Genomic DNA, 57,257 nt, shown 5'->3' with positions numbered 1-57,257 from the left:
TCGCCTGGATATCTGGCGCCATTTCCTGCAGCCAGCGGGTATCAGCCCACAGCTGAAAAGCGTGGATAATACGTTGCTGTTGATTCAGATGGTGGCCGCCAGAATGGGCATCGCGGCGCTGCCGCATTGGGTGGTGGAGAGTTTTGAACGCCAGGGCCTGGTGGTCACCAAAACCCTGGGTGAAGGACTGTGGAGCCGGCTGTACGCCGCAGTGCGCGATGGCGAGCAGCGTCAGCCGATAACGGAAGCGTTTATTCGCTCAACGCGGAACCACGCGTGCGACCATCTTCCGTTTGTGCGGAGCGCGGAGCGACCCAACGCCGATGTACCCACAGCGAAGCCAGGATCACCGCTCCCCCAATAAGGAAACTTGGCCAGTGTGGCTGTTGCTGCCAGATGGCAAGATTAACCAGCAGCCCCGCGGGTACATGCACATTGTTCATGATCCCCAGCGTACCGGCGTCTACCTGCGTAGCGCCGTAGTTCCACATGAAGTACCCCAGCCCTGAGGCCACCACACCCAGCCAGACCAGAATGCCCCACTGCACGGAGGTGGTAGGTAGCTTTTGCGGGTTACCCAGCATAAACCACGCCGCGACCGCAACCACCGCCGCCCCCAGATAGAACCAGGCAAAGGCGTTGTGCTGCGGCATCGGGCGGGTTTCCATCAGGCGCTTGTAGCCCACCATGCCGATGGCGAAGCTGATGTTTGCTAACTGCACGAACATCAGGCCGGTCCAGAAGTGATCGCTCACTTTATCGTAGCGAATAATCGCCGCGCCAATCACCGCCAGCGCCGCGCTCAACAGATAGCCCCAACGCAGACGACGCCTGCTGAGCAGGTCGTAAATCAGCGTGATGTAGAGCGGCGTCAGCACCGTAAAGAGCAGGAACTCCGAAACGGACAAGTAGATATACGCCCGAAAGCTGAACAGATACATGATGCCGAGCTGCATCGCCCCCACCAGCATATAGAGCAGAATGGTCTTCAGTGATTGTCCGCGCATCCGCAAAAAGGGCAGGAACACCAGCGCCGCCAGCCCCACGCGCATCAGCACCGAGAAATAGCTGTCGACCGATCCGGCAAGGTATTCGCCAATCAGGCTAAAGGAGAAGGCCCACAGGATAGTGGTGATAATGAGTAGCGCCACAATGCTTGTCTCTCAGAAAGAAGGAGAGGCATTGTAGCGAACTCTTTAGTTGACAACTGAGCGATAAATAATCAAATGAAGATTATTCAAGGAACAGCTTGCGCAGATATTTCGGTACCGCGTTGTCTGCGTTAGTGCCGATCACTTCCAGCTCCGGGTGCAGGTCTTTCAGGCGCTGATGCGCGTTCTGCATGATGCAGCCTTTACCCGCCATCGAGAGCATCTCAGCATCGTTCATGCCATCACCAAAGGCGATACAGTCTTTCAGCTCAAAGCCCATGCGTTTGGCTACCGCTTCCAGAGCGTGACCTTTGGAGACCCCCCCCGCCATCACTTCCAGGCAGGTCAGCGTGGAGAAGCTTACGTTGACGCGATCGCCCCAGCGGGCGTTGATCGCCTGCTCCAGCGGCAGCAGTTCTTCGTGACTTTCGCAGGTAAAGAAGACTTTGCTGATCCCTTCCGGCTCCAGCAGACCTGGCTCATACAGGGAGTAGTTAAACACCGCTTCTTTGAAGAAACGCATCTCTTCCGGGCGATGACGGTTCATGAACCAGTCATCATCGCGGTAAACGTTCGTGACGATAGCCGGATTATTGTGCACCACACCGAACAGATCGGCGGCAATATCGCGATCCAGGTTGTGGGTAAAGATCAGATTGCCATCGGTGTCGTGCACGCGCGCACCGTTGGAGGTGATCATGTACGATTTGATCTCCAGGTTATCGCGGATCTGCCCCACGTCCACGTGGTGGCGCCCGGTGGCAAACACAAAGTTCACGCCGCGGGCAGTCAGCAGTTTTAACGTCTCTTTCGCGTAAGGCGACAGGGTGTGGTCGGGAGAAAGCAGCGTGCCATCTAAGTCAGATGCAACAACCTGGTACATAGGGAAATTTAACCTCAATAAAAAATCAGTTATGCCTGTCGAAAAATTCAACAATGGCGTTGAGCGCGACTGAGCGCATAGCGTCCTTTTCGAAAAGGATCTCATGGTACGCGCCGTTGATGACCAGTGGTTTACCCCCTTCACAGGGGTGACCCGCGGCAGCGCGCAATTCACAAAAACGGTCGTGCATGCGGTTATCCACCACACGCTCTTCTTCTGCCTGGATCAGCAGCGTCGGCGTATCATCACAACTAACCCCTGCCAGAACCTGTTCACCGGCAAGAATGCCCTCCCGTACCCAATGATACGTTGGGCCACCTACGCGCAGGCGCGGTTCATCGGCATAAAAACGCAGGTTACGACGATACCGTTGCCGGCTATGGGTCAGCACGTTCAGAGCAAACGGCAATGCGCGCCAGCGCCCCGTCCCGATGGCGTACCCTTCACGAATGCGCTGATGGCCCTCAGCCCAGTCAAGGATATGGCGCACCATCCAGTCAGGAAAACGCATGACGATGCCATACATCGGCGCGGTGAGCGCAATGGCATCGCACTGGTGCTCATAACGTTGTAAAAACAGCGTTGAAATCGCGCCACCCATCGAGTGCGCCAGAATATAGCGCTTACGCCACGGGCCTGGCTCGACTTCCTGCTGCCAGAATGCGGCAAGATCGTCGACATAATCGCTGAAGTTATCCACATGACCGCGATGGGTGTCGGATAACATACGCCCGGACAGTCCCTGCCCGCGGTGGTCGATAATCAACACGTCGAAGCCCAGATGGAACAGGTCATAGGCCAGTTCGGCGTATTTAATGTAGCTCTCAATACGACCGGGACAGACCACGATGACCCGATCGTTTTTTACATCACGGAAACGAACAAAGCGTACCGGGATATTCCCGACGCCTGTAAACTCATCTTCCTCACGCTGGCGCCAGAAATCGGTCAGCGGCCCCATGGAGAAAGCAGCAAATGCGTTTTCTCGTGTTTCCCAGTCCTTTTTCTGCTGCAACATCGGGTTTCCACCCCCCGTAATTCAGGGAATATCGTTTTTTTCGTAACCGGTCACAAAATGACTCAACAATAGCGTATTGTGGCATAAAAACAGACGATTCGGGAGTTTCAAATGACCTTTGAGTGGTGGTTCGCTTACCTGCTGACATCCATCATCCTCAGCCTTTCACCGGGTTCGGGCGCAATTAATACCATGACAACCTCCATTAACCACGGTTATCGCGGGGCGGTGGCGTCTATTGCCGGTTTGCAGGCTGGGCTGGGTATTCACATTGTGCTGGTCGGTATTGGTCTGGGGACGTTGTTCTCCCGCTCGGTGCTGGCGTTTGAAGTGCTGAAGTGGGCCGGTGCGGCGTATCTGATTTGGCTCGGCATTCAGCAGTGGCGCGCAGCAGGCTCGATTGACCTGAACACCCTCGCCCGGACGCAAACGCGCGGTCGCCTGTTTAAGCGGGCGGTGTTTGTGAATCTGACCAACCCAAAAAGCATCGTTTTTCTGGCCGCCCTGTTCCCACAGTTTATCGTCCCGCATCAGCCGCAGGTAATGCAGTACGTAGTCCTGGGCGTGACCACCATTGTTGTCGATATTATTGTGATGATTGGCTACGCAACACTGGCGCAGCGAATTGCGGCATGGATTAAAGGGCCTAAGCAGATGAAGGCCCTGAATAAAGTCTTTGGTTCGCTGTTTATGCTGGTTGGCGCGCTGCTTGCGTCAGCGCGTCACGCTTAGCGAGAAATAATAAGATGAATACCAAAGCCGGCGAACAGCGCGCCGGCGAAGCCGTCAATCCACTTCGCGATGCGCTGATAACCACGGCGCATCGCCGGTAAGGCAAACAGGCTTGCGACGATGGTGAACCACGCAAACGTCTCAACCACGATCAGCAGGAAGATCCCCCAGCGCGCACCCGCCCCCACGCTGTCGCCCACGAACAGGGAGAAGACGGAGCCGAAATAGATAATCGCTTTCGGGTTCGCCAGGTTGGTCAGCAGCCCTTTCACAAAGCTACGGCCGCCCGTAGCCAACTCGACCTTCGGCTCTTGCGGCTTTTTCTCTTCTTTCTTCAGCGCCCCGCGCAGCATCTGGTAGCCCATCCAGCACAGGTACAGGCCACCACCGACCATAATGATGTTATGCAACCAGGCCATCTTCGCCAGAATCAGATTCAGACCGAGCAGTGCGACTGCCGCCCAGACCATGACGCCCATGGTAATACCGAGCACGCCCATCATCGCCTCTTTGCGGGAGCGGCTGACGGCGGTTTGTGACACGAAGAAAAAGTCAGGGCCTGGGCTCATCAGCGCAACGATGTGCACTAACGCCACGGTAAGAAATAGCATTAACATAATTAGCTCGCGGGGAAATAATTCAGTGAGTCATCATCCTGGCACTTTTTTGCCCGGCTGACTACTCCTCATCATCACCATCGGCATGTGAACGGATGAGCGCCATGAACGCTTTACCAAAGCGCTCCAGCTTGCGCGTACCGACGCCGTTGACGCTGAGCATTTCGCTGGCGCTGAGCGGCATTTGCTCGGCCATCTCGATCAGCGTCGCGTCGTTGAAGACCACATATGGCGGAATGTTCTCTTCATCAGCAATCGCTTTACGCAGCTTGCGCAGTTTGGCAAACAGCTTGCGATCGTAGTTACCGCCGTAAGACTTCTGCATCACCCGCGGTTTCAGGGCGACAACGCGCGGCACGGCGAGCTTGAGTTCAACATCCCCGCGCAGTACCGGACGCGCAGCTTCGGTGAGCTGAAGCGCGGAGTGCTGGGCGATGTTCTGTGTGGCAAAGCCGAGGTGAATCAACTGGCGAATAATGCTGACCCAATGCTCGTGGCTCTGGTCCTTACCAATACCGTAGACGGGCAACTTATCGTGGCCCATGTCGCGGATACGCTGGTTATTGGCGCCACGTAACACTTCCACCACATAGCCCATCCCGAAGCGCTGATTCACACGGTAAATGGTCGAGAGCGCCTTACGCGCGTCCATCAGGCCATCGTACTGCTTCGGCGGGTCGAGACAGATATCGCAGTTGCCACACGGCTCCTGACGCCCCTCACCAAAGTAGTTGAGCAGCACCAGACGGCGGCAGGTTTGCGCTTCAGCAAACGCACCCATGGCGTTGAGCTTGTGACGCTCGATATCCTGCAGCTGTCCCTGCGGTTTCTCTTCCAGACAGCGGCGCAGCCACGCCATATCGGCCGGATCGTAAAACAGCATCGCTTCCGCAGGCAGGCCATCACGTCCGGCGCGGCCGGTTTCCTGATAGTAGGATTCGATATTTCGTGGAATATCGAAGTGCACCACAAAGCGTACGTTGGGCTTGTTAATGCCCATCCCGAATGCCACCGTCGCCACCACAATCTGCAGATCATCGCGCTGGAATTTTTCCTGCACGTCGGCGCGGATATGGTTTTCTAACCCGGCATGATAGGCCGCCGCGCTAAAGCCGCGGTTTTGCAGACGCGCAGCGGTGTCTTCCACCTTCGCGCGGCTGTTACAGTAAATGATGCCTGACTTGCCGCGCTGCTCCTGCACATAACGCAGAAGCTGATCCAGCGGCTTGAACTTTTCCATCAGCATATAGCGGATGTTCGGGCGGTCGAAACTGCTGACCTGGATAAGCGGGTCGTTCAGCCCCAGCAGGCGGACGATATCCAGCCGCGTGGTGTCATCTGCCGTGGCGGTCAGCGCCATAAACGGCAGTTCGGGGAAGCGCTGGCGAAGCTGGCCAAGTGCGGCATATTCCGGGCGGAAGTCGTGGCCCCATTGCGAAATACAGTGCGCTTCATCAACGGCCAGCAGAACGGGATTCCAGTGCGCCAGATGGTCGAGGAAGTTATCCAGCATCAGACGTTCTGGCGCGATATACAGCAAGCGAATCTGTCCGGTACGGCAACCGGCCATCACCTCTTGCTGCTGCTCGCGGGTTTGCGTGGAGTTAAGACAGGCCGCTGCCACGCCGTTGGCGAGCAGTTGGTCAACCTGGTCTTTCATCAGAGAAATCAGCGGCGATACCACGACCGTCAGGCCATTAAGTACCAGTGCAGGCACCTGATAGCAGAGCGATTTACCGCCACCGGTCGGCATTACCACCAGGCAATCACGACCTTCCAGCACGGTTTCAATGATGGTTTCCTGGCCAGGACGGAATTGCTGATAGCCAAAGGTTTCATGCAAAACCTGTTTAGCCAGCGATTCCTGATTCAATACTTCCGCCTGCGCCACGTTAACCCCATATGCCAGAAATGAAACAGGCGCTATTTTCAGCGCCTGAGAGAGAAACTTCAACGATTAACGCAAAAACATTCGAGCAGCCTAGAAAATATCGTTCAGCATTACGCCCACACCCACGCGGGTCTGGTTAAAGTTGTAATCGATGAGCGACTCGCCGTAACCGCTGTAGACCTGGGTATAAATACGCACGTGTTTGGTCATCGGGTAGCTTAAGCCCACTTCTGCGCCACCGTAACCGGTGTTCCAGTTGTACTGGCCCCTGGCGCTCAGTACCGCATCACCCAACTGATAACCAATTTTGAGCTGATAGTAGCCCATATATTTGGTGATATCCGGGTTGTCATCGGTGCTGCCCACCACGTACCACGGCTTCACTTCCACCATCAAATTACCATTCTGCGCCATCAGGCGCGTATAGGCGCGGTTCCAGCTACGTGAGGTGGGATCGGAACGGCCGTTGGAGTCATGGTTGAAGCCCACTTCAACGTCACGCAATGTCCAGCCTGCAAACTCATAATCCGTTGCGAAACCCAGAAACAGCTGTGGCTCATAGTTGGTTTCACGGAACGGTGAAGATTCACCGCTGTTGGAAAGCTGCCACCAGGATTTCTGCGTATAAGACGCCCCGAGTACCGAATTCGGCCCCAGAATGCCGCGCCAGAATGGGAACGCGAGGCTGAGCTGATACTTCACCTCATCTTTACGCGCATTCTCAGCCCAGTCATAGGAGCGAATCGCCTCTTTGTTGAGATCGCTGGTCCAGGTGTAAAGCACATAGTTGGTGTCGTACGGGTAGAGCGTGAACGGATTATCATGCTCCTGCAGCAGGTTAGCGATAATGCTACCGCGAACAGCTGGCGTATCGTGCACTTCTTTGACTGTCGCTTCCTGTGCATATGCTGTGAGGGGCAGTGCAACCGCTGCCAGTAACCAGGCCAGATACGTCCGCATCGGTGGTGATCTCCTGCAAAGTGTTAAAAGACTCGAATTGTTATATGGCGCACATTCTACAGACTTCTGTCGCAACTTCTGCATCCTCGTTTCTGAAAGTGGCATTCTTGCTTGCCCAGGCATAAAATCAACATTTCATTAACATTAAGGATGTGATGCCTCATGTCAGCCATGCTTACCGCCGAAGAAGCGTTAAAACTCGTGGGCGAGATTTTTGTTTACCATATGCCGTTTAACCGCGCGCTGGGACTGGAGCTGGAGCGGTACGAGAAAGCCTTTGCCCAGCTCAGTTTTAACAACCAGCCGATGATGGTAGGCAACTGGGCGCAGAGCATTTTGCATGGCGGGGTGATTGCCTCCGCGCTGGACGTGGCGGCAGGGCTGGTATGCGTTGGCAGCACCCTGACGCGCCATGACACCATCAACGAAGACGAACTGCGCCAGCGGTTATCCCGTATGGGTACCATCGACTTACGCGTCGATTACCTGCGTCCCGGGCGCGGAAACCGCTTCACCTGTACCAGCAGCCTGCTGCGCGCGGGGAACAAGGTTGCCGTCGCGCGTGTTGAACTGCATAACGAAGAACAACTTTATATCGCCAGCGCAACAGCCACTTATATGGTGGGTTGAAGCCGAAAAATCGGGTAAAGTTGATTCACTTTTTTGTCACGGATTTTCCCGATGGATGCTAAACAGACGCGGCAGGGCGTGCTACTCGCCCTTGCCGCTTATTTTATTTGGGGTATCGCACCCGCTTACTTTAAGTTTATCGCTTACGTACCGGCCGATGAGATCCTCACTCATCGCGTCATCTGGTCCTTCTTCTTCATGATCGCGCTGATGAGCGTTAGTCGTCAGTGGTCTGGCGTCAAAACGCTGCTACAAACTCCGAAGAAGATCTTTCTGCTGGCACTCTCGGCAGTACTGATTGGCGGAAACTGGCTGCTGTTTATCTGGGCGGTGAATAACCATCACATGCTCGAAGCGAGTCTGGGGTATTTTATTAACCCGCTGGTGAATATTGTGCTGGGGATGATTTTCCTCGGCGAGCGCTTCCGCCGGATGCAGTGGCTGGCGGTGATCCTCGCCTTCTGCGGCGTGCTGGTTCAGCTGTGGACCTTCGGTTCACTGCCTGTTATTGCGCTGGGGCTGGCGTTCAGCTTTGCGTTCTACGGGCTGGTGCGTAAGAAGATTGCCGTGGAAGCGCAAACCGGGATGCTGTTTGAAACCCTGTGGCTGTTGCCGGTGGCCGCTATCTATCTGTTCGCCATTGCCGACAGCCCGACCAGCCACATGGGCAGCAACCCGTGGTCCCTGAATGTGATGCTGATGGCCGCAGGGGTGGTGACGACCATCCCACTGCTCTGCTTTACCGGTGCGGCAACGCGCCTGCGTCTGTCCACGCTGGGCTTTTTCCAGTACATCGGCCCAACGCTGATGTTCCTGCTCGCGGTGGTGTTTTACGGCGAAGTGCCGGGTGCGGATAAGATGGTGACGTTCGCGTTTATCTGGGTAGCACTGGCGATTTTTGTCGCAGATGCGATTTATACCCAGCGCAGGGTACGTAAAGGGCTGTGATCTTCCCCTCACCCTAACCCTCTCCCACCGGGAGAGGGAATTCGATCGTAGAGCGGGTAAGCGCAGCGCGCCCGCCAGATTTTTTACAACCAGTTGCGACGCTTGAAATAGAGATACGGCGCCAGCCCGGCGAGGATCATAAAGATAATCGCGCCCGGGTAGCCGAAACTCCACTTCAGCTCCGGCATAAACTCAAAGTTCATCCCGTAGCTGGATGCCACCAGCGTCGGCGGCAGGAACACCACCGATACCACCGAGAAGATCTTGATGATGCGGTTCTGCTCGATGTTGATAAAGCCCATCGCCGCCTGCATCAGGAAGTTAACCTTCTGGAACAGGGATTCGTTGTGCGGCAGCAGAGATTCGATATCGCGCAGGATCTCACGCGCCTGTTCCAGCTGGCCACCCGGCAGACGCGCCTTGCGCACCAGGAAATTCAGCGCACGCTGGGTATCCATCAGACACAAACGCACTTTCCAGCCGATATCTTCCAGTTCCGCCAGCGTGGAGAGCGCTTCGTCGTATTCATCGCCCTGATGCCCTTCCATGATGACGCGGCTCAGTTTTTCCAGATCGCTGTAGATGTTTTCAATCTCATCCGCCAGCTGTTCAATTTTGGTTTCGAACAGATCGAGCAGCAATTCGTAAGCATTGCCGTCCACCATCGCCTGGCTGCGGGCGCGCATACGGTAGAGACGAAACGCCGGCAGTTCACGTTCGCGCAGGGTAAACAGGCGCCCGTCGCGAATGGTAAATGCCACGGTGGAGTTTCCCGCGTGATCTTCGGCATCTTCAAAGAAGAAGAAGGAGTGGATGTGCAGGCCGTCTTCGTCTTCAAAAAAACGTGCGGATGCTTCGATGTCTTCCAGTTCCGGGCGAGTTGCCAGACTCTGCCCCAGCTCAGATTGTACGCGCAGGCGTTCATCGTCGTCCGGCTCGACCAGATCCACCCATACGGCATCAATGAGGGGCTGTGACTCTTCGGCTTCAAGCCGAGTCAGTCGGTTATTTTCGAGTTGAAATGCGCTCAACATGACCGGGACTCCCAATGCAAAAAATATCGGACAGTTCGGTGGGCACACAGAAACAAATTGGGTTTCAGACCATTAAACAGCCTGACTCAGCGCGACGGGAATAATGCAGGTCGCTGACAACCACTAAGGCCATCAGCAAGAGGAGATAGCCTTAGGAGTTGTTCCTGGATGACAGGGAATTGAGCCAGTATCTACTGGGTGTGTCCAAGGCGAATGTCCTCTTAGCGTAATCGTGCGCGCATGTTACGCCAGCAGCAACTGTGGCGTCAACACGCAACGAAACGCTGAAGGGCATTAATTGACCTTCAACGTATAAGGCTAGCAGATTATTACAAAATAATGATACTTTTCTGAATGTTACACTGTTTCCAGCTTAGCATACGCGGCCACCAGCCATTTGATCCCCTGGCCCTGGAACGCCACCTGCAGGCGACTGTGCTCGCCGCTACCTTCCAGGTTGACGATGGTGCCTTCGCCAAACTTCGAATGGCGCACGCGCTGGCCCAGCTTATAGCCAGTGTCGGTTTCCGCGATGGGCGAGCCCATCCGCTGATGGCTGACCGGGCGGCTGATACTGGCGCGCAGACGCACCTCTTCCACACACTCTTCCGGCAATTCGCCGATAAAGCGTGACGGACGGTGATACACCTCTTTGCCGTACAAACGACGGGTTTCGGCGTAGGTCAGCGTCAGTTTCTGCATCGCTCGCGTCACGCCGACATAAGCCAGACGGCGCTCCTCTTCCAGGCGTCCGCCTTCATCCAGCGACATCTGGCTCGGGAATATCCCCTCTTCCATGCCGACAATAAATACCTGCGGGAATTCGAGGCCTTTAGCAGAGTGGAGGGTCATCAGCTGAACCGCATCCTGCCAGGTATCCGCCTGCCCTTCGCCCGCTTCCAGCGCGGCGTGGGAAAGGAATGCCTGCAGCGGCATCAAATCTTCGTCTTCTTCGTTGTAGCTGAACTGGCGCGTTGCCGTCACCAGCTCCTCTAAGTTCTCAATACGGGTCTGGCCCTTCTCGCCTTTCTCCTGCTCGTACATCATGCGCAGGCCGGAGTCTTTGATCACCCGGTCGGTCTGCACGTGCAGCGGCATATCGGCCGTTTCCTGGGCCAGCGCGTCAATCAGCTCAAGGAAGCGCTGCAGCGCGCTGGCGGCGCGTCCGGCGAGCGCCTTTTCCTGCAACAGTTCGCGGCACGCCTGCCAGAGCGTAAGCTGGCGATCGCGCGAGGCCTGACGCACCACATCCAGCGTGCGGTCACCAATGCCGCGGGTTGGCGTATTCACCACGCGTTCAAACGCCGCATCATCGTTTCGGTTAGCGATCAGGCGCAGATACGAAAGCGCGTCTTTGATCTCCTGACGTTCGAAGAAGCGCATGCCGCCATAAATACGGTACGGCATGCTCACCTGCAGCAGTGCCTCTTCCAGCACGCGCGACTGGGCGTTGCTGCGATAGAGAATGGCACACTGTTCCAGCGCGCCACCGTTGTCCTGCCAGGTTTTGATGCGGTTCACCACGAAACGTGCTTCGTCGAGCTCGTTGAAGGCGCAGTAAATGGAAATCGGTTCGCCGTCGACACCGTCGGTCCACAGCTTTTTACCCAGGCGCCCGTTGTTGTTTTCAATCAGGGCGTTGGCCGCGCTGAGGATATTGCTGGTCGAGCGGTAGTTCTGCTCCAGACGGATGGTTTCGGCGCCGGGAAAGTCATTGAGGAAGCGCTGGATGTTTTCCACCTGCGCGCCACGCCAGCCGTAGATGGACTGGTCGTCATCGCCCACGATCATCACCTTGCCGGTATCCCCGGCCAGCAGGCGGATCCAGGCGTACTGGATGTTGTTGGTATCCTGGAATTCGTCCACCAGGATATTGGTGAAGCGTTCGCGGTAGTGCTGCAGGATATGCGGTTTGTTCAGCCACAGCTCGTGGGCGCGCAGCAACAGTTCGGCAAAGTCCACCAGCCCGGCGCGGTCACACGCTTCCTGGTAGGCCTTGTAAACGTTCTGCCAGGTCTGCTCCACCGGGTTGCCAAAGCTCTGAATATGGTGCGGGCGCAACCCTTCGTCTTTCTGGCCGTTGATGTACCACATCGCCTGACGTGGCGGCCACTGTTTCTCGTCGAGATTCATCGCCTTAATCAGGCGTTTCAGCAGACGGAGCTGGTCTTCGCTGTCGAGGATCTGGAAATCCTGCGGCAGATTGGCATCCATATGGTGCGCGCGCAGCAGACGGTGCGCCAGACCGTGGAAGGTGCCGACCCACATGCCGCCCTGGCTGGTGCCCATCAACTGGGCGATACGGTGGCGCATCTCCGCCGCCGCCTTGTTGGTGAACGTGACCGCCATGATGGAGTACGGAGAGCAGTTTTCCACGCTCTGCAGCCAGGCGATACGGTGAACCAGCACGCGCGTCTTACCACTGCCCGCCCCAGCCAGCACCAGCAGGTTGGTACGCGAGGCGGCAACCGCGTCACGCTGTTTGTCATTAAGGCTGTCGAGCAGGTAAGAAACGTCCATTGGCACCGTCACATAGTATTCAGGAACACAGCAAAGCGCCCGGTGGCGCTTTGCTTACCGGGCCTACAACTGCAAAAACCCTGGTAATTTATACAATATTACTGGTGATTATATCAGCGTCGTGAGGGATGCCAACCGTGAAATTTCCAGGTGCGGCAGAAGACGGCTGTCCGGGGCGATCATCAGGTCCGTCTTTTCTGGCTTGATCCAGCAGGCCTGCATACCGCAGCGGATGGCACCCGCTACGTCTGTGGTCAGGTCATCACCCACATGCAACATTTCGCCGAGCGGCAGGTTCAGCTTCTCCGCCGCCAGATGATACATATCGTTAAACGGCTTCGAGCGTCCGTGCGGACCCGCCCGCAGCACAAATTCAAAGTAATCCCCCAGACCAAACAGCTCCGGCTGCGCATTGCCATTGGTGATTGCGACCAGCGGCCATTTTTCTGCCAGTTTTGCCAGCGTGTCGTGCGTTTCCTGCGGCACGTCGATACGGCTGCGCCATTTGGCGAAGTTTTCCATTGCGGCTTCAGCCCCGACGGCCGCATCCTGCGCGCTCAGCCCAGCGTTGAGCATCGCCTGCTCCACCGCACGGCGACGCCATTCGGTTACATCGTGATAAATATCCGGCTCGGTCTCACGCAGGGACTGGCGCAGCAGCTGAAAGTCCTTGTTCTGCATCGTCTTCAGCGCCGGATGGTAGTTCTGAACAAACGCCAGCGACTCCTGCTCAGTACGCAGGATCACTTCACGGTTGTCATAAAGGGTGTCATCAAGATCAAACGTCAGGGCTGAGATGTGACCCAGTGGGCGGTAAAAACGCATTATTTCCCCCGTTTGGCGCGTGGATGCGCCGCGTCATACACCGACGCAAGGTGTTGAAAGTCTAAGTGGGTATAGATTTGGGTGGTGGAGAGATTCGCGTGGCCGAGCAGTTCCTGCACGCCACGCAGATCGCCACTCGATTCCAGCATGTGGGTGGCAAAGGAGTGGCGCAGCTTATGCGGATGGACGTGGCTGTTCAGCCCCTGCTTAATACCCCACTCCGCAAAACGCTTCTGCACATTACGCGCCGAGATCCGCTTGCCGAGTTTAGACAGGAACAGCGCATCCTCCTCGGCGCCAAACAGCCCGCGCAGATCCAGCCAGTGCTCAATCCACGAGACGGCATTACGGCCAATCGGCAGGCGGCGCTCTTTGCTGCCCTTACCCATCACCCACACTTCGCCGGACTCCAGATCGAGATGTTTTAAATCGAGATTAACCAGTTCGGAAAGACGCAGACCCGCACCGTACATGACCTCCAGCATCGCGCGATCGCGCACGGCCAGCGGGTCGTTGAGGTCAATATCCAGCAGGCGGTTTACATCGTCGACGTCGATATTTTTCGGCAGGTGACGCGGGGCTTTCGGCGTGGCAATGCCTTTCGCCGGGTTGGCTTTTAAGCCGCCCTGGCTCACCAGCCAGTCGAAGAAACTGCGCAGCGCAGACAGCCTGAGCGCCAGACTCGCCGGGCTTAGGTTTTTTTTACGACTGCGCACAACAAACCCGCGGACGGTCGCAGCGTCACATTGTTGCCAGCTTTTCAGGCCGATCTCATCGGCAATCTGCATGATGGCATCAAGCTGACGCTGATAGTTAAGCAGCGTAATCGGGCTTAGCTGACGTTCAACGCTCAGGTAGCGCAGAAAGCGTGAGACGTCAGTCGTGAGCAGGGCGTCCGTCATACGCGCTCAATCCAGCGCTCCAGCAGCTCAGGCAGCATCAGGGCGATCTCCTGCAGCAGCTGCGTACCTTGTCCCTGCTCGTAATGATGCGCATCGCGGCTGGTAAATAACATCACCCCCAGATCGCCATCACGCCCCATCATCGACATCGCCACCGAGCCTATCGCTTTGGCTTCCGGCAGTACCACCAGCAGTTCCGGTCCGTTAAGCGGCCCAAGATAGTGGTGCTCATGGCCCAGACGCTGAATACGCAGAGGTTCAAACGCCTGGCGACTCAACGCCAGATGGGTAAAACCAGACGGCGCGCCAATGCGCCAGCGGTCAGGGAAAAGACGGATCGTAGCGCCAGCCAGCCCCAGTTCACGCGCCCAGCGGTGGAAGCGGCTGAGAAATTCTTCAAGGCTGTGCGCCGAGGCCAGACGCGCCTGCAGATGCAGCAGACGATAGAACAGGCTTTCGTTCGTGTTGGCCTGCTCCATCAGCAGCGTCATGTTCTCTTCAAGCTGACTGATGTGGTTGCGCGAGCGTGCCATATGCCATTCGACCAGCGACACGGTCCCGCGAACCGGATGCGGCACACGCATCGCTTCGACGACGCGTGCATTGCGAATAAAAAACTCAGGATTGCGCAGCAGATAATCAACAACAGCCCTGTCGTCCAGTTCCGTCACCGTTTCCTGCAGTTCTTCCCCTGGTTGTTTCATAGATGGATAAACCCGTCATAGACATGTGCCGCCGGGCCAGTCATATACAGTGGATGACCCGGTCCTTTCCAGGCGATATCAAGACGACCGCCTGGTAACTCCACGCGAACCTCTTCGGCCAGTAACCCCTGAGAGATACCGACGGCCACCGCAGCACAGGCACCGCTCCCGCAAGCCTGTGTTTCGCCCGCGCCGCGCTCGTACACACGCAGGCGGATATGCTCGCGCTTCACCACCTGCATAAAACCGATATTCGCCCGTTCCGGGAAACGTTCGTGGCTTTCCAGCACCGGGCCAAGGGTTTCGACCGCGGCCGTTTCCACATTATCGACCTGAATCACACAGTGCGGGTTGCCCATTGAGACGACGCCACACAATACTGTCTGCTCGGCCGCACGCATAATATAGGTCTTTTCCGCTTTGTTTGCGCGAAACGGCACCGCGGAGGGCTCAAAGTTTGGTTCGCCCATGTTCACACGCACCAGTTCGTCATCGGTAACGCTGAGCACCATGCGGCCATTCGCCGTACTGACGCGTATATCGCGTTTATTGGTCAGCCCTTTCAGGCGGACAAAGCGGGCAAAACAGCGCGCGCCATTGCCGCACTGATTCACCTCGCTGCCATCCGCGTTAAAAATACGGTAGTGGAAATCGAGGTCGGGATCGTACGGCGGTTCAACCACCAGCAGCTGATCGAACCCCACGCCCAGGTGTCGATCCGCCAGGCGGCGGATCAGTTCCGGGGAGAAAAAGACATTCTGCGTTACCGCGTCGACGACCATAAAATCGTTACCAAGGCCATGCATTTTAGAGAACTGCATCATTTGCTCCATTGCGCGGGTACAGAACGTGATCGTCAGAGATTAACCTGAGTCGGGCCACCGTTGTTGCCACGATCGTTAGTATCTGGCGTAGATGACTCAATGCCGCTTTGCACGGGTTTGGTCGGTGGCGGTGCCGTTTTATCCGCAGGCGGGAAGTACAGCGGCCCCTTCAGTCCACAGCCAGTCAGACTAAACAGCGTGATGAGAACGGCAAGCGTTCGGAAAGCGTTTTTCATTATAAAGTTGCCCGTAAGTTCAAATCTGTTTCTATCATCGCAGGAGAAGACACAAAAGCAAGAGTTTGCCGCTTTCCTGCAACGGGAATTATTTAGGGTTATACTGCCGGCATCACGAAAAACAGGAACAAAACCATGAACGACAGTGAATTCCATCGCCTTGCCGACACCCTGTGGATGACCATTGAAGAGCGCCTGGACGACTGGGAAGGCGACAGCGATATCGATTGTGAAATCAACGGCGGTATCCTGACCCTCAGTTTCGAAAACGGCAGCAAAATTATTATTAACCGCCAGGAGCCGCTTCACCAGGTATGGCTGGCGGCCAGACAGGGTGGCTACCATTTCGATCTGAAAGGGGATGAATGGGTTTGCGACCGTAGCGGTGAAACCTTCTGGGATCTGCTGGAGCAGGCTGCAACCGCGCAGGCGGGTGAAGATGTGAGTTTCAGGTAGTGTTGTTGCCCGGTGGCGGCTACGCCTTACCGGGCCTACAACGGCTCGGACCGTAGCCACCCGGCGAAAAGCATCACGAGAAATACTGCTGCAACAGCGGTGCGGTGTCCTGATTTGCAGGCGCTACAGGCGTGACGGCCTGGGTCCGGAACGGAATCACCTGCGCACGACCATCGACGTTCACAATCTGGTAGAACTGCGGCAGGTTGAAATTGATGAAGCTGGAGCCGTAGGTAAAGCGGTCGTGTGATGAAGAGTAGAAGCGGCTGACGTCACGCACCAGCTCCTCTTTACTGCCTTCACAGTGGTGATACACCTCGGCGCGGTTGGTCTCATCCAGAATGTAGATATTGAAACCGGCATCGTCTCCCGACTCTTCAAAGAAGAACTGGATAATCCCTTCACTGGCAAAGCCATCCACCACCTGTGGCAGTTTGACGTGGTTGGTCTCCACCTGAACCGACAGGCCATGCAGTTTGTTGTGGGAAATCGCGCCGTAAAACTCAATGGCGTTCTCCAGCTTTTGCACCGACACGTTCAGACGTTCGAAGAACAGACCCCAGGTTTGCCCTGAAACACGCAGCGCTTTAAAGCGGCCGGTCTCCTGACGGGTACTGGAAAGACGCAACTCAATACACTCTGAAACTAACTGCTGCACGCGGGTACGAATCAAACCCCGCAGGTGCTGGCTGTAGCAGAACACTTCCACGCTGTCCGGCGGCGCGGCATCCTGGTGCATCTTGCCGAGAATGGTTTTCAGCGCTTCGATCATCGCCTGCTCACCGTTGAAATGCAGGGTACGCACTTCGTTCCACGAATTGCGGTACAGCAGATCCACGCTGCCGACCAGGCAGTTTTGCTGCTCGCCAAAGCTGAAGACGTCCAGCTTGCGGAAGTCAAAATGCACGACCTGATTGCGGAAGGCCGCCGTCGGGTCATATTCCAGGTTGACGATAATCGCCAGATGACGAATTTCACACGGGCTGTAGAGCGCTTTTGGCGTGGGTGCCGGCAGACGCAGCGGGAAGTGATGGGAGACATCTGCCACCATCTCCTGCAGTTTGGCTAAATCGACCACCTCGTTGCCTTTGATAAACAGGCGGGTGCGCGAGGTCAGCAGGCCGTTAAACCAGGCCCAGGCCACCAGCTTGTTCAGGTAGCGGTTGTACTCCAGCGGCTGATGACTGATGATCGAATCCATGCTTGGCGCACGGTTATACAGATACCACCCGGTGCGGTTCGCGCGACCCGGCGGCACATAGATAAAGGTCAGGTTAGGCTCTGACAGATCGGGGGAAATCTGTGGGTTAACCAGGGTGACTTTGCCCGGCAACGCTTCAAACGCGGCATACAGTTTGCGGGTCAATACCCCGATGTCCTGCGGGCTGGCGGAGACGCTGAGGTTGTTACGGCGCGCAAAGCGGATCAGGTTACGGTAGCTTTGCATCATCGCATCAAGCAGTTCGTTGTGCGCTTCACGTACCTGATCGATTTTCCAGTTGGCGCGATTGTCGAGCATGGAGAGACGCTCTTCGCCCCATCCCCACTCTTTGACTAACTGTGTGACCACTTCACGACGCCAGCCAACACAAGCGCGTTCGCGGCTCAACTTCTCACAAACTTTGAGATAGAAACATCGACGCACCAGGTCGAGACGCGTGGTGTCATCAATGGCTTTCAGGTATTCGGTGACGCGCTCCAGCATCATGCAGTAGGCATCAAGCCCGAAAGAGACAATCTCTCCATCGTGCAGACGCTGCTTGATATCTTTCGCCAGCAGGCGCGGGGTGGGGTATTCCCAGGAATAGGCTTCGAGCAACAGCGTTTTCAGCACCGCTTTGTACGGTGAGTCGATGCTCTTATAAAGCTGCCAGAGGCTGGCGCCAAAGTACTCTTCTGCCGACAGGGAGCTCAGGCCGCCCAAATCCAGCCATTCGTTTGGCGTCAGTACGCCCTGTGCGTAAAGCGACATGACGTAATCGTCGTAATGCTCTTCTTCTTCGCACGGGACCATATTCCACAGAATACGCTTCCCGGCCAGACGCACTGCCGTACGGTAAAATTCGTCCAGCAATAAGATGTGCTGCGTCGAGCCGCAGTCTTCACCACCCAGACTGCCGCTTTCGTTATGGCGGAAACGGTTTTCATCAATCAGGAAGAAGCTCACTTCCACGCCGAGCGACGCTGCCCAGCTTTCCAGCAGGCTGCATTTACGCTGCAGTAGCTGACGCTCTTCGTTATCGAGCCAGGATTGATGGCAGACCCAGATATCCAGGTCAGACGAACAGCTTTGCCCTACCGATGAGGTGCTCCCCATGGAGTAAACGCCGGTGATGGGCAGCTCACCTTTCGGTGATTCCTGCGGCGGCATGCCACGGTAGAGCTCAAGTTCGTTGAGATAATGCTGTTGGGTTTCATCAGGCGTGAAAAGGCAAATGCCCTTGGGAACGTTACCGTCAAGGTAACCCGGCATCAGCGGATGGTGATAGTGCAATAATGTCGGCAGCAGACTGTATACCTGCTGGAAAGCAGGGCCCATAGCAGCAAGCGCGCGATCCACACGCAGTTGATTTATGGCATCCAGTCTCTGTTTCAGAGTCTCAATATAGAGGTACAAGACGTATCGCCTGATGTTTCCGGGTGTCGCAAGCTATTCAAAAACAAAAATAACAGCGCGCCCGCAGTATTTCAAAAAGATAACCGTTACCCTTTTTCGTCCTTATCATTATGCTGGTACCGACGAAAAAATGGTCTAAAACGTGATCAATTTAACACCTTGCCGATTGACCGTAAAGAAAGTTGCGCTACATACAAAGTGTAGCACCGTTCTGTACGTGTAAATTCCTTAATACGGCTGTGGCTGACGAGAACCCCCGCCCTGTCCCTCTCTTCTTCATCACCGTAAAACTGCCATCCCAGAGTCAACAATGTTAGGATGGTTAGCGATTGATAATGACGGTAACAAGCATGTTAGACAATGTTTTGAGAATTGCCACACGCCAAAGCCCTCTTGCGCTCTGGCAGGCACATTATGTTAAGCAGCGCCTGGAAGCCTGCCACAGCGGCTTGCGCGTCGAGCTGGTGCCCATGGTCACGCGCGGTGACGTGATCCTTGATACGCCGCTGGCAAAAGTGGGCGGCAAAGGCTTGTTTGTCAAAGAACTGGAACTGGCATTGCTTGAGAACCGCGCCGATATCGCCGTGCATTCGATGAAAGACGTGCCCGTCGAGTTCCCGGAAGGGCTGGGACTGGTGACCATTTGCGAGCGCGAGGATCCGCGCGATGCGTTTGTCTCTAATCAGTTTGACTCGCTTGATGCGTTGCCTGAAGGCAGCGTGGTTGGCACGTCCAGTTTACGTCGCCAGTGTCAGCTGGCTGAACGCCGTCCGGACCTGATCATTCGCTCGCTGCGCGGTAACGTCGGCACACGTCTGGGCAAGCTGGATAACGGCGATTACGATGCCATTATCCTTGCGGTAGCAGGGCTTAAGCGTCTGGGTCTGGAGTCGCGCATTCGCGTCGCGTTGCCGCCGGAGCTCTCTTTACCAGCCGTGGGTCAGGGCGCAGTCGGTATTGAGTGCCGTCTGGATGATACTCGTACCCGTGAACTGCTTGCTCCACTGAATCATGACGAGACAGCCATTCGCGTAAAAGCCGAGCGTGCGATGAATACCCGCCTTGAAGGGGGGTGCCAGGTGCCGATTGGCAGCTATGCTGAATTAATTAACGGTGAACTGTGGCTGCGTGCGCTGGTTGGCGCGCCGGACGGTTCGCAGATGGTACGCGGTGAGCGCCGCGGTAAACCGCAAGATGCTGAGCAGCTTGGCGTTTCGCTGGCGGAAGAGCTACTGGATAACGGTGCCCGCGAAATTCTCGCTGACGTTTACGATGGAGAACCCCCTGCATGAGTATTCTCGTCACCCGCCCTTCTCCCGCAGGAGAGCAGTTAGTGAGCCGTCTGCGCGCACTGGGGCAGGTGGCCTGGAGTTTTCCGCTTATTGAATTCTCCCCGGGTCGGGAGCTGTCCGCGCTCGCCGACCAGATGAATACCCTTCAGGAAGGCGACCTGCTGTTTGCCTTGTCGCAACATGCCGTGGAATTTGCCCATGCGCAGTTACAACAGCAGGGACTGAACTGGCCTACCGCGCCACGCTATTTCGCGATTGGCCGCTCAACCGCCCTGGCGCTGCATACCGTAAGCGGAACAGACGTACGTTACCCGTTAGATCGGGAAACCAGCGAAGTCTTGCTACAATTACCTGAATTACAAACCCTAATCGGAAAACGGGCGTTGATTTTACGCGGTAACGGCGGACGCGAACTGTTAGGCGAGACGCTACGCGAACGCGGTGCTGACGTCACGTTTTGTGAATGTTATCAACGCTGTGCAAAACATTACGATGGTGCACAAGAGGCGATGCGCTGGCAAACGCGCGGCATTACAACCCTGGTGGTGACCAGCGGTGAAATGCTGCAGCAACTCTGGTCGCTGGTGCCACTTTGGTATCGTGAAAACTGGTTACTCCACTGTCGGCTGCTGGTCGTCAGTGAGCGTCTGGCGAACCTCGCCCGGGAACTGGGCTGGCAAGATATTCGGATCGCTGATAACGCCGACAACGATGCGCTGCTGCGCGCATTACAATAACTCTCATAATGGGATGCCATAATGACGGAACACGATAAATCCTCCGCCGTGGTTGAAGAGACCAGGGAGACTGTGGACATGACGCCGCAGTCAGAAACGACTGAGAAAACCGTTGAGAAGAAAAACGGCAGCAACAAAACCAGCCTCGCGCTGAGCGCGATTGCCATCGCCATTGCGCTGGCAGCAGGCGTCAGCCTTTACGGACTGGTGAAACAGCAAAGCACCAACCAGACGGCCACCAGCGACGCGCTGGTTAATCAGCTCACCGCGCTGCAAAAAGCGCAGGAGACACAAAAAGCCGAGCTGGAAGGCGTGATCAAGCAGCAGGCTGCCGCGCTTGCCGATGCGAACAACAAACAGCAAGAGCTGACCAAACAGCTCGAGGAAGTTCAGCAAAAAGTTGCCACCATTTCCGGTACCGATGCCAAAACCTGGCTCCTTTCTCAGGCCGATTTTCTGGTGAAACTGGCCGGGCGTAAGCTCTGGAGCGATCAGGATGTCACCACCGCCGCCGCTCTGCTGAAAAGCGCAGATGCGAGCCTGGCGGACATGAACGATCCAAGCCTCATCACCGCCCGTCGCGCCATTACCGAAGATATCGCCAGCCTCTCCGCCGTTTCGCAGGTGGATTACGACGGTATCATCCTCAAGGTGAACCAGCTGTCGAACCAGATTGATAACCTGCAGCTGGCGGATAACAACGACGACGATTCTCCCATGGATTCTGACGGCACTGAGCTGTCCAGCTCCCTGAGCGAGTGGCGTGTAAACCTGCAAAAAAGCTGGCAGAACTTTATGGATAGCTTCATCACCATTCGTCGCCGTGATGAAACCGCCGTGCCGCTGTTAGCGCCGAACCAGGATATCTACCTGCGTGAGAACATTCGTTCCCGTCTGCTGGTCGCGGCCCAGGCCGTGCCGCGTCATCAGGAAGAGACCTACAAACAGGCGCTGGATAACGTGTCTACATGGGTCCGTGCCTACTACGACACCAATGATGCCACCACCACGGCGTTCCTCGACGATATCGACAAACTGAGTCAGCAGAACATCACCATGAACGTGCCGGATAAACTGGCCAGCCAGCCGATTCTGGAAAAGCTGATGCAAACGCGCGTCCGTAACCTGCTGGCACAGCCGGGCGTTCCGGCTGCGCAGACGGGTGAACCTGCACCAGCCGCCGCGCCCGCGTCTGAAAGCGCCCCACAAGGAGAGTAACGATGCTTAAAGTCCTCTTACTCTTTATCCTGCTGATCGCCGGGATCGTCCTTGGGCCGATGCTTGCCGGTCACCAGGGATACGTGTTGATCCAGACCGACAATTACAATATCGAAACCAGCGTCACGGGTCTGGTGATCATCCTGATCCTGGGCGTAGTGGTACTGCTGGCGCTGGAGTGGATCCTGCGCCGTATTTTCCGCACCGGTGCTCATACCCGTGGCTGGTTCGTTGGCCGCAAGCGCCGTCGCGCCCGTAAGCAGACCGAGCAGGCGTTGATTAAACTTGCCGAAGGCGACTATCAGCAGGTTGAAAAGCTGATGTCCAAAAACGCCGACCACGCCGAACAACCCGTCGTGAACTATCTGTTGGCTGCTGAAGCAGCTCAACAGCGTGGTGACGAGGCCCGCGCCAATCAGCATCTGGAGCGCGCGTCGGAGATGGCGTCCGACAACCAGATCCCGGTTGAGATCACCCGCGTTCGCCTGCAGCTGGCACGTAATGAAAACCATGCGGCGCGCCACGGCGTTGACCGTCTGCTGGAAATCACCCCTCGCCACCCTGAAGTGCTGCGCCTTGCCGAGCAGGCCTATATCCGTACCGGTGCCTGGGGTTCACTGCTGGACATTATTCCTTCGATGGCGAAAGCCGACGTGGGTGATGATGAACATCGTGACGAACTCCAGCGCATGGCGTGGATTGGTTTGATGGATCAGGCGCGTGCCGATCTGGGCAGCGATGGTCTGAAAACCTGGTGGAAGAATCAGAGCCGCAAAACGCGTCAGCAGGTTCCTCTACAGGTGGCAATGGCGGAACACCTGATTGAATGTGACGATCATGACACTGCGCAGGAGATCCTCCTCGACGGTCTGAAGCGCCAGTACGACGACCGACTGGTCATGGTGATCCCGCGTCTGAAAACCAACAACCCTGAGCAAATCGAAAAAGTGCTGCGTCAACAGATCAAAACCGTTGGCGATCGTCCGCTGCTCTGGAGCACACTGGGCCAGTCGCTGATGAAACACGGTGAATGGCAGGAGGCGAGCCTCGCCTTCCGTGCGGCGTTAAAACAGCGTCCGGACGCGTTTGACTACGCGTGGCTTGCCGATACGCTCGACAAGCAGCATAAACCGGAAGAAGCTGCCGCCATGCGGCGCGACGGTCTGCTTTTGACGTTGCAGAATAACGGGAATCAGCAGTAATCGTTAAAGAGGCCAAATGGCCTCTTTTTTTTTGGTAAAAAAAACGCCTGCTATAAAAGCAGGCGTTAAAACAGGTCTGTAAGACAACATATTTGGTGCTTCACTCAACGTTATGCCCATGGTGTCTGATGAGGCCGAAGCGACATCTGTCAGTGGACGATAAGCACCGTAAATGGCTCTGCATCATTCCTGAGTTTATGAGGCACTGAGGCGAACATAAGAGATGGAATGAGCATCTACACGCATATTATTGCACGTTACATGCCAACGTTACACGAAGAAATTTTACATCGCGCAACATTTTAAGATAAAAGGAATTTCTGCTGCCAGGCCCTATCTCAAGCACCATAAGATGTTGGCAAAAGCGCAGAAGTGTCGTCAGAAAGAGACGGTTAAGACACTTATGCAATATTATTTTAATTTTCAATTAATTAAGTGTCGCTGGTTCGCGACAACAGGAAACACGTGCGTCGGGGAAGGGATACAGAGGTGAAAAGCCGCAGAAAACAAAAAACCCCGCCGAAGCGGGGTTCAAAATTGGTCGGCGAGAGAGGATTCGAACCTCCGACCCACTGGTCCCAAACCAGTTGCGCTACCAAGCTGCGCTACTCGCCGATGTACTGCTTTTTGAATTTTTAGTTCAATTCATTAAAGTCGTGGTGCGAGGGGGGGGACTTGAACCCCCACGTCCGTAAGAACACTAACACCTGAAGCTAGCGCGTCTACCAATTCCGCCACCTTCGCAATTCACAACTCTTCAATAATGGGGTGGCTAATGGGATTCGAACCCACGACAACTGGAATCACAATCCAGGGCTCTACCAACTGAGCTATAGCCACCACTGTATTCTTTCACGCGGTACTGACTACTTCTCAGACCACCGCAGCTCTAGCGCCGGGATTAAAATGGCGCGCCCGACAGGATTCGAACCTGAGACCTCTGCCTCCGGAGGGCAGCGCTCTATCCAGCTGAGCTACGGGCGCTTAGCGCCGTTGCGGGGCTGGATATTACGTACCTCCGCCCCCGCTGTCTAGTGCTTTTTTGAAAAAAATGCGCGTTTGGTTATGGTTTGCACATTTTGCCGCTTATTCCTCCACTTTCTGCGTGGTGGCGCGGCGCCCCAGCCCAAATAGCTTATAAGCCGCCGTGACTGTGGCCAGGAAGATCATCCCGACAAACAGCGACATGCGGGTATCATCATTAAAGTACATCCCAATTAATACGCAAATCAGGAATGCCATCGTCAAATAGTTCGCATACGGGAACAGAATCGAGCGGAACGGATGGCTGGCAATCGCCTTTTTATGCGCATGGCGGAAACGCAGTTGGCTAATCAGGATAACGAACCACGGCACCATTCCCGGCAGCACGCTGGCGCTGTAGACATACACAAATACGCGCTGCGGATTTGGAATGATGTAGTTCAGGCATGAACCAATCAGCAGGATGGCAATCGACACCGCCACACCCGCAACAGGCACACCCGCACGAGATACCTTACTCATTGCCGCTGGCAACTGGTTGTTCTTCGAAAGCGCATACAGCATACGGCCGCAGCTGTACATTCCGCTGTTACAGCCAGACAACGCCGCCGTCAGGACAACAAAGTTGATGATACCTGCCGCCGCCGTGATACCAATCTTCGCGAACGTTAAGACAAACGGGCTACCGGTCGTACCGATGTCGTTCCACGGGAAGATGGTCACGATAACGAAGATCGCCCCCACATAGAAAATCAGGATACGCCACAGCACCTTACCCACCGCACTACGCAGCGTGACCTGCGGGTTCTTCGCTTCACCGGCGGTAATACCGATAAGCTCAACACCCTGATAGGACGCGACAACGATACACAGCGCCGTCAGGAAGCCTTTCCAGCCGCCAGCGAAGAAGCCGCCATGTTCGGTCAGGTTACCGAAGCCAATCGCGTGGCCACCGTTGCCAAAGCCGAAGAAAATGACGCCGAGTCCAACCACAATCATCACGATGATGGTGGTGACTTTAATCATCGCAAACCAGAACTCAATTTCACCATACAGGCGAACGGCTGCCAGGTTTGCCAGTGCCACCAGCCCCACAGCAATCAGCGCCGGTATCCACTGGACCATATCCGGGAACCAGAACTGCACATACACCCCGATTGCGGTAATCTCCGAGATACCGACCGCCATCCACATAAACCAGTATGACCAGGCCGTCAGGTAGCCAAAGAACGGGCTCATGTAGCGGTGTGCATAGACAGCGAAGGAACCCGTCACCGGCTCCAGGAAGAGCATTTCCCCCATCGAACGCATGATGAAGAAAACAAACAGGCCAGCAATAATATAAGCCAGCAAAACTGATGGTCCTGCCCACTTGAGCGTGCTTGCAGAGCCCATAAACAGGCCCACGCCGATAGTGCCGCCCAGCGCTATCAGTTCAATATGACGAGCTTCCAGCCCACGCTGTAGCTCCGGTTTTTTCTCTGCCATAGATCCTCGGTTGTGTTTGCTGTTTCCCGGCTTAATGCCGGGTATTGTTTTTTAGGGGTACTAAAATACGGTGCGAATGGTTTCTTAAATTCTGCAAAATGGCAAACGATGCATTAAAAAAATAAATGCATTGCACAGATTCGCAGCAGTTTTGCAGGGGAGTTGCAGCGCGAATAGCATATCGCGCTACATTTTGATTACATTTTCCCGGTGTAATGCCAGGCGAGATAACGCAGCAGACGGAGCTGGCGTTTAATACGTGTCGGCTGCGACAGCAGGCGGTACAGCCACTCCAGTCCAAGATTTTGCCATACCTTCGGCGCACGTTTTACATGGCCAGTGAAAACGTCATAGGTCCCGCCGACGCCCATATAGAGGGCATCAGGGCAAACCAGACGACAATCACGCATCAGAATTTCCTGGCGCGGTGAGCCCATCGCCACGGTGACGATTTTCGCCCCGCTGTCGCGCACGCGGTCAAACAGCGCCTGCCGGTCCTCCGGCTTAAAGTAACCGTCCTGACTGCCCACAATATTAACATTCCACTGATGTCGCAGCTTTTGTTCGGTCTGTGCCAGAACCTCAGGCTTACCGCCAATCAGAAACACTGGCGTACCTTCTGCTCCTGCCCGCGCCATCAGCTGCTCCCAGAGATCGGCCCCCGCGACGCGAGAAACATTAGCGCCAGGAAACTTTTTGCGGATGGAGCGCACCACGCTGATACCGTCCGCGTATTTAAACTCGGCGGCGTCTATCAGGCTTCTGACTTCCGCGTTATCTTCTACCGCCAGCATCTTTTCCGCATTGATGGCGACCAGCGTACCGGATTTCATCTGGCCGTCAGCAAAGAGAAAATCCAGCGCGTGTTGCATATCGCGCCAGCCAATAAGCTGCAGGCCACGAAGCGCGTAGCGCGGTGCAGAGGTTGTGTCGGTCATGACTATCCTTACTCAGACTTGCGATAGCGTTCTGCTGCCCTGTGGCTCGCGCTTATGCACGAGTCCTGCACTGTCAAACAGCCAATACAGCAGCTTGGCCAGCAGCAGACAGACGCCGAAAACGACCATGAAGAAAACCACACGCGAGACAAATGAATCCAGACCCTCGCGCGCCAGAACGATCATATTGAAAATGGCACCAAAGCAGAAACTGTGCAAAATGGCGGCCTTGTAGCGGTTAGTCTCTTCATTGCCAAGTACGTAGAGCCAGTCAAACCATTTGATAATCAGCCCTACCACCACCGCGCCCGGCAGAATAAACCAGCTTCCGCCCATCACCACCAGCGAACCAATCAGCGTGGGGGAGATAGCCAGACCAGAATGGTTGTTCAGCACTTCCCAGGTAAAGTAGTTCGCCGTATTGAGCACGGCACCTGGACGATCAGGCCATAGCCACGATGGGATAAAGACATAGAAGTCACGCACAATGGGCGCCAGCCCCTGAAAATCGATCTTGTCGTAGTTTTGCAGCAGTAAAGCGAGGTTTTCCCACGGCGAGAAGGTATCGCGCGTGAGATACAGGAAGGTGTAAAACGCTTCGTCACCGGCCACGTTCAACCCGTAGCGCTTCAGGGCCAGCCAGAACATCCCCACAATGCCAAACACGCCCGCTGCCGCCAGCATCCAAAGGGAAATCCACCCGCGAATGATGCCGATAAACAGGAAGATCGCAAAGGCGATAATAATGTTGGCGCGCGTCCCCCCCACAATCATGTAGGTCAGGAAACCAAAGGCGACCGTGCTCACCAGGAAGAAGAGCCAGGCCTTACTGTCCTGGCGCAGGAAAAAGATCACCAGCATTGCCGGGATGAAGAAATAGAAGAAGCGCTTAAGCGCCACGCCCGAAACTTCGGCAGAAAAAATCTGGCTGTAGGAGTGCAGCTTAAACAGCAAAAAGCCGTTATGCATGAAGAAGATCCCCACGCTGACCAGCGCGATGGTCATCAGCATCACCCACGTCAGATGGGTCTCCACCCGGTTCATGGTGAACAGCGGACGACGCGGCGCACTCGCTTTCACCGCACGCAGACGCGTTTTATAGGTGACGTAGTACACCGCATAGAAGCAGGTCGCCGACAATAGCGCCTGGAGCAGGATCTCCGGCGGCGCAACGCTCACGTCAAAACGGAAAACCAGAATGCTGGTCAGTGGAAATCCGAAGAAGAAGGTCAGAAGAAACAGTAACGAGAAGAAGACGTTAAAGTTAAAACGCACGCGGCGGAACTCAAACCAGGTCAGTGTGGCGATGAATAAGGTGCTCAGAAGCCATACCACTAACAAGCCGCTGAATTGCAACTGGCTCATGCGTTGTCTCCTGAAGCGATACGCAGCGCACGGTGCCACGGCGTAAGGTAGTTCGGGCTAAAGAAATCGATGGTACTTTTATCCACCAGCGCCAGCTGACGCTGGGCTTCACGTACCACCTCCACATTCAGGGTATCCGTGGTGAACAGCACCGGAATGTGTTGCTCAGCCATATCCTGCCAGAAGGGGTTATCGCGATTAAGCACACACGGAACGCCAGCCTGAATCAGCAGACACAGCGTACCAATCCCCTGCTGGCGGGCAAAGATGAAATAGCCGAGATCGCACTGACGAAGCAGCGCCAGATAGTCATCAAATTCCAGCTTATCGCACAGGATATTCACATTCTCCGGGCTAAACAGCGACAGAGCCTGCTGACGAACGTCAGTGATATAAGCATCATTATTGGCCGGATAGCCCATCGGCACAACGACATTCACCGTGTCGCCAAACTGCTGATGTACCGCCTTCAGCGCAGCAATATGCTCGTTGCTGCGATCGCCGGAGTTGCCTACCAGAATCGTCAGTTTGCCCTCACGCGGCGTATCGTTTGCCATGTTATTCAACGCCGGGTTCATGCGGGTCGGGAAATAGAGCAGCTCACCGCGAACGTTGGGGTGTTGTTTCGCAAAGTAATTGAGATCGCCACGAGTGGCAAATACACGGCCAACGCGGCCCTGCGCCATACGCCGTAGCGGGTAGAACAGTCGGAATTTCCAGCCGCGGGAGACTTCATAGAGATCGGCTCCCCAGATATGCCAGCTGCACTGGGAAGGTTTAATCCCGCCGCTCAAAAGAGCCAGCCACAGACCGGTATTAAATTGTCCATGGAAGAAGAAGCGCTGCTCACGATCCGCCTTCGCTTTGGCGACAACCGCCTTCGCCAGTGCGGCTTTATCCGGCCAGAAAGTGAGAGTTAGCGCCGGGCACGCCTCGCTCAGACCCTTATCCTGGCCTGCAACCATAAACTCGCGCGCATCGGGATCCCCCGGTGCCAGCTCATCATTGAAGAACCGCAAAACGGTCTGGTTATGGTGTGGGATATCCGATCCCAGTATGTGAATCAGTGCAGTCATGCGCGTTTACGCCAAAGTAAAAATACGCCGCAACAGGCAGCGAAATAAACGATATAGGTTGCCATATAGGCCTGAGCCGCCCCCAGCGCACCGTGTGCCGGGATCAGCCAGTGTGAGAACGCCGTCAGGAGCGTAAACTGGCTGATCTCCGCCAGGATATACAAACGCAGCGAGGCTTTCGCAATCACCAGATACCCGAAAACGTAAGCACCTACTTTCAGCACATCCCCCACCAGTTGCCAGGCAAACAGATCGCGCATGGCGATGAATTTCGCCGAAAAGAGCAGCCAGATGGCGACATCACGCAATAACCACACGGTAAAACTGGCCGCCGCCACGGCGGGAAGCACAAAACGCAGCGAACGGGCAATCTCGCGGGTAATATCCTGTCGGGAGCTCAGACGCGATAAGGTTGGCAGCAACCAGACGCTAAAGGAAGCCGTTATAAATTGGAGGTAGGCGTCAGAAATGCTGCTGACACCCTGCCAAATCCCCACCTCATCCCAGCTGTAATGCGCCGCCAGCTGGTTTCGCATCATCACGTAGGCCACCGGCAGCGTCACAGAGGTAATGAGCGCCATCAGCGTAAATTTGCCAAGCTGGCCCGCCAGGACTTTGTCCCATTGCGGTTTCAGGTAGCGTAAAGGGATAACACCCCGACGCATCAGCATAAACGACGCCGGAACGACCACTAACGCAGGTACCAGTGCCAGACCCAGCAGCGCACCTTCATAACCGCCCAGGCGATAGCAAAAATAATAGGCGATAACACCAATGACGCTGCCCAGGATCAACGCAAGCGCGTTCCCGGCAGCATCACGAAACCCTTTCATCAGCGCCAGTAGCAGGTTAGCCCACGCAATCCCCATCTGAACCAGAGCGACCAGACGCACCAGCCCTTCATAATGCGTATGTCCAAACAGCCCCTGACTAATGGGAGCCGCCGCCAGCAGAAACACCGCGGCCAGCAGAGTCGAGAAACCTAACACCATCGCCGACGATGTGCCGACAACTTTGCGCAACTGCGCCGCGTCGTCCTGATGCTGTGCAACGTATTTCGTGACGCCGTTGAAGATCCCGGCGCCGGCCAATACCCCAAGAACGGTGACCAGCTGGCGGAAATTGCCCGCCAGACCCACCCCAGAAGGGCCGAATGAGACGGCCAACAGCTTGACGACCAGCAGCCCGGCGCCAATTTTGACAAGCGTGGACGCGGCGGTCCACACCGATGCTTTTGCCAGAGACATATCAGCCGAAATAGCTCAGAAGGGTATTAATCACCGTACGCTGGTTAACCGGCGCGAGGTTGTAGAACAGTGGCAAGCGAAGCAAACGCTCACTTTCTTTCGTGGTGTAACGGTCTTCACCCGCGAACGTCCCGAACGCTTCACCGGCCGGGCTGGAGTGCAGCGGGATGTAGTGGAACACCGCCATAATCTCCGCCTCTTTCAGCCAGGCAATCAGTTTGCTGCGATCGTCGTTATCGCGCAGTTTGATGTAGAACATATGGGCATTGTGGACGCAGTCTGCCGGAATGGTCGGCAGCGCAATACGTCCGGCTTTTGCCAGCGGTGCCAGCGCGTCGTAATAGGTTTGCCACAGGGACAGACGCTGCAGGTTAATGCGCTCTGCCGCTTCCAGCTGTGCCCACAGGTACGCCGCCTGCAGATCCGCCATCAGATAGCTTGAGCCGATATCGCGCCAGGTGTACTTATCAACCTGGCCACGGAAGAACTGGCTGCGGTTGGTGCCTTTTTCGCGAATCACTTCCGCACGCTCAACCAGCGCGCGGTCATTGATCAGCGTCGCGCCGCCTTCACCACCTGCGGTGTAGTTTTTGGTTTCGTGGAAGCTAAAGCAGCCGATATGGCCGATGGTGCCGAGCGCGCGTCCTTTGTAGGTAGACATCACGCCCTGAGCGGCATCTTCCACCACAAACAGGTTATGCTTTTTCGCGATCGCCATAATGGTGTCCATTTCACAGGCCACGCCCGCGTAATGGACCGGAACAATCGCCCGCGTTTTATCAGTGATCGCCGCTTCAATCAGCGTTTCATCGATATTCATGGTGTCCGGACGAATATCCACAAAGACAATTTTCGCCCCGCGTAACACAAACGCGTTCGCCGTGGAGACGAAGGTGTAGCTCGGCATAATCACTTCATCACCGGGCTGAATATCCAGCAGCAGTGCAGCCATTTCCAGCGACGCCGTACAGGAAGGGGTCAGCAGCACTTTAGCGCTGTGAAAACGCTGTTCCATCCACTGCTGGCAGCGACGGGTAAACCCACCATCACCGCAAAGTTTGCCGCTGCCCATAGCAGACTGCATATAGTCGAGTTCAGTGCCCACGACGGGTGGTGCGTTAAATGGAATCATCTTGTCACCTGTATAACCAGTAGGCGGTGGCGTCGATGTTGGCACCACTCGCAATATAACGTTTAAGCGCAGCGGTGTTGCCCATCTGGGTCGCCACCCGCAGCGTCGAGACCTGTTGCTGCTGCGCGCAGTGTAGCGCCGCCTGCATGAGTTTCTCGCCCATGCCCCGCCCGGCTAATAAGCCGATACGCGCCTCGCGCTCGTTGAGCTTGCGAAGCGAAACAAAGCCCTGGATCGGGCCGTCCGCCGCGCGGAACACCAGACAAAGATGATCAAACGTCCCCTTTACCGCATTTTCAATCCACTGGGCATAGAAACGTCCGCTGTCTTCAGGAGCATACCAGGGGGCACGAAAGCGGCTGCGGGCAAACGCCTGCGCCGCCATTTCGCGCAGTACGGGGATATCCTGCTCAGTTGCGATCTCCGCGCCTGGCGCCTCATGCCGGGTTAGCGTAATGGCAAGATCAACTTCACCTTCCACCAGCTGAAATCCGCGTTGCTGAAGCGCATCCAGCAGATCAGCACGCTCCGCCGGGATCTTCGCCTGTACCCGCTGCCAGACGCGAAAGTCGGCGTCAGTCAGTGCCGGTGCCGTTTCGCGCAGGCGCAGAATGGCTGAAGGCAGGCCAAAAAACTGGCTCTCCCACTCAAGGGACTCAAGCGTCCCGTTCAGGTTGTTCAACGCCAGACACCTTTGGTATCAACAACGTAACGCTGCTGAACGGCATGAGCGGGAGTCGCTTTAAACTCTTTATGATCCACCAGCAGCACCAGTACGTCCGCCGTGGTCAGCGCGTCATCCAGCGCGGTAAGCGTGCAGTGCCCCGCCAGTTTTGCCGGCAGTTCATGAATATTCGGCTCGACCACCAGCGTTTCGCCCGTGTGCCATTGGGCAATCATCTCAGCAATTTCCATTGCCGGGCTTTCGCGCAGATCGTCGATGTTGGGTTTGAACGCCAGGCCAAAGCAGGCAATTTTCAATTCGCTGGCCCGTTTGCCGCTCTCAGACAGACAATCTGCTACCGTGGTTTTAACCTGGTTCAGGACCCAGTGTGGCTTGCTGTCGTTGACTTCACGCGCGGTGCGGATCAGACGAGCCTGATCCGGATTTTGCGCCACGATAAACCATGGGTCGACGGCGATACAGTGACCGCCCACGCCAGGGCCTGGCTGCAGAATGTTAACGCGCGGATGGCGATTCGCCAGGCTGATTAACTCCCAGACGTTAATCCCCTGATCGGCGCAGATCAGCGACAGTTCATTGGCAAAAGCGATGTTCACGTCGCGGAAACTGTTTTCGGTCAGTTTGCACATTTCGGCGGTACGGGAGTTGGTCACCACGCATTCGCCTTCGAGGAAAATCTTGTACAGCGCGCTGGCGCGAGCGGAACAAACAGGCGTCATACCGCCAATCACGCGGTCGTTTTTAATCAGTTCGACCATGACCTGTCCCGGCAGCACGCGCTCCGGACAGTAGGCGATATTGATATCGGCCTGTTCTCCCGCCTGCTGCGGGAAGCTTAAATCAGGCCGGGCTTCTGCCAGCCATTGTGCCATCTGCTCGGTTGCACCAACCGGAGACGTGGACTCCAGGATCACCAGCGCCCCTTTCTTCAGCACAGGTGCAATAGATTTCGCAGCGGCCTCGACGTAGACCATGTCGGGCTCATGGTCGCCTTTGAATGGCGTCGGCACAGCGATGAGATAAGCATCGGCTTCAACCGGCGTGGTACTGGCGCGCAGGAATCCCCCATCAACGGCCTCTTTGACCACGCGGTCGAGATCGGGCTCCACAATATGGATTTCGCCACGGTTAATGGTTTCCACCGCGCGCGCATTGATGTCCACGCCTACAACCTGTTTTTGACGAGAGGCAAATGCTGCCGCAGTAGGCAAGCCAATGTAGCCAAGACCAATGACAGAGATGGTAGTAAAACTCATAGCGATACCCGATTGTGTTTAAGTGCATGCAAAATACGGCCACAAGCCAGCCCATCACCGTACGGGTTATGGGCCCGGCTCATCGCCTGATACGCTTCTTCGTCGTGCAACAGACGCGTCACTTCATCGACGATGCGCTGCTTATCCGTGCCGACCAGACGCACCGTACCCGCTTTTACCGCTTCCGGACGCTCGGTGGTTTCACGCATCACCAGCACCGGCTTGCCAAGGGAAGGCGCCTCTTCCTGAATACCACCTGAATCGGTGAGGATCAGCCAGGCATGATTCATCAGCCAGACAAAGGGCATGTAATCCTGCGGCTCAATAAGAAGGACATTTTCAACATGCCCCAGTATGCGGTTGACCGGCTCGCTGACGTTAGGGTTGAGATGCACCGGATAGACAATCTGCACGTCTTCATTTTGCGCAGCGATTTCAGCCAGCGCATGACAGATTTGCTCGAAACCCCGGCCAAAGCTCTCACGACGGTGGCCGGTGACCAGAATGGTTTTTTTACCGTTGTTCAAAAACGGATAGCGCGCAGCGAGTTCACGCTGGAGATCGTCATTTGACAGTACGCGGTCACGTACCCAAATCAGGGCATCGATAACCGTATTGCCTGTCACAAAGATTTTTTTGTCAGCGATATTTTCACGCAGCAGGTTCTGGCGCGAATTTTCGGTGGGTGCAAAGTGGTACATCGCCAGATGCCCGGTGAGCGTACGGTTAGCTTCTTCCGGCCATGGCGAGTAAAGGTTGCCGGTACGCAGGCCCGCTTCAACGTGCCCGACAGGAATACGTTGATAAAACGCCGCCAGACTGGTTGCCACGGTGGTGGTGGTGTCGCCATGCACCAGCACGACATCAGGCTTAAAGGATTCCAGAATGGGCTTAAGCTCTTGCAGAATACGGCAGGTTATCTCCGTTAATCCCTGCCCCGGCTTCATAATATTGAGGTCGTAATCCGGGACGATGGAAAAGAGCGTTAAGACCTGATCAAGCATCTCCCGGTGTTGCGCAGTCACGCACACTTTCGCTTCAATATCAGGATCGCTGGCCAGCGCATGCACCAGAGGGGCCATCTTGATGGCCTCCGGCCTGGTGCCAAATACGGTAAGTACTTTCACATCGATTCTCTTCGATTAGGCGATGAAGGCCGTAGCCTTCATCGTAGACGGCGTTCTTAATTTGTGCGACGACGTATTAACGCCACGCCAGCGCCCGTCAGTGCGCCTACAATCCCCCACATGATCATCAGGAATGCACGACGCGGACTATCGCGTTTTACAGGTTCTTCAGGCGTTCGCAAATAACGATAGGTCTGAAAACGCGGGTCCAGCGTTGGACCGACATTCAGGGTGTTGAGCATGGCGCGGTTTTGATCGTAGTCGAGGTCAAAATCAGGGCCAACGGCCTGAAGGTTTTCCAGACGTGCCTGCAGCATGGGACGACCAAGCAGGAACATTTCAGAATCAGGCAGTTCATCCGCCGGGACATCCGTTTCGCTGCGGGAAATATTGTGCTGCTCTGCAATTTTCAGCGCCTGCTCAATATTGTGTACGCGGCGGGAGAAAATGGCTTGTGCCACCTCTTCCTGACGTTTTACCTGGGCTTTCATCTGGATGGTACGGGCCGCCCAGGCGCCTTTAAGCTCTTCATTGAGGTGGCTTGCAGCACGCTGGCTGGCAAAAGCCACATACTGACGCAACAGATTATTGGCATCCGGTGCCGTTTCCGCTATCAGTTTGACGCTATCATTAACGTTACGCAGCGCATCTCCCGGCATAAACTGAATGTTGTTTATCAGGTCATCCAAAAACGCAGCATCCGCTTTACTGTTGCCCACCATGCGTTGCTTGTAATAGTCCGTCTGGCTCCAGAAATCACGACGCGTGTCCCAGGAGGCCAGTTGCATCACAAACTCTTTATACGCCTCATCCATGACGGAAACCTGATCGGGAGTCGCCAGATTCGCCTTGATATCCAGGTTACGCAGGAACTGCTGCTGGGAATAAAACCCGCCAAGCATGTTAACCGTTGGTCTGTCTGTAATTGCCGTGGCGCTCCACTCTTGTTTTGCAAAGAAGGTGTAGGCCAGCGCTAACAGTGCGAACCCCAGCGCGATCCCCGCAATCCAAAGTTTGCCTGCCCATAACACGCGAAACAAACCCCGAATATCCAGTTCATTCTCAGTTACCACTGATTTCGCTCCCGCCAACGGTTGAGTCATCATAGTCCCGGTTTTACTTAGTTAATGTTGTGTTTTTGTCATTGTTACGACGCATCCTGCGTTTAAGACGTTTAATGAATCGCGCCACTTTCCATGCGCGCTTGATGCAGTAGCCGTACAGGAAAAACGCTAGCAAGAATAATACCAACATTACCCATTCTGGAATGAAATGCGCATATTCTGCAGCGACGCCAATCGCGGCCAGAATAGCAGCGGCAAGGGTAATCAGGACAAACGCCTGACGAGAGGTAAAGCCCGCGCGCATGATGAGATGATGAATATGCTGACGGTCGGGAGAGAAAGGACTCATTCCTTTACGCAGACGGCGATACATAATCGCCACCATATCCATTAATGGGATGGCAATGATCCACAAGGCCGTCACAGGGCTAATCGGATGAGTTTTACCCTGCGTGGTTTCCAGCAAAATCCAGATAACCGTAAAACCAATGAGTGTACTGCCCGCATCACCCATAAAGACTTTATAGCGACGCCCCAGCGCACCGAGGTTCAGGAGAATATAAGGCAGGATGGCGGCAATCATGGCGAAGCACCACATTGACAAACTGTACTGACCATCAAACCAGAGAATGATGCCGATAGCGGCAAAGGAAACCGAAGACAACCCGCCGAGCAGACCGTCAATACCGTCCACCATGTTGAAAGCGTTAATCGCAGCCCAGACAGCAAACAGCGTCAGGAAGAAGCCAAATGGACCCAGGACTAACTCCCAGGGGCCAAACACATAACCGAGGCTTCTCAGGTAAAGTCCGCCAACGACCATCATAATCACGCCAATCGCCGCCTGGACGGTGGCGCGGATCTTCACCGCGATATCGAATCGGTCATCCAGTGCCCCAACGAGAACCAGGACACCCGCACAGGCAAGATAGAGGGCGGCGTGTGGAATATAATAATCCGCAATGCCAAACGTGAAACAAATGCCAGCGTAAACAGAAATCCCTCCCACCAGAGGAATAAGTCCCTGATGACGTTTACGAAAATTAGGTTTATCCACCAACCCTATTCTTTTTGCCACCTTACGCGCAATGAACAAAAAACAGGTTGTGAATAAAAAAATACTGATCAGCTCAGTAACGGCGGTGAGTAGATTCACAATGGATTGCTCTCAACAAATGTTAGTCCCGGAAGTATAACCATGAAGCCTCCGCCTCAGAAGTATTAAAGGTGGCTTCTTACAACTCCCTTTGTATATTTTTCAATCAATTATTTCTTTGACTGTACAAACGGTCCTATTGTCGCACCGACCGGTCAAAATTGGGAGTGTGTGGTAATAGCGTATAGTCCATAAAAGAAAAACGCCACGTAAAAACGTGGCGTTCACTGGCTTTATTTGCGTTACGAGCGCTTCATCATGTCGAAGAAATCGTCGTTGGTTTTGGTCATCGCCAGTTTGTTAATGAGGAACTCCATTGCGTCGATTTCACCCATCGGATGGATGATTTTGCGCAGGATCCACATTTTCTGCAGCTCTTCCTGAGTGGTGAGCAGCTCTTCCTTACGGGTACCGGAGCGGTTGTAGTCGATAGCCGGGAAGACACGTTTTTCCGCAATCTTACGAGAGAGGTGCAGTTCCATGTTGCCTGTCCCTTTAAACTCTTCGTAGATAACTTCGTCCATTTTGGAGCCGGTATCGATCAGCGCCGTCGCGATGATGGTCAGGCTACCGCCCTCTTCCACATTACGTGCAGCACCGAAGAAGCGCTTAGGACGATGCAGGGCGTTAGCATCCACACCACCGGTCAGTACTTTACCGGAAGCCGGGACCACGGTGTTGTAGGCACGCGCCAGACGGGTGATGGAGTCGAGCAGAATGATAACGTCTTTCTTGTGCTCAACCAGGCGTTTCGCCTTCTCGATCACCATTTCCGCAACCTGAACGTGACGGGATGCCGGCTCGTCAAAGGTAGAAGCCACAACTTCACCCTTCACCAGACGCTGCATCTCGGTCACTTCTTCCGGACGCTCGTCAATCAGCAGTACCATCAGCACACAGTCAGGATGGTTGTAGGCAATGCTCTGCGCGATATTCTGCAGCAGCATGGTTTTACCCGCTTTTGGCGGTGCCACAATCAGACCACGTTGACCACGACCAATTGGCGAAGCCAGATCCAGAACGCGTGCGGTTAAGTCTTCGGTAGAACCGTTACCACGCTCCATACGCAGACGAGAGTTCGCGTGCAGAGGCGTTAAGTTCTCAAAGAGGATCTTATTACGCGAGTTTTCCGGTTTGTCGTAGTTAACTTCGTTAACTTTCAACAGCGCAAAGTAGCGTTCACCCTCTTTTGGAGGACGAATCTTACCTGAAATGGTGTCACCAGTGCGGAGGTTGAAACGGCGGATTTGGCTGGGGGATACGTAGATGTCGTCAGGGCCGGCGAGGTAGGAGCTGTCTGCAGAGCGGAGGAAACCAAATCCGTCTTGCAATATCTCCAGCACACCGTCGCCAAAGATATCTTCGCCACTCTTAGCGTGCTGCTTCAGGATGGCGAAAATGATGTCCTGCTTGCGCATACGAGCCTGGTTTTCCAGTCCCATATTTTCGCCGAGAGTGATCAGCTCAGAAACCGGCGTATTCTTTAATTCGGTAAGATTCATAATGGTGTGGGTTCTTAAACTCGGGGTGATTCTCGAACTTAATGTTGTGAATGGTATGGCAGGGTCATCCATGCCTGTTTAGCGGCCATCAACTCATGTCTGTTCGCTGTCTGGTCACAGGGAAAGAACGCAGATCTGAAACGACAAGACGGATTGAGTGACAAGCCCGGAATTTAGCCACTTCACGCACTGTTTATGTTAACAACGGGAAGTTTCGGGTAAAACAAGATTCAAACAACAAGATATGTTTAAAACGAAGTCATAGCTAACTTAGCACGACTTAAGCCGGGCGTCCAGAGTTGCAGATCATTTAGGACTCTGGACGCGCAGCGGAGAAACCTTACGCCAGGTTAGCGTCGAGGAACTCTTTCAGTTGACCTTTGGACAGTGCGCCCACTTTGGTCGCCGCCACTTCGCCATTTTTGAACAGCAGCAGGGTCGGGATGCCACGGATGCCGTATTTTGGCGCGGTGCCCGGGTTCTGGTCGATGTTCAGCTTGGCAACGGTCAGTTTGCCCTGATATTCGTCAGCGATCTCATCCAGAATCGGGGCGATCATTTTGCAAGGACCACACCATTCAGCCCAGAAATCGACGAGGGTCAGCCCGTCAGCCTTAAGTACGTCCGTGTCAAAACTGTCGTCAGTCAGGTGAATAATTTTATCGCTCATATATAACTCCACAGGAATAAGCCTGGTGCGTTGGTTTCGCCTTCATCAACGACGTGTTGATGTCGCATTAACCAACTAAAGGTTGACTTTATTTCACCGGATACGCTTTCGTAAAGCAATAGTAAGCTGATATTCTACCACGCTATGAGCAAAACACATTTAACAGAACAGAAGTTTTCCGACTTCGCCCTGCACCCAAAAGTGATTGAAGCCCTTGAAAACAAAGGGTTTCATAACTGCACGCCCATTCAGGCTCTCGCCCTGCCGCTGACGCTGGCCGGTCGTGACGTAGCAGGGCAGGCGCAAACCGGTACTGGCAAAACGATGGCGTTCTTAACGTCAACGTTTCATTATTTACTTTCTCATCCAGCGATTGCAGACCGCAAAGTTAACCAGCCGCGCGCGCTTATCATGGCTCCGACGCGAGAACTGGCGGTACAGATCCACGCAGACGCTGAACCCCTGACGCAGGCGACTGGCCTGAAGATCGGCCTGGCTTACGGCGGCGATGGCTACGATAAGCAGCTGAAAGTGCTGGAAAGCGGCGTGGATATCCTGATCGGAACCACTGGCCGTCTTATCGACTATGCAAAACAGAACCACATTAACCTTGGCGCAATCCAGGTTGTGGTGCTGGATGAAGCCGACCGCATGTACGATCTGGGCTTCATTAAAGACATCCGCTGGCTGTTCCGTCGCATGCCGCCGGCAAATCAGCGTCTGAACATGCTGTTTTCCGCGACCCTTTCTTATCGCGTACGCGAGCTGGCGTTCGAGCAGATGAACAACGCCGAATATGTGGAAGTGGAACCGGAGCAGAAAACAGGTCACCGCATTAAAGAAGAGCTCTTCTATCCCTCCAATGAAGAGAAAATGCGCCTGCTGCAGACGCTGATCGAAGAAGAGTGGCCAGATCGCGCCATTATCTTCGCGAACACGAAACACCGCTGTGAAGATATCTGGGGCCATCTGGCTGCGGATGGTCACCGTGTGGGTCTGCTGACCGGCGATGTCGCACAGAAAAAACGCCTGCGTATTCTCGACGAATTTACCCGTGGCGATCTTGATATTCTGGTCGCAACTGACGTGGCAGCACGTGGTCTGCACATTCCCGCCGTCACGCACGTCTTCAACTATGACCTGCCGGATGACTGCGAAGATTACGTACACCGCATTGGTCGTACTGGTCGTGCGGGCGCAAGCGGTCACTCTATTAGCCTTGCGTGTGAAGAATACGCGCTGAATCTTCCGGCGATTGAGACCTACATTGGTCACTCTATTCCACAGAGTAAATACAATCCGGATGCGCTGTTAAGCGAACTGCCGCCGCCTAAGCGCCTTACCCGCGCCCGCTCCGGTAATGGCCCGCGTCGTTCTGGCGCACCGCGTAATCGTCGTCGTTCAGGTTAAGAAAATATGCTCAGCTCCACCTCGCTTTATGCGGCAATTGATCTCGGTTCGAATAGTTTTCATATGCTGGTTGTGCGCGAGGTGGCGGGAAGCATACAAACGCTGACGCGCATTAAGCGCAAGGTCCGCCTCGCGGCGGGCCTGAGCAGCGATAATTATCTCTCTCCCGAAGCCATGGAACGTGGCTGGCAATGCCTGCGTCTTTTTGCCGAACGCCTGCAGGATATCCCCCATTCGCAAATTACCGTTGTCGCCACCGCGACGCTGCGCCTGGCAGTAAATGCCGTGGATTTTATTGCCAAAGCGCAGGAAATTCTCGGGTGCCCGGTTCAGGTTATCAGCGGTGAAGAAGAAGCGCGTCTGATCTATCAGGGGGTTGCGCACACGACGGGGGGCGACGATCGCCGTCTGGTTGTCGATATCGGGGGTGCCAGCACCGAGCTCGTCACCGGCACGGGTGCGCAGGCGACTTCGCTGTTCAGCCTGTCGATGGGCTGTGTGACCTGGCTTGAGCGCTACTTTGCTGACCGAAATCTGGGCAAAGAGAACTTCGATGAAGCGGAAAATGCCGCCCGCGAGGTGTTACGTCCGGTGATGGACGAACTGCGCTATCACGGCTGGAAAGTCTGCGTAGGTGCTTCAGGTACCGTGCAGGCGTTGCAGGAAATCATGATGGCCCAGGGGATGGACGAGCGGATCACGCTGACCAAGCTCCAGCAGCTGAAACAGCGCGCGATTCAGTGTGGTCGTCTGGAAGAGCTGGAGATAGAGGGCCTGACGCTGGAACGCGCGCTGGTCTTCCCGAGTGGCCTGGCCATTTTGATCGCCATTTTTACCGAACTGAACATCCAGTGTATGACGCTGGCTGGCGGCGCGCTGCGTGAAGGTCTGGTCTACGGAATGCTGCATCTTTCAGTTGATCAGGATATTCGTACCCGCACTCTGCGTAACGTACAGCGCCGCTTTATTGTCGATACCGATCAAGCGCAACGGGTGGGACAACTGGCCTCTTTGTTTGCCGATCAGGTCAAGAACAGCTGGGATATTGAACCCTTAAGCCGCGATTTGTTGCTAAGTGCCTGTGCGCTGCATGAAATTGGTCTGAGCGTCGAGTATAAGCAGGCGCCGCTGCACGCAGCCTGGCTGGTGCGAAATCTCGATCTGCCGGGTTACACGCCGGCACAAAAGAAACTTCTGGCAACGTTACTGCTGAACCAGACCAACGCCGTTGACCTCTCCTCGTTACATCAGCAAAACGCTGTGCCGCCGCGCGTGGCCGAGCATCTGTGTCGCCTGCTGCGTCTGGCAATTCTGTTTGCCAGCCGACGTCGCGATGATTTGCTGCCCAACATTCGTCTGGTGGCGGATGACGAAAGACTGTCGCTGACGCTGCCGGAACACTGGATTGATAATCACCCGCTTGGGGCAGAGATGATTGAGCAGGAGTGCCAGTGGCAGAGCTATGTGCACTGGGCGCTTGAAGTGAAATAACACGCTGTACACTGCCGGGTGGCGGCTTCGCCATACCCGGCCAGCACATTCTTATCCCTTCTCTTTGGCTTTTGCCAGCATCGCGCGAATGTTCGCGACGTTAGCCTGGCCTTTGTGCATCCGTTCTTCTGCGGTAATGACTTTGCGCTCCTGTTCCCAGATCAGATCGTCCTGCGGCAGTTCCAGCAAGAAACGGCTCGGTTCCGGGCGCACCAGCTCACCGTACTGTCTGCGCTCTTTGCACAGCGTGAACGTCAGCTCTTTCTGCGCACGGGTGATCCCCACATAGGCCAGACGACGCTCTTCATCGACGTTATCTTCATCAATGCTGCTCTGGTGCGGCAGTAAGCCCTCTTCCATGCCGACCAGATAGACATACGGGAATTCCAGCCCTTTTGACGCATGCAGCGTCATCAGCTGCACCTGATCGGCCTCCTCTTCGCTCTCACCGCGCTCCATCATGTCGCGCAGCGTAAAGCGGGTGACGACCTGAGTCAGGGTCATCGGCTCGTCGATTTCAGAACCTTCCAACATTTCCGTCATCCAGCTGAACAGCTGGTTAACGTTTTTCATGCGCATCTCCGCCGCCTTCGGGCTGGCAGAGGTTTCATACAGCCAGGACTCGTAGTCGATGCCGTGGATCAAATCGCGAACGGCGGCAACCGGTTCGCGCTCCGCCAGGCGCTGGACTTCGCCAAGCCAGTGGGTAAAGCGGGTTAACGAATCATAACCGCGCCCGGTTAACGTCTGGCTCAGCCCCATATCGAAGCTGGCGGTAAACAGGCTTTTGTTGCGCGTCATCGCCCATTCACCGAGCTTTTGCAGCGTCGCCGGGCCGATTTCACGTTTCGGCGTGTTCACGATACGCAAAAATGCGCTGTCATCATCCGGGTTAGTCAGCACGCGCAAATAGGCCAGCAGATCTTTGATTTCAGGCCGCGAGAAGAACGAAGTTCCACCCGAAATTTTGTACGGGATGCGGTTCTGCATCAGCATCTTTTCAAAGACGCGTGACTGGTGGTTGCCGCGATAGAGTATCGCGTAATCTTTATATTCCGTTTTATTGACGAAGTGGTGAGCAATCAGCTCGCCCGTCACGCGCTCCGCTTCATGCTCTTCATTATTGGCGCTGAGCACTTTGAGCTCCGTGCCATAGCCAAGTTCGGAGAAAAGGCGTTTTTCGAAGACGTGCGGGTTATTGGCAATCAGGATATTTGCCGCTTTCAGGATGCGCCCGGATGAGCGGTAGTTCTGTTCCAGCTTGATCACCTGCAGCGCCGGAAAATCTTTGCTCAGCAGCACCAGGTTTTGTGGGCGCGCACCGCGCCAGGAGTAGATTGACTGGTCATCATCGCCTACCACGGTGAAACGCGCGCGCTGTCCCACCAGCAGCTTCACCAGCTCATACTGACTGGTGTTGGTGTCCTGGTATTCATCCACCAGCAGGTAGCGGATCTTATTCTGCCAGCGCTCACGCACCTCTTCATTACGCTGCAACAGCAGCGTGGGCAGCAGGATCAGATCGTCAAAATCCAGCACGTTACACGCTTTCATATGTGCATCGTACAGACCGTAGCAGTGAGCGAAGATCCGATCCCGCTCACCTTTGGCGCTCGCCGCCGCCTGAGCGGGGGTCATCAGATCGTTTTTCCAGTTGGAGATCGTCGAGATCAGCTGCTGCAACAGCACTTTGTCATCTTCGATCAGCCCCTCGGTAAGCTCTTTAAGCAATGCCACCTGATCGGTGTCGTCGAAGAGCGAGAAGTTGGATTTCATCCCCAGCGCCGCGTATTCACGTTTGATGATATCCAGCCCCAGCGTGTGGAACGTGGAGATCATCAGGCCTCGCGCCTCTTTACGCCCCAGCGTCTGGCCGACACGCTCTTTCATCTCGCGCGCCGCTTTATTGGTAAAGGTCACCGCCGCAATGTGCCGGGCCTGATACCCACAGCCGCGGATCAGGTGGGCAATTTTATTCGTGATCACTCGGGTTTTACCGGAGCCAGCCCCCGCCAGCACCAGACACGGTCCGGTGACAAATTCGACAGCTTGTTGTTGTCCGGGGTTTAAACGCATAAATGATCACTCAATGAAAGTCAGGAGGGGAGAATAACAGCGTGGTAGTATAGCGAGCCTAATCCATACCACTCAAGGCACGATCATGGCAAAAACAGCAGCAGCACTGCATATCCTTGTTAAAGAAGAGAAACTTGCTCTGGATCTTCTGGAGCAGATCAAAAACGGCGCCGACTTCGGCAAGCTGGCGAAGAAGCACTCCATTTGCCCGTCAGGCAAACGCGGCGGTGACTTAGGTGAATTCCGTCAGGGTCAGATGGTTCCGGCGTTCGACAAAGTGGTCTTCTCCTGCCCGGTACTGGAGCCGACTGGCCCACTGCATACGCAGTTCGGCTATCACGTGATCAAGGTCCTATATCGCAAATAAAAAGCCGGGTAGCGGCTGCGCCTTACCCGGCCTACGTCTTAGCGTTTTGTAGGTCGGGTAAGCGAAGCGCCACCCGACAAGGTTGTTAACCCGCTACCGCGATACGTTTCATATCAGTCATGTAGCCACGCAGTTTATGACCTACTTTCTCGATCTGGTGGCTGCGAATCGCTTCGTTCACATCGCGCAGTTGCGCGTTATCTACCGCACCTTCCGCAATGGCTTTGCCCAGATCGCCCGGTTGCAGGGTGGTCATGAACTCTTTCAGCAGCGGTACGCACGCATAAGAGAACAGGTAGTTGCCGTACTCCGCGGTATCAGAGATAACCACGTTCATTTCGTACAGACGCTTACGGGCGATGGTGTTCGCGATCAGCGGCAGCTCGTGCAGTGATTCGTAGTACGCAGACTCTTCGATGATGCCGGAATCCACCATGGTTTCGAACGCCAGCTCAACACCTGCTTTCACCATCGCGATCATCAGTACGCCTTTATCGAAGTACTCTTGCTCGCCGATTTTACCTTCATACTGTGGCGCAGTTTCGAACGCGGTCTTACCGGTTTCTTCACGCCAGGTCAGCAGTTTTTTATCGTCATTCGCCCAGTCCGCCATCATGCCGGAAGAGAATTCGCCGGAGATAATGTCGTCCATATGTTTCTGGAACAGTGGCGCCATGATGGTTTTCAGCTGTTCAGACAGCGCGTAAGCACGCAGCTTCGCCGGGTTGGACAGACGATCCATCATCAGGGTGATGCCGCCCTGCTTCAGCGCTTCGGTGATGGTTTCCCAGCCGAACTGAATCAGTTTTTCTGCGTATGCCGGGTCGGTACCCTCTTCCACCAGCTTATCGAAGCACAGCAGTGAACCGGCCTGCAGCATGCCGCAAAGAATGGTCTGCTCGCCCATCAGGTCAGATTTCACTTCAGCTACGAAGGAAGATTCCAGAACGCCCGCACGGTGACCGCCGGTCGCCGCTGCCCATGCTTTGGCAATCGCCATGCCTTCGCCTTTCGGATCGTTTTCCGGGTGAACGGCGATCAGGGTCGGCACGCCGAAGCCACGCTTGTACTCTTCACGCACTTCCGTACCCGGACACTTCGGTGCCACCATCACTACGGTGATGTCTTTACGGATCTGCTCGCCCACTTCAACGATGTTGAAGCCGTGGGAGTAACCCAGCGCCGCGCCGTCTTTCATCAGCGGCTGCACGGAGCGCACAACGTCAGAGTGCTGTTTGTCTGGCGTCAGGTTAACAACCAGATCCGCCTGCGGGATCAGCTCTTCGTAGGTACCCACTTTGAAACCGTTTTCGGTCGCTTTACGCCAGGAAGCGCGTTTTTCAGCAATCGCTTCTTTACGCAGGGCGTAAGAGATATCCAGACCGGAGTCACGCATGTTCAGGCCCTGGTTCAGGCCCTGCGCGCCACAGCCGACGATGACCACTTTTTTACCCTGAAGGTAGCTCGCGCCATCGGCAAATTCATCGCGCGCCATGAAGCGGCATTTGCCCAGCTGCGCCAGCTGCTGGCGCAAGTTCAGTGTATTAAAGTAGTTAGCCATGGGTGATACCTCGTGATGTTGTGTGTCTTATTGTTCGGTTCGCGTTTCAGCGAGAATGTACCCACATTACAGCAGGAAATGTATTGCGGAAATTGATATATTCACAACATCACGTTGCAATATCTGCAATGTAAAAAGGGGGAGTGAAATCCGTGGATTTACGCGATCTGAAAATGTTTTTGCATCTGGCAGAAAGTCGCCATTTTGGCCGTAGCGCCCGGGCCATGCACGTCAGCCCATCCACGCTTTCACGCCAGATCCAGCGCCTTGAAGAGGACCTCGGCCAGCCGCTGTTTGTGCGGGATAATCGCACCGTTACCCTCACGGAAGCGGGCGAAGAACTACGAGTCTTTGCTCAACAGACGTTGCTACAGTACCAGCAGCTACGACATACCATCGATCAGAAAGGGCCGTCTTTGTCCGGCGAGCTGCATATTTTCTGTTCTGTAACGGCCGCCTATAGCCATCTTCCCCCCATCCTTGACCGCTTCCGCGCGGAGCATCCTTCGGTTGAAATTAAGCTCACTACCGGCGATGCCGCCGACGCAATGGAAAAAGTGGTGACCGGTGAAGCGGATCTGGCCATTGCCGGGAAACCGGAAACCCTGCCGGGCGCGGTGGCGTTCTCTATGCTGGAGAACCTGGCGGTGGTGCTGATCGCCCCGGCGCTACCCTGCCCGGTGCGTAATCAGGTGTCGGTGGAAAAGCCGGACTGGTCAACGGTACCGTTTATCATGGCCGATCAGGGGCCGGTGCGACGCCGTATCGAACTCTGGTTCCGTCGTCAGAAAATCAGTAATCCGTCGATTTACGCGACGGTGGGTGGACATGAGGCGATGGTCTCGATGGTGGCGCTTGGCTGCGGCGTGGCGCTGCTGCCGGAAGTGGTGCTGGAAAACAGCCCGGAACCGGTGCGCAATCGCGTGATGATTCTGGAGCGCAGCGACGAGAAGACGCCGTTCGAGCTTGGCGTGTGCGCACAAAAAAAGCGGCTGCATGAGCCGCTTATTGATGCGTTCTGGAAGATATTGCCGAACCATTAAAGTCGGGTGGCGCTACGCTTACCCGACCTACACGCAGACCTCCCCTTAGCCCGCCAGGAAGAAGCGGAACGCCGGGTTGTGGGTTTCGTCGTGGCACTCATAGCCCAGTTCGTTCAGGCGCGTTTCGAAATCCGGCTCGTGCTCAGCCAGCTCAAACGCTGCCAGCACGCGACCGTAATCGGTGCCATGGCTGCGGTAGTGGAATAGCGAGATGTTCCAGTGCGTGCCCAGCGTATGCAGGAACTTCAGCAACGCGCCCGGTGATTCCGGGAACTCAAAGCTGTAGAGACGTTCCTTAAGCGGCTTCGACGGACGACCGCCGACCATATAACGCACGTGCAGTTTCGCCATCTCATCGTCAGAGAGATCGACCACGCTGTAGCCGCCTTCATGCAGCAGGTTGAGGATCTCTTTGCGCTCTTCCAGACCGCGGCTTAAACGCACGCCGACAAAAATGCAGGCGTCTTTCGCATCGGCAAAACGGTAGTTGAACTCCGTTACCGAACGGCCACCAAGCAGCTGACAGAACTTCAGGAAGCTACCCTTCTCTTCCGGAATGGTCACCGCCAGCAGGGCCTCACGCTGCTCGCCCAGCTCGCAGCGTTCAGAAACATAACGCAGACCGTGGAAGTTGACGTTAGCACCCGAGAGCACGTGCGCCAGGCGCTCGCCGCGGATGTTGTGCTGGGCGATGTATTTTTTCATTCCAGCCAATGCCAGCGCGCCGGACGGTTCCGCCACCGCACGCACATCCTCAAAGAGATCTTTCATCGCCGCGCAGATGGCGTCGCTGTCGACGGTGACGATGTCATCAAGATACTCCTGGCACAGGCGGAAGGTTTCGTCGCCAATACGTTTCACCGCCACGCCTTCGGCAAACAGCCCAACGCGCGGAAGATCGACCGGATGACCCGCATCCAGTGCGGCCTTCAGGCAGGCTGAATCTTCCGCTTCCACGGCAATCACTTTAATCTGCGGCATCAGCTGTTTGATCAGCACCGCCACGCCTGCGGCTAAACCACCACCGCCCACCGGAACGAATACACGGTCAAGATGGGCATCCTGCTGCAGCAGTTCCAGCGCCAGGGTACCTTGTCCTGCAATCACCATCGGATGATCGAACGGCGGTACCCAGGTGAAGCCCTGCTGCTGCGCCAGCTCGATCGCTTTGGCTTTTGCTTCGTCAAAGTTAGCGCCGTGGAGCAGCACTTCGCCACCGAAGCCACGCACCGCATCCACTTTGATATCTGCCGTGGCAACCGGCATCACGATCAACGCTTTCAACCCCAAACGGGCAGACGAGAACGCCACACCCTGCGCGTGGTTGCCCGCCGACGCGGTAATCACGCCGCGTGCTTTTTGCTCGTCGGTCAACCCGGCCATCATCGCGTAGGCACCGCGCAGCTTGAAGCTGTGCACCGGCTGACGGTCTTCGCGCTTCACCAGAATCACGTTGTCGAGGCGCGAAGAGAGTTTTTCCATTTTCTGCAGCGGGGTGACCTGCACCGCTTCATAGACCGGCGCGCGTAGTACTGCCCGGAGATATTCCGCCCCCTCTGGGGCGGCGGATAAGGGTTGTGACTCGGCCATCATTAGCCCCCAAGTTTCGATTTATCGCGTACCGCGCCTTTGTCTGCACTGGTCGCCAGGCTCGCGTAAGCGCGAAGGGCGAAGGAGACTTCACGCTGGCGGTCCTTCGGCGTCCAGGCTTTATCGCCGCGCGCTTCCTGTGCTTCACGACGAGCCGCGATCTCCTGATCGCTCAGCTTGAGCTGGATCCCGCGATTCGGAATGTCGATTTCAATCAGGTCACCGTCTTCGATGATCGCGATATTGCCGCCGCTCGCCGCTTCCGGTGATACGTGGCCGATGGAGAGGCCGGACGTACCGCCGGAGAAACGTCCGTCGGTGATCAACGCACACGCTTTACCAAGGCCCATCGATTTCAGGAAGGTGGTTGGGTAGAGCATCTCCTGCATGCCCGGCCCGCCTTTTGGCCCTTCGTAACGGATGACCACCACGTCGCCTTCCACGACTTTGCCGCCCAGGATGGCGTCTACCGCCTCGTCCTGGCTCTCGTACACTTTGGCCGGGCCGGTAAATTTGAGGATGCTGTCATCCACGCCTGCGGTTTTTACGATACAGCCGTTTTCCGCAAAGTTGCCGTACAGCACAGCCAGACCGCCGTCTTTGCTGTAGGCATGCTCCAGCGAACGGATGCACCCTTCGGCACGGTCATCATCCAGGGTGTCCCAGCGACAATCCTGCGAGAAGGCCTGCGTGGTACGAATACCGGCGGGACCCGCACGGAACATATTTTTCACTGCCTCGTCCTGGGTCAGCATCACGTCATATTTATCCAGCGTCTGCGGCAACGTCAGACCGAGAACGTTCTTCACATCGCGGTTCAGCAATCCGGCGCGATCCAGCTCGCCGAGAATACCGATGACGCCACCCGCGCGGTGGACGTCTTCCATGTGATATTTCTGGGTACTTGGCGCGACTTTACACAGCTGTGGCACTTTGCGGGACAGCTTATCGATGTCACTCATGGTGAAGTCGATTTCGGCTTCCTGCGCGGCGGCCAGCAGGTGCAGCACGGTATTGGTAGAACCGCCCATGGCGATATCCAGCGTCATGGCGTTTTCGAACGCCGCCTTACTGGCGATGTTGCGCGGCAGCGCGCTGGCATCGTCCTGCTCGTAGTAACGTTTGGTCAGTTCAACAATGCGCTTACCGGCGTTGAGGAACAACGCTTTACGGTCAGCGTGCGTCGCCAGCAGCGAGCCGTTGCCCGGCTGAGAGAGGCCCAGCGCCTCGGTCAGGCAGTTCATGGAGTTGGCGGTGAACATCCCGGAACAGGAGCCGCAGGTTGGGCACGCGGAGCGTTCCACCTGGTTACTCTGCTCATCAGACACTTTCGGATCCGCCCCCTGAATCATCGCATCGACGAGGTCGAGCTTGATGATTTTGTCAGAAAGCTTGGTTTTACCCGCTTCCATCGGGCCACCGGAAACGAAGATCACCGGAATGTTCAGACGCAGGGAGGCCATCAGCATCCCCGGGGTGATTTTGTCGCAGTTGGAGATACAGACCATGGCATCCGCACAGTGAGCGTTAACCATGTATTCCACCGAGTCGGCAATCAGCTCGCGCGACGGCAGTGAATAGAGCATGCCCCCGTGCCCCATTGCGATACCGTCATCCACCGCAATGGTGTTGAATTCTTTCGCCACACCGCCCGCAGCTTCAATTTGCCCGGCAACCAGTTTACCGAGATCGCGCAGGTGCACATGGCCCGGCACAAACTGGGTGAAGGAGTTCACCACGGCGATAATCGGTTTACCGAAATCAGCGTCGGTCATCCCGGTGGCGCGCCACAGTGCGCGGGCACCGGCCATATTACGGCCATGAGTGGTGGTGGCGGAACGATACTTAGGCATGCTTTATTTACTCCCGTCTGACTATTAAATGGGACGGTGCGTGCCGCCCCATATTTATGCTTATTGATTAACCTGATCCAACCAGCCGTATTTGTCTTCTGTTTCACCGGTGAAGAGGCCGAAGAAGGCTTGCTGAATACGTTTGGTGACCGGACCACAGCGGCCTGCCCCCACCTGGATACCATCTACGCTGCGAACCGGCGTGATCTCAGCCGCAGTACCGGACATAAAGACTTCATCGGCCAGATACAGGGATTCACGGGACAGAACCTGCTCACGCACTTCGATACCCAGATCTTTCGCCAGCTTAATGATGGCGTCACGGGTAATTCCCGGCAGGGCTGAAGAGGTAAACGGTGGGGTGAACAGGATGCCATCTTTCACTTCAAACAGGTTTTCACCTGCGCCTTCAGAGATATAACCGTTCACATCCAGTGCGATGCCTTCCTGGTAGCCGTGGCGGCGCGCTTCGCTGCCAACCAGCAGTGAGGAGAGGTAATTCCCGCCCGCCTTGGCCGCAGTTGGGATGGTGTTAGGCGCCACGCGGTTCCAGGACGAGACCATTGCGTCGATCCCCTGCTCCAGCGCTTCTGCACCCAGGTACGCCCCCCACGGGAACGCAGCAATGATCACGTCAGTGGTATAACCGGCTGGCGGGTTAACGCCCATCCCCACATCACCCACGAACACCAGCGGTCGAATATAAGCGCTGGTGAGGTTGTTCTTACGAATCACCTCGCGGCAGGCTTCCATCAGTTCATCAACACTTTGAGAAACCGGGAAACGATAAATTTTGGCTGAGTCATGCAAACGCTGCATGTGTTCACGATGACGGAACACCACTGGCCCTTTGTGAGAGTCGTAGCAACGGATGCCTTCAAACACAGACGTACCGTAGTGCAGCGCATGGGACATCACGTGGACCTTCGCGTCCTCCCAACGAACCATCTCACCATTGAACCAAATGTAATCAGCTTTTTTTGTCGTCATTTTCTCTTCCTGTCACGCTCAGGCGCGGATTTGTTGTGATGTGGTTGTGCTCTGACAGATGGCTACATGGGCAACATCTACCAGCTTTGATAACTGACTAAACAGTAAGTCGACCGGGCGCGGACTGGCAACGGTTAATTCGATACTGATGTTTTGGGCGTCAGTGGCCGTCTCCATATTCATAGAGCAAATCTGAAAGCCACGATGACGGACCACGCGCAAAACGCGCTCTAATGTTTCTGGATTGAAGCGAGCCTGAACGGCGACCTGATGTTGCATCATGATAATTTCTCCAGCATTTGTGAGTTACTGGCACCTGGCGGTACCAACGGCCAGACGTTCTCAAGCTCGTCGATTGAGACATGAAGCAGGTAAGGCCCTTCGCTTGACAGCATGGTGTCGAGTGCCGCTTCAACCTGGTCTTTACGGGTGATGTGCTGTCCAGGGATGCCAAAGGCGCTGGCCAGAGTGAGGAAATCGGGGTTGTCAGTCAGGGTGGTCTCGCTGTAGCGCTCCTCGAAGAACAGCTGCTGCCACTGGCGCACCATCCCTAAACGCTGGTTATCGAGCAACACGATCTTCAGCGGCAATTGTTTACGCTTAACGGTGCCCAACTCCTGAACGTTCATCATGAAGGAGCCGTCACCGGAGATACAGATGACCGTATCGTTCGGGCGCGCAACCTGAGCACCCACCGCGGCAGGCAGGCCGAAGCCCATCGTGCCTAATCCGCTGGAGGTGATGAAGTTTTCCGGGCGGGTGTAGGTCATGTGCTGCGCAGACCACATCTGGTGCTGGCCGACATCGGTCGTCACTACGCTGTCTGCCGGTTTACGGTCAGACAACTGCTTCAACAGCAGCGGCGCATAGATGGCCTCACCCGGATGGTCGTAACGCCAGGCGTGCCCGGCACGCATTTCAGCCGTGTGCTGGCGCCACTCGCGGATATTCAAAGGTTGCTGTAACGCCGGCAGCAGCGTGTTGAGATCGCCCTGCAGCGCAACATGCGCCTGACGCAGTTTGTTCATCTCCGCCGGGTCGATATCCATATGGATAACTTTGGCGTTTGGCGCGAAGGTATTCAGCTTGCCGGTCACGCGATCGTCAAAACGGGCACCGACGGCAATCAGCAAATCACACTCCTGCACCGCCAGGTTTGCCGCTTTGGTACCGTGCATCCCCAGCATGCCCAGGTAGTATGGGTAGTCAGCATCGACGGCCCCCAACCCTTTCAGCGTGCAGGTGGCTGGCATTTGCGTCACTGCGATAAACTCGCGCAGGGCCGGAACCGCCTGTGCCATGCCGACGCCGCCGCCGACATACAGCATCGGCTGGGTTGCCTGCGCCAGCATCCGACGCGCTTCTTCGACTTCCGCATGCGGGTACGCATCGTCGCTCTCCACGGTGGAGAAGTGCGGTTCCAGTTCGCCGACTGCGACCTGGATGTCTTTCGGGATATCCACCAGAACCGGGCCAGGACGGCCAGAGCTGGCAATACGGAACGCTTCCGCCATCACGCCCGGCAGTTCTTCGAGGGACTGCACGAGGAAACTGTGTTTGGTGCAGGCCAGCGACAAGCCGAGCACATCGACTTCCTGGAAGGCATCGGTACCGATGAACGGCGAAGCCACCTGGCCAGTAATTGCGACAACGGGAACAGAGTCGAGCAGTGCATCAGCCAGACCGGTAATCAGGTTTGTGGCGCCCGGTCCAGACGTTGCCATGCAGACACCCGTTTTACCGGTGGCACGTGCATAGCCAATGGCCGCCATGGCTGCGCCCTGCTCGTGTCGGCACAACAGGTGTTCCACGCCGCCGTCATACAGTGCATCGTAAATCGGCATAATTGCGCCTCCCGGATAACCGAAGACCGTTTCGACTCCCTGTGCGCGCAACGCATGTACTACCCACTGTGCCCCATTCATAGTTAGTTCCCCGTCATAAATCGGGAGAAACAGAATTTTGTGCTATTTGTCATTCTCTGCTCCTCGTTTAAGTTTTTTAGTCATAAAAAAACCCCCGGACCTTTCGGTGCGGGGGTCTTAGTTCGTTAAGGCTTGATTTCTAAGCCTTTCCTCGTCCAAGTGCAGCCCCGCACGGTGGGATAATAATCACCACCACGCTAATCACGACCAGGCTAATCACTCGTAGAAGGGCTGTCATTTTCAGTTCTTTTTGCATCTTGTTCGAAGGAATGCCTAAAGAGTTATCACAGTTATTAAACCAAACACAAGATTTATTTATGACGGATTTGATTAGCAGGCAAATCATATTCCTGAAAACCGTTGTTTTATATAAGGAAATTAGATAGTGAATATTTTTCATTTTTTTGGCGTGTTTTAGCGCTCTGCAGCGTTCCGTCCTTCTCTTTGCGAGATGGCTTCCGAATGAGTGAAATAGTTACAGTATGTCGCTAAAAAGCAGGAATGAGCGTCGTAAATAAGCCAAATGACGCTCAACAGGCAAAATCAATACTGACATAGTGACTCACTGAGGAGGTGCTTATGTCACTGTCAGTTGTTTATACGCGCGCGGCTATCGGAGTAAAGGCACCGCTTATTTCTGTGGAGGTTCATCTGAGTAATGGGCTCCCTGGGCTAACACTTGTCGGCTTGCCAGAAACCACGGTCAAAGAAGCCAGGGATCGGGTACGCAGCGCAATTATCAATAGCGGTTATACCTTCCCTGCAAAGAAGATCACGATCAATCTTGCTCCCGCAGATCTGCCCAAAGAGGGCGGACGATACGATTTACCTATCGCTATTGCGCTTCTCGCAGCCTCTGAGCAGCTCAACACAGCGAGGCTAGGCTCGTACGAGTTCATTGGCGAACTGGCGCTTACAGGCGCGTTAAGAGGCGTTCCTGGCGCCATCTCTGGTGCGCTGGAAGCCATTCATGCCGGTCGACAAATTATTGTAGCCAATGAAAATGCCTCAGAAGTGAGCCTGATTGCGGAGAAAGGTTGCCTGGTCGCGGGGCATTTGCAGGAGGTCTGCGCATACCTTGAAGGCCGACATGAGCTGTCTGAACCGGAAGAAACGGAAGATATTCTGCCAGAAAGTCCGGATGACCTCAGCGATATTATCGGGCAGGTGCAGGGGAAGCGGGCGCTGGAGATCACCGCTGCCGGGGGACATAACCTGTTGCTGATAGGGCCGCCGGGAACGGGGAAAACCATGCTGGCGAGCAGGCTGAACGGGTTATTGCCGCCACTCAATAATCATGAGGCACTTGAAAGCGCTGCGATATACAGCCTGGTGAGTTCTGCCTCGTTGCACAAACAGTGGCGACGTCGGCCTTTTCGCTCTCCACATCATAGTGCCTCCCTGACGGCCATGGTCGGCGGTGGCTCCATTCCGGGGCCGGGAGAGATCTCGCTGGCACACAATGGCATCCTGTTCCTCGATGAGCTGCCTGAGTTTGAACGCCGCGTTCTGGATGCGCTGCGGGAACCCATCGAATCGGGAGAAATCCATATCTCCCGCACGCGCGCTAAAATAAGCTACCCGGCACAATTCCAGCTGGTTGCCGCCATGAATCCCAGCCCATCAGGCCATTATCAGGGGAATCATAATCGCTGCACGCCTGAGCAAACGCTGCGCTATCTGGGAAAGCTGTCAGGCCCTTTCCTCGATCGTTTTGATTTATCCCTGGAGATCCCCTTACCTCCTCCCGGTTTGCTTAGCCAGACGACTGTGCGTGGTGAAAGCACAGCTGAAGTACGCAAGCGGGTCATCGCCTCACAGGCACGACAGTACGCACGTCAACGTAAGCTAAATGCCCGTCTGGACAATGCTGAGATTCGGCAGTTTTGCCATCTTAAGGCTGAGGATGCCTGCTGGCTTGAGGAGACATTGACGCGATTTGGGCTCTCGATCCGTGCATGGCAGCGCCTACTGAAAGTGGCTCGCACCATTGCCGATGTGGAAGGAGACCCAGAGATTGAAAGACACCATCTGCAGGAAGCGCTGAGCTATCGCGCCATTGATCGGTTGTTGCTGCACCTGCAAAAATTACTGGCATAAAAAAAGGAGCCGAAGCTCCTTTTCTCATCAACTTAGTCGTCAGACTCGGTGTAGTCTTCCGCACCTTCCATCTGCGGCTTACCGCCAGACAGCGTATGGAAACGCTTTGGACGCTTGATGCGTGCCATGTACTTGATCCATACACGTTCCGCTTCAGACTGCGGCTCACGCTCACCGCGACAAACAGCAACGAACTGTTTTTCGTCTTCAGTCGCAGGCTCACGTTTACCCAGATCCAGCTCGTTAAAGGCATAACCATGACGCTCAAGCAATTGCGCCTCTTTGATGGTGAAATCGCCGTGACGAGAGAACCCGCGTGGATAATTTTTATTGTCGAAAAAACGATTAGTCGTCGTAAAGCTTTCCGCCATCCTACACGCTCCTAATTCTTTGGCCGAGCTATTTATGGCGCGGAGTATTAGTTACGCTTGACAGAGTGTAAAACAAAACATTTAAATCATAACGACAAATAATTTTGTGGAGAAAGATGTGGATACGGAATTGCTAAAAACTTTCCTTGAAGTGAGCAGGACTCGCCACTTCGGGCGAGCAGCTGAAGCCCTTTATCTGACGCAGTCAGCAGTCAGTTTTCGTATTCGACAGCTGGAAAATCAATTAGGTGTGAATCTTTTTACCCGCCACCGTAACAACATCCGTTTGACGCCAGCCGGCGAGAAACTGCTTCCCTATGCAGAAACGTTGATGAATACCTGGCAGGCGGCCCGCAAAGAGGTGTCTCATACGTCCAGGCACAATGAGTTTTCTATTGGCGCCAGCGCATCATTGTGGGAATGCATGCTCAGTCAATGGCTTACCCGGCTATATCATTCGCACAGCCATTTGCAATTCGAAGCCAGAATTGCGCAACGTCAGTCGCTTGTTAAGCAACTCCACGAACGTCAGCTGGATCTTCTGATCACGACTGAAGCTCCCAAGATGGACGAATTTAGCAGCCAGATTGTTGGACAGTTCAGCCTGGCACTCTATGCTTCTGCCCCTTCGATGATGAAGGCAGACCTGAGTTATTTACGTCTTGAGTGGGGGCCGGATTTTCAACAACATGAGGCTGGGTTGATCGCGCCTGATGATGTGCCACAACTCACGACCAGTTCAGCGGAGATCGCCTGTCAACAACTCGCATTACTGAAGGGTTGCACCTGGTTACCTGTACGCTGGGCAGATAGTCAATCCGGACTCCATACCGTGCTGGATTCCACCACGCTTTCCAGACCGCTGTATGCGATTTGGCTGCAAAACAGTGACAAGCAAACACAGATAAAAGATCTGCTAAAAATCAATATCATCGATTGATGCATAAGCCTGCAGGGATGCAGGCAGCATATTCAGAAGGGGTATTTTTTACCGTTTTTCAGGTAAAAAAAATCCTTTGCCGAAGCAAAGGATTATATATGGCAGGGGCGGAGAGACTCGAACTCGCGACACCCGGTTTTGGAGACCGGTGCTCTACCAACTGAGCTACGCCCCTAAAGTTTTTTACCATTAAGCCTGCCGCGAGGCAGGCTTAATGTCTTTATAAGTGGCGGAACGGACGGGACTCGAACCCGCGACCCCCTGCGTGACAGGCAGGTATTCTAACCGACTGAACTACCGCTCCACCGAAGACTGCTGTAACCACCGGATTAACGCACCGGCTTACTACTTAATTTGATGCCTGGCAGTTCCCTACTCTCACATGGGGAGACCCCACACTACCATCGGCGCTACGGCGTTTCACTTCTGAGTTCGGCATGGGGTCAGGTGGGA

At 55.3% G+C, this 57,257-nt stretch carries 53 protein-coding genes, 6 tRNA genes and 1 rRNA gene (1 of these 60 running past the window's edge); 15 read left to right on the top strand and 45 right to left on the bottom strand.

Features of this window, described 5'->3' with window-relative positions:
- On the top strand, positions 1-364 hold the 3' portion of the coding sequence (gene metR, locus ACTJJI_RS24350; RefSeq protein WP_014833699.1) for an HTH-type transcriptional regulator MetR. 590 nt of this gene lie to the left of the window's left edge; 364 of the gene's 954 nt are visible here — the last part of the coding sequence; the start codon falls outside the window, past its left edge; it ends in the stop codon at positions 362-364.
- On the opposite strand, the gene ACTJJI_RS24345 is transcribed toward metR, so the two are convergent.
- The 3 genes from ACTJJI_RS24345 to pldB all read right to left on the bottom strand — a co-directional run bounded on the left by ACTJJI_RS24345 (position 252) and on the right by pldB (position 3,052).
- Complete coding sequence (locus tag ACTJJI_RS24345; protein ID WP_014833700.1) at positions 252-1,151, bottom strand: carboxylate/amino acid/amine transporter; 900 nt, start codon at positions 1,149-1,151, stop codon at positions 252-254. The genes metR and ACTJJI_RS24345 overlap by 113 nt on opposite strands.
- Before the next feature lie 82 nt (positions 1,152-1,233).
- Positions 1,234-2,034, bottom strand: a complete 801-nt coding sequence (yigL, locus tag ACTJJI_RS24340; RefSeq protein ID WP_047360241.1) for a sugar/pyridoxal phosphate phosphatase YigL — start codon at positions 2,032-2,034, stop codon at positions 1,234-1,236.
- A 25-nt stretch (positions 2,035-2,059) separates the two neighbouring features.
- Entirely contained in the window at positions 2,060-3,052 is a 993-nt protein-coding gene (pldB, locus tag ACTJJI_RS24335) for a lysophospholipase L2 (RefSeq protein ID WP_125365534.1), read from the bottom strand.
- Positions 3,053-3,163: 111 nt separating this feature from the next.
- Here pldB and rhtB point away from each other — a divergent pair, with 111 nt between their 5' ends.
- Positions 3,164-3,784 carry a homoserine/homoserine lactone efflux protein gene (rhtB, locus tag ACTJJI_RS24330; RefSeq protein WP_014833702.1) on the top strand — a complete coding sequence of 207 codons (621 nt, stop codon included), beginning with the start codon at positions 3,164-3,166 and terminating at the stop codon, positions 3,782-3,784.
- Here rhtB and rhtC read toward each other — a convergent pair.
- The 3 genes from rhtC to pldA all read right to left on the bottom strand — a co-directional run bounded on the left by rhtC (position 3,781) and on the right by pldA (position 7,252).
- Complete coding sequence (gene rhtC, locus ACTJJI_RS24325; RefSeq protein WP_025757538.1) at positions 3,781-4,401, bottom strand: threonine export protein RhtC; 621 nt, start codon at positions 4,399-4,401, stop codon at positions 3,781-3,783. The genes rhtB and rhtC overlap by 4 nt on opposite strands.
- A 61-nt stretch (positions 4,402-4,462) precedes the next feature.
- Positions 4,463-6,292 carry an ATP-dependent DNA helicase RecQ gene (recQ, locus tag ACTJJI_RS24320; protein ID WP_014833704.1) on the bottom strand — a complete coding sequence of 610 codons (1,830 nt, stop codon included), beginning with the start codon at positions 6,290-6,292 and terminating at the stop codon, positions 4,463-4,465.
- Positions 6,293-6,382: 90 nt separating this feature from the next.
- On the bottom strand, positions 6,383-7,252 hold the full coding sequence (pldA, locus tag ACTJJI_RS24315) for a phospholipase A (RefSeq protein ID WP_014833705.1): 870 nt from the start codon (positions 7,250-7,252) through the stop codon (positions 6,383-6,385).
- 162 nt (positions 7,253-7,414) lie between these two features.
- Between pldA and yigI the strand changes: the two genes are divergently transcribed.
- Together yigI and rarD are read left to right on the top strand one after the other, a co-directional pair.
- A complete protein-coding gene (gene yigI, locus ACTJJI_RS24310; protein WP_014833706.1) occupies positions 7,415-7,882 on the top strand; it encodes an acyl-CoA thioesterase YigI in 468 nt (155 codons plus the stop codon).
- Between the two features lie 51 nt (positions 7,883-7,933).
- A complete protein-coding gene (rarD, locus tag ACTJJI_RS24305; protein WP_046889416.1) occupies positions 7,934-8,830 on the top strand; it encodes an EamA family transporter RarD in 897 nt (298 codons plus the stop codon).
- An 83-nt stretch (positions 8,831-8,913) separates the two neighbouring features.
- Here the strand turns inward: rarD and corA are convergent, their stop codons facing one another.
- From corA to lptM, 8 genes are all read right to left on the bottom strand, one after another.
- Positions 8,914-9,864 carry a magnesium/cobalt transporter CorA gene (gene corA / locus ACTJJI_RS24300; RefSeq protein WP_008501540.1) on the bottom strand — a complete coding sequence of 317 codons (951 nt, stop codon included), beginning with the start codon at positions 9,862-9,864 and terminating at the stop codon, positions 8,914-8,916.
- 151 nt (positions 9,865-10,015) lie between these two features.
- Complete coding sequence (gene ysgD, locus ACTJJI_RS24295; RefSeq protein WP_212743980.1) at positions 10,016-10,072, bottom strand: YsgD/CorL family protein; 57 nt, start codon at positions 10,070-10,072, stop codon at positions 10,016-10,018.
- Positions 10,073-10,221: 149 nt separating this feature from the next.
- Positions 10,222-12,384, bottom strand: a complete 2,163-nt coding sequence (gene uvrD / locus ACTJJI_RS24290; protein ID WP_440655846.1) for a DNA helicase II — start codon at positions 12,382-12,384, stop codon at positions 10,222-10,224.
- A 108-nt stretch (positions 12,385-12,492) separates the two neighbouring features.
- Entirely contained in the window at positions 12,493-13,209 is a 717-nt protein-coding gene (gene yigB / locus ACTJJI_RS24285) for a 5-amino-6-(5-phospho-D-ribitylamino)uracil phosphatase YigB (protein ID WP_013099256.1), read from the bottom strand.
- On the bottom strand, positions 13,209-14,111 hold the full coding sequence (xerC, locus tag ACTJJI_RS24280) for a tyrosine recombinase XerC (RefSeq protein WP_440655844.1): 903 nt from the start codon (positions 14,109-14,111) through the stop codon (positions 13,209-13,211). Before xerC ends, yigB begins: the two co-directional genes overlap by 1 nt.
- Positions 14,108-14,815: a DUF484 domain-containing protein gene (locus ACTJJI_RS24275; protein ID WP_023621549.1), complete on the bottom strand. Its 708-nt coding sequence runs from the start codon at positions 14,813-14,815 to the stop codon at positions 14,108-14,110. The genes xerC and ACTJJI_RS24275 overlap by 4 nt, the downstream gene beginning before the upstream one ends.
- Positions 14,812-15,636 (bottom strand): diaminopimelate epimerase, encoded by an 825-nt coding sequence (gene dapF, locus ACTJJI_RS24270; protein WP_013099259.1) that lies wholly within the window; start codon positions 15,634-15,636, stop codon positions 14,812-14,814. The genes ACTJJI_RS24275 and dapF overlap by 4 nt, the downstream gene beginning before the upstream one ends.
- Before the next feature lie 35 nt (positions 15,637-15,671).
- The gene (gene lptM, locus ACTJJI_RS24265) at positions 15,672-15,875 is read right to left on the bottom strand and encodes an LPS translocon maturation chaperone LptM (protein ID WP_023621548.1); all 204 of its coding nucleotides are present in this window, start codon (positions 15,873-15,875) and stop codon (positions 15,672-15,674) included.
- 135 nt (positions 15,876-16,010) lie between these two features.
- Here lptM and cyaY point away from each other — a divergent pair, with 135 nt between their 5' ends.
- A complete protein-coding gene (cyaY, locus tag ACTJJI_RS24260; RefSeq protein WP_013099261.1) occupies positions 16,011-16,331 on the top strand; it encodes an iron donor protein CyaY in 321 nt (106 codons plus the stop codon).
- Between the two features lie 73 nt (positions 16,332-16,404).
- Here cyaY and cyaA read toward each other — a convergent pair whose 3' ends face one another.
- Positions 16,405-18,948 (bottom strand): class I adenylate cyclase, encoded by a 2,544-nt coding sequence (gene cyaA / locus ACTJJI_RS24255; protein ID WP_014833712.1) that lies wholly within the window; start codon positions 18,946-18,948, stop codon positions 16,405-16,407.
- A 350-nt stretch (positions 18,949-19,298) separates the two neighbouring features.
- Here cyaA and hemC point away from each other — a divergent pair, with 350 nt between their 5' ends.
- The 4 genes from hemC to hemY are packed head-to-tail and all read left to right on the top strand — an operon-like array spanning position 19,299 to position 23,397.
- The gene (hemC, locus tag ACTJJI_RS24250) at positions 19,299-20,240 is read left to right on the top strand and encodes a hydroxymethylbilane synthase (protein WP_192545268.1); all 942 of its coding nucleotides are present in this window, start codon (positions 19,299-19,301) and stop codon (positions 20,238-20,240) included.
- Positions 20,237-20,977, top strand: a complete 741-nt coding sequence (gene hemD / locus ACTJJI_RS24245) for a uroporphyrinogen-III synthase (RefSeq protein ID WP_063425632.1) — start codon at positions 20,237-20,239, stop codon at positions 20,975-20,977. The genes hemC and hemD overlap by 4 nt, the downstream gene beginning before the upstream one ends.
- A 21-nt stretch (positions 20,978-20,998) precedes the next feature.
- Entirely contained in the window at positions 20,999-22,195 is a 1,197-nt protein-coding gene (gene hemX, locus ACTJJI_RS24240; RefSeq protein WP_046889411.1) for a uroporphyrinogen-III C-methyltransferase, read from the top strand.
- 2 nt (positions 22,196-22,197) lie between these two features.
- Positions 22,198-23,397, top strand: coding sequence for a protoheme IX biogenesis protein HemY (hemY, locus tag ACTJJI_RS24235; protein ID WP_014833715.1), 1,200 nt, complete (start codon positions 22,198-22,200; stop codon positions 23,395-23,397).
- A 538-nt stretch (positions 23,398-23,935) separates the two neighbouring features.
- Here the strand turns inward: hemY and ACTJJI_RS24230 are convergent.
- The 17 genes from ACTJJI_RS24230 to trxA all read right to left on the bottom strand — a co-directional run bounded on the left by ACTJJI_RS24230 (position 23,936) and on the right by trxA (position 39,087).
- Positions 23,936-24,012: transfer RNA gene (locus tag ACTJJI_RS24230), tRNA-Pro, on the bottom strand.
- A gap of 42 nt (positions 24,013-24,054) precedes the next feature.
- Positions 24,055-24,141 (bottom strand) — tRNA-Leu (locus tag ACTJJI_RS24225).
- A 20-nt stretch (positions 24,142-24,161) separates the two neighbouring features.
- Positions 24,162-24,237: transfer RNA gene (locus tag ACTJJI_RS24220), tRNA-His, on the bottom strand.
- Between the two features lie 67 nt (positions 24,238-24,304).
- Positions 24,305-24,381 (bottom strand) — tRNA-Arg (locus ACTJJI_RS24215).
- A 102-nt stretch (positions 24,382-24,483) separates the two neighbouring features.
- Positions 24,484-25,869, bottom strand: coding sequence for a bifunctional threonine/serine APC transporter ThrP (thrP, locus tag ACTJJI_RS24210; RefSeq protein WP_440655838.1), 1,386 nt, complete (start codon positions 25,867-25,869; stop codon positions 24,484-24,486).
- A gap of 197 nt (positions 25,870-26,066) precedes the next feature.
- Positions 26,067-26,807, bottom strand: a complete 741-nt coding sequence (gene wecG, locus ACTJJI_RS24205) for a lipopolysaccharide N-acetylmannosaminouronosyltransferase (protein WP_014833718.1) — start codon at positions 26,805-26,807, stop codon at positions 26,067-26,069.
- Between the two features lie 12 nt (positions 26,808-26,819).
- The gene (gene wzyE, locus ACTJJI_RS24200) at positions 26,820-28,172 is read right to left on the bottom strand and encodes an ECA oligosaccharide polymerase (RefSeq protein WP_014833719.1); all 1,353 of its coding nucleotides are present in this window, start codon (positions 28,170-28,172) and stop codon (positions 26,820-26,822) included.
- On the bottom strand, positions 28,169-29,248 hold the full coding sequence (locus tag ACTJJI_RS24195) for a TDP-N-acetylfucosamine:lipid II N-acetylfucosaminyltransferase (RefSeq protein WP_046889408.1): 1,080 nt from the start codon (positions 29,246-29,248) through the stop codon (positions 28,169-28,171). The genes wzyE and ACTJJI_RS24195 overlap by 4 nt, the downstream gene beginning before the upstream one ends.
- Positions 29,245-30,495 carry a lipid III flippase WzxE gene (gene wzxE, locus ACTJJI_RS24190; protein ID WP_046889407.1) on the bottom strand — a complete coding sequence of 417 codons (1,251 nt, stop codon included), beginning with the start codon at positions 30,493-30,495 and terminating at the stop codon, positions 29,245-29,247. The genes ACTJJI_RS24195 and wzxE overlap by 4 nt, the downstream gene beginning before the upstream one ends.
- Position 30,496: 1 nt before the next feature.
- Complete coding sequence (gene rffA / locus ACTJJI_RS24185; protein ID WP_014833721.1) at positions 30,497-31,627, bottom strand: dTDP-4-amino-4,6-dideoxygalactose transaminase; 1,131 nt, start codon at positions 31,625-31,627, stop codon at positions 30,497-30,499.
- Positions 31,628-31,631: 4 nt separating this feature from the next.
- Positions 31,632-32,309, bottom strand: coding sequence for a dTDP-4-amino-4,6-dideoxy-D-galactose acyltransferase (gene rffC, locus ACTJJI_RS24180; protein ID WP_440655835.1), 678 nt, complete (start codon positions 32,307-32,309; stop codon positions 31,632-31,634).
- Positions 32,306-33,568, bottom strand: a complete 1,263-nt coding sequence (gene wecC, locus ACTJJI_RS24175; protein WP_046889405.1) for a UDP-N-acetyl-D-mannosamine dehydrogenase — start codon at positions 33,566-33,568, stop codon at positions 32,306-32,308. Before wecC ends, rffC begins: the two co-directional genes overlap by 4 nt.
- Complete coding sequence (gene wecB / locus ACTJJI_RS24170; RefSeq protein ID WP_014833724.1) at positions 33,565-34,695, bottom strand: non-hydrolyzing UDP-N-acetylglucosamine 2-epimerase; 1,131 nt, start codon at positions 34,693-34,695, stop codon at positions 33,565-33,567. Before wecB ends, wecC begins: the two co-directional genes overlap by 4 nt.
- A 56-nt stretch (positions 34,696-34,751) precedes the next feature.
- Positions 34,752-35,798 (bottom strand): ECA polysaccharide chain length modulation protein, encoded by a 1,047-nt coding sequence (gene wzzE, locus ACTJJI_RS24165; RefSeq protein WP_014833725.1) that lies wholly within the window; start codon positions 35,796-35,798, stop codon positions 34,752-34,754.
- A 13-nt stretch (positions 35,799-35,811) separates the two neighbouring features.
- Entirely contained in the window at positions 35,812-36,915 is a 1,104-nt protein-coding gene (wecA, locus tag ACTJJI_RS24160; protein WP_014833726.1) for a UDP-N-acetylglucosamine--undecaprenyl-phosphate N-acetylglucosaminephosphotransferase, read from the bottom strand.
- 242 nt (positions 36,916-37,157) lie between these two features.
- Positions 37,158-38,417, bottom strand: a complete 1,260-nt coding sequence (gene rho / locus ACTJJI_RS24155; RefSeq protein ID WP_001054528.1) for a transcription termination factor Rho — start codon at positions 38,415-38,417, stop codon at positions 37,158-37,160.
- Positions 38,418-38,757: 340 nt separating this feature from the next.
- The gene (trxA, locus tag ACTJJI_RS24150; RefSeq protein WP_004386384.1) at positions 38,758-39,087 is read right to left on the bottom strand and encodes a thioredoxin TrxA; all 330 of its coding nucleotides are present in this window, start codon (positions 39,085-39,087) and stop codon (positions 38,758-38,760) included.
- Between the two features lie 144 nt (positions 39,088-39,231).
- On the opposite strand from trxA, the gene rhlB reads away from it, so the two are divergent.
- Positions 39,232-40,497, top strand: coding sequence for an ATP-dependent RNA helicase RhlB (gene rhlB / locus ACTJJI_RS24145; RefSeq protein ID WP_014833727.1), 1,266 nt, complete (start codon positions 39,232-39,234; stop codon positions 40,495-40,497).
- A gap of 6 nt (positions 40,498-40,503) precedes the next feature.
- On the top strand, positions 40,504-41,988 hold the full coding sequence (gene gppA / locus ACTJJI_RS24140) for a guanosine-5'-triphosphate,3'-diphosphate diphosphatase (RefSeq protein ID WP_014833728.1): 1,485 nt from the start codon (positions 40,504-40,506) through the stop codon (positions 41,986-41,988).
- A 51-nt stretch (positions 41,989-42,039) separates the two neighbouring features.
- Here the strand turns inward: gppA and rep are convergent, their stop codons facing one another.
- Positions 42,040-44,064: a DNA helicase Rep gene (gene rep / locus ACTJJI_RS24135; protein ID WP_013099281.1), complete on the bottom strand. Its 2,025-nt coding sequence runs from the start codon at positions 44,062-44,064 to the stop codon at positions 42,040-42,042.
- A gap of 85 nt (positions 44,065-44,149) precedes the next feature.
- Between rep and ppiC the strand changes: the two genes are divergently transcribed.
- The gene (gene ppiC / locus ACTJJI_RS24130; RefSeq protein WP_008501570.1) at positions 44,150-44,431 is read left to right on the top strand and encodes a peptidylprolyl isomerase PpiC; all 282 of its coding nucleotides are present in this window, start codon (positions 44,150-44,152) and stop codon (positions 44,429-44,431) included.
- Positions 44,432-44,516: 85 nt separating this feature from the next.
- Here ppiC and ilvC read toward each other — a convergent pair whose 3' ends face one another.
- Positions 44,517-45,992 (bottom strand): ketol-acid reductoisomerase, encoded by a 1,476-nt coding sequence (ilvC, locus tag ACTJJI_RS24125; protein ID WP_008501571.1) that lies wholly within the window; start codon positions 45,990-45,992, stop codon positions 44,517-44,519.
- A gap of 152 nt (positions 45,993-46,144) precedes the next feature.
- Here ilvC and ilvY point away from each other — a divergent pair, with 152 nt between their 5' ends.
- Complete coding sequence (gene ilvY / locus ACTJJI_RS24120) at positions 46,145-47,035, top strand: HTH-type transcriptional activator IlvY (RefSeq protein WP_046889426.1); 891 nt, start codon at positions 46,145-46,147, stop codon at positions 47,033-47,035.
- Between the two features lie 45 nt (positions 47,036-47,080).
- On the opposite strand, the gene ilvA is transcribed toward ilvY, so the two are convergent.
- The 7 genes from ilvA to ilvL form a co-directional block, all read right to left on the bottom strand.
- Complete coding sequence (gene ilvA, locus ACTJJI_RS24115; RefSeq protein ID WP_014833732.1) at positions 47,081-48,625, bottom strand: threonine ammonia-lyase, biosynthetic; 1,545 nt, start codon at positions 48,623-48,625, stop codon at positions 47,081-47,083.
- Between the two features lie 2 nt (positions 48,626-48,627).
- A complete protein-coding gene (gene ilvD, locus ACTJJI_RS24110) occupies positions 48,628-50,478 on the bottom strand; it encodes a dihydroxy-acid dehydratase (protein ID WP_063411899.1) in 1,851 nt (616 codons plus the stop codon).
- Positions 50,479-50,538: 60 nt separating this feature from the next.
- Entirely contained in the window at positions 50,539-51,468 is a 930-nt protein-coding gene (gene ilvE, locus ACTJJI_RS24105) for a branched-chain-amino-acid transaminase (RefSeq protein WP_013099287.1), read from the bottom strand.
- 18 nt (positions 51,469-51,486) lie between these two features.
- On the bottom strand, positions 51,487-51,750 hold the full coding sequence (ilvM, locus tag ACTJJI_RS24100; RefSeq protein WP_003860184.1) for an acetolactate synthase 2 small subunit: 264 nt from the start codon (positions 51,748-51,750) through the stop codon (positions 51,487-51,489).
- Entirely contained in the window at positions 51,747-53,393 is a 1,647-nt protein-coding gene (gene ilvG / locus ACTJJI_RS24095; RefSeq protein WP_257256440.1) for an acetolactate synthase 2 catalytic subunit, read from the bottom strand. The genes ilvM and ilvG overlap by 4 nt, the downstream gene beginning before the upstream one ends.
- A gap of 2 nt (positions 53,394-53,395) precedes the next feature.
- Positions 53,396-53,446 carry a peptide IlvX gene (gene ilvX, locus ACTJJI_RS24090; protein WP_102046757.1) on the bottom strand — a complete coding sequence of 17 codons (51 nt, stop codon included), beginning with the start codon at positions 53,444-53,446 and terminating at the stop codon, positions 53,396-53,398.
- Positions 53,447-53,532: 86 nt separating this feature from the next.
- Complete coding sequence (ilvL, locus tag ACTJJI_RS24085; protein WP_001311244.1) at positions 53,533-53,631, bottom strand: ilv operon leader peptide; 99 nt, start codon at positions 53,629-53,631, stop codon at positions 53,533-53,535.
- 341 nt (positions 53,632-53,972) lie between these two features.
- Between ilvL and ACTJJI_RS24080 the strand changes: the two genes are divergently transcribed.
- Positions 53,973-55,493: a YifB family Mg chelatase-like AAA ATPase gene (locus ACTJJI_RS24080; RefSeq protein WP_046889404.1), complete on the top strand. Its 1,521-nt coding sequence runs from the start codon at positions 53,973-53,975 to the stop codon at positions 55,491-55,493.
- A 32-nt stretch (positions 55,494-55,525) separates the two neighbouring features.
- On the opposite strand, the gene ACTJJI_RS24075 is transcribed toward ACTJJI_RS24080, so the two are convergent.
- Complete coding sequence (locus ACTJJI_RS24075) at positions 55,526-55,864, bottom strand: DUF413 domain-containing protein (RefSeq protein ID WP_013099290.1); 339 nt, start codon at positions 55,862-55,864, stop codon at positions 55,526-55,528.
- 118 nt (positions 55,865-55,982) lie between these two features.
- Here ACTJJI_RS24075 and hdfR point away from each other — a divergent pair, with 118 nt between their 5' ends.
- The gene (hdfR, locus tag ACTJJI_RS24070; protein ID WP_014833736.1) at positions 55,983-56,804 is read left to right on the top strand and encodes an HTH-type transcriptional regulator HdfR; all 822 of its coding nucleotides are present in this window, start codon (positions 55,983-55,985) and stop codon (positions 56,802-56,804) included.
- Between the two features lie 99 nt (positions 56,805-56,903).
- Here the strand turns inward: hdfR and ACTJJI_RS24065 are convergent.
- The 3 genes from ACTJJI_RS24065 to rrf all read right to left on the bottom strand — a co-directional run.
- Positions 56,904-56,979: transfer RNA gene (locus tag ACTJJI_RS24065), tRNA-Trp, on the bottom strand.
- Positions 56,980-57,031: 52 nt separating this feature from the next.
- Positions 57,032-57,108, bottom strand: a tRNA-Asp gene (locus ACTJJI_RS24060).
- 55 nt (positions 57,109-57,163) lie between these two features.
- Positions 57,164-57,257: ribosomal RNA gene (gene rrf, locus ACTJJI_RS24055) — 5S ribosomal RNA — on the bottom strand; the annotation flags it as partial.

Source organism: Enterobacter sp. 22466 (assembly GCF_052044775.1).
GTDB lineage: Bacteria > Pseudomonadota > Gammaproteobacteria > Enterobacterales > Enterobacteriaceae > Enterobacter > Enterobacter dissolvens.
This window is presented reverse-complemented; position numbering and strand designations above follow the sequence as displayed.

Bases quoted from the DNA above. Each gene is read 5' to 3' on its own strand.
- rhtB (WP_014833702.1), top strand. From the start codon at position 3,164: ATGACCTTTGAGTGGTGGTTCGCTTACCTGCTGACATCCATCATCCTC.
- ppiC (WP_008501570.1), top strand. From the start codon at position 44,150: ATGGCAAAAACAGCAGCAGCACTGCATATCCTTGTTAAAGAAGAGAAA.
- wecC (WP_046889405.1), bottom strand. From the start codon at position 33,568: ATGAGTTTTACTACCATCTCTGTCATTGGTCTTGGCTACATTGGCTTG.
- rarD (WP_046889416.1), top strand. From the start codon at position 7,934: ATGGATGCTAAACAGACGCGGCAGGGCGTGCTACTCGCCCTTGCCGCT.
- yigI (WP_014833706.1), top strand. From the start codon at position 7,415: ATGTCAGCCATGCTTACCGCCGAAGAAGCGTTAAAACTCGTGGGCGAG.
- wzxE (WP_046889407.1), bottom strand. From the start codon at position 30,495: ATGTCTCTGGCAAAAGCATCGGTGTGGACCGCCGCGTCCACGCTTGTC.
- ACTJJI_RS24275 (WP_023621549.1), bottom strand. From the start codon at position 14,815: ATGAAACAACCAGGGGAAGAACTGCAGGAAACGGTGACGGAACTGGAC.
- rhlB (WP_014833727.1), top strand. From the start codon at position 39,232: ATGAGCAAAACACATTTAACAGAACAGAAGTTTTCCGACTTCGCCCTG.
- ilvA (WP_014833732.1), bottom strand. From the start codon at position 48,625: ATGGCCGAGTCACAACCCTTATCCGCCGCCCCAGAGGGGGCGGAATAT.
- ACTJJI_RS24080 (WP_046889404.1), top strand. From the start codon at position 53,973: ATGTCACTGTCAGTTGTTTATACGCGCGCGGCTATCGGAGTAAAGGCA.
- wzyE (WP_014833719.1), bottom strand. From the start codon at position 28,172: ATGAGCCAGTTGCAATTCAGCGGCTTGTTAGTGGTATGGCTTCTGAGC.
- yigB (WP_013099256.1), bottom strand. From the start codon at position 13,209: ATGCGTTTTTACCGCCCACTGGGTCACATCTCAGCCCTGACGTTTGAT.
- thrP (WP_440655838.1), bottom strand. From the start codon at position 25,869: ATGGCAGAGAAAAAACCGGAGCTACAGCGTGGGCTGGAAGCTCGTCAT.
- hemX (WP_046889411.1), top strand. From the start codon at position 20,999: ATGACGGAACACGATAAATCCTCCGCCGTGGTTGAAGAGACCAGGGAG.
- rep (WP_013099281.1), bottom strand. From the start codon at position 44,064: ATGCGTTTAAACCCCGGACAACAACAAGCTGTCGAATTTGTCACCGGA.
- ilvM (WP_003860184.1), bottom strand. From the start codon at position 51,750: ATGATGCAACATCAGGTCGCCGTTCAGGCTCGCTTCAATCCAGAAACA.
- rhtC (WP_025757538.1), bottom strand. From the start codon at position 4,401: ATGTTAATGCTATTTCTTACCGTGGCGTTAGTGCACATCGTTGCGCTG.
- ACTJJI_RS24075 (WP_013099290.1), bottom strand. From the start codon at position 55,864: ATGGCGGAAAGCTTTACGACGACTAATCGTTTTTTCGACAATAAAAAT.
- pldB (WP_125365534.1), bottom strand. From the start codon at position 3,052: ATGTTGCAGCAGAAAAAGGACTGGGAAACACGAGAAAACGCATTTGCT.
- cyaY (WP_013099261.1), top strand. From the start codon at position 16,011: ATGAACGACAGTGAATTCCATCGCCTTGCCGACACCCTGTGGATGACC.
- corA (WP_008501540.1), bottom strand. From the start codon at position 9,864: ATGTTGAGCGCATTTCAACTCGAAAATAACCGACTGACTCGGCTTGAA.
- hemD (WP_063425632.1), top strand. From the start codon at position 20,237: ATGAGTATTCTCGTCACCCGCCCTTCTCCCGCAGGAGAGCAGTTAGTG.
- rffA (WP_014833721.1), bottom strand. From the start codon at position 31,627: ATGATTCCATTTAACGCACCACCCGTCGTGGGCACTGAACTCGACTAT.
- wzzE (WP_014833725.1), bottom strand. From the start codon at position 35,798: ATGACTCAACCGTTGGCGGGAGCGAAATCAGTGGTAACTGAGAATGAA.
- ilvC (WP_008501571.1), bottom strand. From the start codon at position 45,992: ATGGCTAACTACTTTAATACACTGAACTTGCGCCAGCAGCTGGCGCAG.
- yigL (WP_047360241.1), bottom strand. From the start codon at position 2,034: ATGTACCAGGTTGTTGCATCTGACTTAGATGGCACGCTGCTTTCTCCC.
- uvrD (WP_440655846.1), bottom strand. From the start codon at position 12,384: ATGGACGTTTCTTACCTGCTCGACAGCCTTAATGACAAACAGCGTGAC.
- pldA (WP_014833705.1), bottom strand. From the start codon at position 7,252: ATGCGGACGTATCTGGCCTGGTTACTGGCAGCGGTTGCACTGCCCCTC.
- wecG (WP_014833718.1), bottom strand. From the start codon at position 26,807: ATGACCGACACAACCTCTGCACCGCGCTACGCGCTTCGTGGCCTGCAG.
- gppA (WP_014833728.1), top strand. From the start codon at position 40,504: ATGCTCAGCTCCACCTCGCTTTATGCGGCAATTGATCTCGGTTCGAAT.
- hemC (WP_192545268.1), top strand. From the start codon at position 19,299: ATGTTAGACAATGTTTTGAGAATTGCCACACGCCAAAGCCCTCTTGCG.
- ACTJJI_RS24195 (WP_046889408.1), bottom strand. From the start codon at position 29,248: ATGACTGCACTGATTCACATACTGGGATCGGATATCCCACACCATAAC.
- ilvG (WP_257256440.1), bottom strand. From the start codon at position 53,393: ATGAATGGGGCACAGTGGGTAGTACATGCGTTGCGCGCACAGGGAGTC.
- trxA (WP_004386384.1), bottom strand. From the start codon at position 39,087: ATGAGCGATAAAATTATTCACCTGACTGACGACAGTTTTGACACGGAC.
- ilvD (WP_063411899.1), bottom strand. From the start codon at position 50,478: ATGCCTAAGTATCGTTCCGCCACCACCACTCATGGCCGTAATATGGCC.
- xerC (WP_440655844.1), bottom strand. From the start codon at position 14,111: ATGACGGACGCCCTGCTCACGACTGACGTCTCACGCTTTCTGCGCTAC.
- rho (WP_001054528.1), bottom strand. From the start codon at position 38,417: ATGAATCTTACCGAATTAAAGAATACGCCGGTTTCTGAGCTGATCACT.
- ilvL (WP_001311244.1), bottom strand. From the start codon at position 53,631: ATGACAGCCCTTCTACGAGTGATTAGCCTGGTCGTGATTAGCGTGGTG.
- hemY (WP_014833715.1), top strand. From the start codon at position 22,198: ATGCTTAAAGTCCTCTTACTCTTTATCCTGCTGATCGCCGGGATCGTC.
- ilvE (WP_013099287.1), bottom strand. From the start codon at position 51,468: ATGACGACAAAAAAAGCTGATTACATTTGGTTCAATGGTGAGATGGTT.
- lptM (WP_023621548.1), bottom strand. From the start codon at position 15,875: ATGAAAAACGCTTTCCGAACGCTTGCCGTTCTCATCACGCTGTTTAGT.
- dapF (WP_013099259.1), bottom strand. From the start codon at position 15,636: ATGCAGTTCTCTAAAATGCATGGCCTTGGTAACGATTTTATGGTCGTC.